The sequence below is a fragment of the Cellulomonas sp. NPDC057328 genome, assembly GCF_042667215.1.
Taxonomy (GTDB): domain Bacteria; phylum Actinomycetota; class Actinomycetes; order Actinomycetales; family Cellulomonadaceae; genus Cellulomonas.
This window is the reverse complement of record NZ_JBHUZW010000022.1, coordinates 1-45,521: the sequence shown is the minus strand read 5'-3', so window position 1 is coordinate 45,521 and position 45,521 is coordinate 1. Positions and strand designations below refer to the sequence as shown.

General features: G+C 77.1%; 30 protein-coding genes and 1 pseudogene. 10 read left to right on the top strand and 21 right to left on the bottom strand.

Annotated elements, in window-relative coordinates:
• From ACFUMH_RS06435 to ACFUMH_RS06415, 5 genes and pseudogenes are all read right to left on the bottom strand, one after another.
• Positions 1-1,276: pseudogene (locus ACFUMH_RS06435) on the bottom strand (hypothetical protein); the annotation flags it as partial.
• Positions 1,277-1,343: 67 nt separating this feature from the next.
• A complete protein-coding gene (locus ACFUMH_RS06430) occupies positions 1,344-2,726 on the bottom strand; it encodes a S8 family serine peptidase (RefSeq protein ID WP_378202161.1) in 1,383 nt (460 codons plus the stop codon).
• 29 nt (positions 2,727-2,755) lie between these two features.
• The gene (locus tag ACFUMH_RS06425) at positions 2,756-3,178 is read right to left on the bottom strand and encodes a hypothetical protein (protein ID WP_378202158.1); all 423 of its coding nucleotides are present in this window, start codon (positions 3,176-3,178) and stop codon (positions 2,756-2,758) included.
• Positions 3,179-3,306: 128 nt separating this feature from the next.
• The gene (locus ACFUMH_RS06420; protein ID WP_378202155.1) at positions 3,307-3,609 is read right to left on the bottom strand and encodes a WXG100 family type VII secretion target; all 303 of its coding nucleotides are present in this window, start codon (positions 3,607-3,609) and stop codon (positions 3,307-3,309) included.
• Between the two features lie 22 nt (positions 3,610-3,631).
• Entirely contained in the window at positions 3,632-3,946 is a 315-nt protein-coding gene (locus tag ACFUMH_RS06415) for a WXG100 family type VII secretion target (protein WP_378202152.1), read from the bottom strand.
• A gap of 279 nt (positions 3,947-4,225) precedes the next feature.
• On the opposite strand from ACFUMH_RS06415, the gene eccD reads away from it, so the two are divergent.
• Genes eccD through ACFUMH_RS06400 form a run of 3 tightly spaced genes read left to right on the top strand, consistent with a single transcriptional unit; the run spans position 4,226 to position 8,262 of the window.
• Positions 4,226-5,560: a type VII secretion integral membrane protein EccD gene (gene eccD / locus ACFUMH_RS06410; protein ID WP_378202149.1), complete on the top strand. Its 1,335-nt coding sequence runs from the start codon at positions 4,226-4,228 to the stop codon at positions 5,558-5,560.
• 3 nt (positions 5,561-5,563) lie between these two features.
• Positions 5,564-6,949, top strand: a complete 1,386-nt coding sequence (gene eccB / locus ACFUMH_RS06405; protein ID WP_378202146.1) for a type VII secretion protein EccB — start codon at positions 5,564-5,566, stop codon at positions 6,947-6,949.
• Positions 6,946-8,262, top strand: coding sequence for a S8 family serine peptidase (locus ACFUMH_RS06400; protein ID WP_378202143.1), 1,317 nt, complete (start codon positions 6,946-6,948; stop codon positions 8,260-8,262). Before eccB ends, ACFUMH_RS06400 begins: the two co-directional genes overlap by 4 nt.
• A 116-nt stretch (positions 8,263-8,378) precedes the next feature.
• Here the strand turns inward: ACFUMH_RS06400 and ACFUMH_RS06395 are convergent, their stop codons facing one another.
• The 12 genes from ACFUMH_RS06395 to ACFUMH_RS06340 form a co-directional block, all read right to left on the bottom strand.
• Positions 8,379-9,254 carry a hypothetical protein gene (locus ACFUMH_RS06395; RefSeq protein ID WP_378202140.1) on the bottom strand — a complete coding sequence of 292 codons (876 nt, stop codon included), beginning with the start codon at positions 9,252-9,254 and terminating at the stop codon, positions 8,379-8,381.
• The gene (locus ACFUMH_RS06390) at positions 9,251-10,063 is read right to left on the bottom strand and encodes a PP2C family protein-serine/threonine phosphatase (protein WP_378202137.1); all 813 of its coding nucleotides are present in this window, start codon (positions 10,061-10,063) and stop codon (positions 9,251-9,253) included. Before ACFUMH_RS06390 ends, ACFUMH_RS06395 begins: the two co-directional genes overlap by 4 nt.
• A complete protein-coding gene (locus tag ACFUMH_RS06385; RefSeq protein WP_378202134.1) occupies positions 10,060-11,358 on the bottom strand; it encodes a DUF5684 domain-containing protein in 1,299 nt (432 codons plus the stop codon). The genes ACFUMH_RS06390 and ACFUMH_RS06385 overlap by 4 nt, the downstream gene beginning before the upstream one ends.
• Positions 11,355-13,913 (bottom strand): transglutaminase domain-containing protein, encoded by a 2,559-nt coding sequence (locus ACFUMH_RS06380; RefSeq protein WP_378202131.1) that lies wholly within the window; start codon positions 13,911-13,913, stop codon positions 11,355-11,357. Before ACFUMH_RS06380 ends, ACFUMH_RS06385 begins: the two co-directional genes overlap by 4 nt.
• Positions 13,910-15,292, bottom strand: coding sequence for a DUF58 domain-containing protein (locus ACFUMH_RS06375; RefSeq protein WP_378202129.1), 1,383 nt, complete (start codon positions 15,290-15,292; stop codon positions 13,910-13,912). Before ACFUMH_RS06375 ends, ACFUMH_RS06380 begins: the two co-directional genes overlap by 4 nt.
• 1 nt (position 15,293) lies before the next feature.
• On the bottom strand, positions 15,294-16,259 hold the full coding sequence (locus ACFUMH_RS06370) for an AAA family ATPase (RefSeq protein ID WP_378202126.1): 966 nt from the start codon (positions 16,257-16,259) through the stop codon (positions 15,294-15,296).
• Positions 16,260-16,288: 29 nt separating this feature from the next.
• The gene (locus ACFUMH_RS06365) at positions 16,289-22,321 is read right to left on the bottom strand and encodes an Ig-like domain-containing protein (protein WP_378202123.1); all 6,033 of its coding nucleotides are present in this window, start codon (positions 22,319-22,321) and stop codon (positions 16,289-16,291) included.
• A complete protein-coding gene (locus tag ACFUMH_RS06360; protein ID WP_378202120.1) occupies positions 22,318-23,454 on the bottom strand; it encodes a serine/threonine-protein kinase in 1,137 nt (378 codons plus the stop codon). The genes ACFUMH_RS06365 and ACFUMH_RS06360 overlap by 4 nt, the downstream gene beginning before the upstream one ends.
• A 178-nt stretch (positions 23,455-23,632) precedes the next feature.
• Positions 23,633-24,028 carry a hypothetical protein gene (locus ACFUMH_RS06355; protein WP_378202117.1) on the bottom strand — a complete coding sequence of 132 codons (396 nt, stop codon included), beginning with the start codon at positions 24,026-24,028 and terminating at the stop codon, positions 23,633-23,635.
• Positions 24,025-25,044, bottom strand: coding sequence for a hypothetical protein (locus ACFUMH_RS06350; RefSeq protein WP_378202114.1), 1,020 nt, complete (start codon positions 25,042-25,044; stop codon positions 24,025-24,027). Before ACFUMH_RS06350 ends, ACFUMH_RS06355 begins: the two co-directional genes overlap by 4 nt.
• Positions 25,041-26,207, bottom strand: a complete 1,167-nt coding sequence (gene mnmA, locus ACFUMH_RS06345; RefSeq protein ID WP_378202111.1) for a tRNA 2-thiouridine(34) synthase MnmA — start codon at positions 26,205-26,207, stop codon at positions 25,041-25,043. The genes ACFUMH_RS06350 and mnmA overlap by 4 nt, the downstream gene beginning before the upstream one ends.
• Complete coding sequence (locus ACFUMH_RS06340; RefSeq protein WP_378202167.1) at positions 26,207-27,379, bottom strand: cysteine desulfurase family protein; 1,173 nt, start codon at positions 27,377-27,379, stop codon at positions 26,207-26,209. The genes mnmA and ACFUMH_RS06340 overlap by 1 nt, the downstream gene beginning before the upstream one ends.
• A 233-nt stretch (positions 27,380-27,612) precedes the next feature.
• Here ACFUMH_RS06340 and ACFUMH_RS06335 point away from each other — a divergent pair, with 233 nt between their 5' ends.
• Entirely contained in the window at positions 27,613-28,602 is a 990-nt protein-coding gene (locus tag ACFUMH_RS06335; RefSeq protein ID WP_378202108.1) for a phosphotransferase family protein, read from the top strand.
• A 26-nt stretch (positions 28,603-28,628) separates the two neighbouring features.
• On the opposite strand, the gene ACFUMH_RS06330 is transcribed toward ACFUMH_RS06335, so the two are convergent.
• Together ACFUMH_RS06330 and ACFUMH_RS06325 are read right to left on the bottom strand one after the other, a co-directional pair.
• Positions 28,629-29,609, bottom strand: coding sequence for an electron transfer flavoprotein subunit alpha/FixB family protein (locus ACFUMH_RS06330; protein ID WP_378202105.1), 981 nt, complete (start codon positions 29,607-29,609; stop codon positions 28,629-28,631).
• A 58-nt stretch (positions 29,610-29,667) separates the two neighbouring features.
• Positions 29,668-30,462 (bottom strand): electron transfer flavoprotein subunit beta/FixA family protein, encoded by a 795-nt coding sequence (locus tag ACFUMH_RS06325; RefSeq protein WP_378202102.1) that lies wholly within the window; start codon positions 30,460-30,462, stop codon positions 29,668-29,670.
• A 117-nt stretch (positions 30,463-30,579) separates the two neighbouring features.
• On the opposite strand from ACFUMH_RS06325, the gene glgX reads away from it, so the two are divergent.
• A complete protein-coding gene (gene glgX / locus ACFUMH_RS06320) occupies positions 30,580-32,802 on the top strand; it encodes a glycogen debranching protein GlgX (RefSeq protein WP_378202099.1) in 2,223 nt (740 codons plus the stop codon).
• A gap of 45 nt (positions 32,803-32,847) precedes the next feature.
• On the top strand, positions 32,848-34,500 hold the full coding sequence (locus ACFUMH_RS06315; protein WP_378202096.1) for an FAD-binding dehydrogenase: 1,653 nt from the start codon (positions 32,848-32,850) through the stop codon (positions 34,498-34,500).
• 14 nt (positions 34,501-34,514) lie between these two features.
• Here ACFUMH_RS06315 and glgP read toward each other — a convergent pair whose 3' ends face one another.
• Entirely contained in the window at positions 34,515-37,085 is a 2,571-nt protein-coding gene (gene glgP / locus ACFUMH_RS06310) for an alpha-glucan family phosphorylase (RefSeq protein ID WP_378202093.1), read from the bottom strand.
• A 130-nt stretch (positions 37,086-37,215) separates the two neighbouring features.
• On the opposite strand from glgP, the gene ACFUMH_RS06305 reads away from it, so the two are divergent.
• The 3 genes from ACFUMH_RS06305 to ACFUMH_RS06295 all read left to right on the top strand — a co-directional run bounded on the left by ACFUMH_RS06305 (position 37,216) and on the right by ACFUMH_RS06295 (position 42,625).
• Positions 37,216-39,468: an alpha-1,4-glucan--maltose-1-phosphate maltosyltransferase gene (locus ACFUMH_RS06305; RefSeq protein ID WP_378202090.1), complete on the top strand. Its 2,253-nt coding sequence runs from the start codon at positions 37,216-37,218 to the stop codon at positions 39,466-39,468.
• Between the two features lie 98 nt (positions 39,469-39,566).
• Positions 39,567-41,327, top strand: a complete 1,761-nt coding sequence (treS, locus tag ACFUMH_RS06300) for a maltose alpha-D-glucosyltransferase (protein WP_378202164.1) — start codon at positions 39,567-39,569, stop codon at positions 41,325-41,327.
• The gene (locus ACFUMH_RS06295; RefSeq protein ID WP_378202086.1) at positions 41,324-42,625 is read left to right on the top strand and encodes a phosphotransferase; all 1,302 of its coding nucleotides are present in this window, start codon (positions 41,324-41,326) and stop codon (positions 42,623-42,625) included. Before treS ends, ACFUMH_RS06295 begins: the two co-directional genes overlap by 4 nt.
• Positions 42,626-42,650: 25 nt before the next feature.
• On the opposite strand, the gene ACFUMH_RS06290 is transcribed toward ACFUMH_RS06295, so the two are convergent.
• A complete protein-coding gene (locus tag ACFUMH_RS06290; RefSeq protein WP_378202083.1) occupies positions 42,651-43,892 on the bottom strand; it encodes an ROK family protein in 1,242 nt (413 codons plus the stop codon).
• 205 nt (positions 43,893-44,097) lie between these two features.
• Here ACFUMH_RS06290 and ACFUMH_RS06285 point away from each other — a divergent pair, with 205 nt between their 5' ends.
• A complete protein-coding gene (locus tag ACFUMH_RS06285) occupies positions 44,098-45,429 on the top strand; it encodes an ABC transporter substrate-binding protein (protein ID WP_378202080.1) in 1,332 nt (443 codons plus the stop codon).
• Positions 45,430-45,521 lie beyond the last annotated feature (92 nt).

Below are 45,521 nucleotides of genomic sequence, written 5' to 3'. Positions count from 1 at the left end.
CGCCGGACGCCGCACCGGTACCGCCGGCGCCGTGCGCGCCACCGGCGCCGCCCGCGCCACCGGACGCGAGCCCGGCGCCCAGACCGCGTGCACCCGCACCGCCGGCGCCCCCGGCACCGGTCGCACCGGCATAGCCGCCGGACGCACCGCCGTAGCCGCCCATGCCGGCGCTCGCACCGAGCCCCGCCATGCCGCCGCGGGCGCCCGTGAGGCGCGAGCCCGCGCCGAGCGCCGCCGCACCGGCCGCGCCGCCGACCAGGCCGGACGAGCCGCCCGTCCAGCCGCCGGCACCGGCGCCGCCGCCGAGCCCGCCACCGCCGGCGCCACCCGGGCCGCCGTTGCCGGGCAGCCCGCCGTCGAGGTCGCCGTCCACGTCCACCCACACGGGCGGCTCGACCACGACGGGCGGGTCGACCGGCGGCAGGGGCAGCGGCGGTTCGACGACGACCGGGGGCAGCGGCGTCACCGGCGGCTGCACGACGGTGGGCGGCGGGGTGGGCTGCCAGACCGGCGTCCCGATGCCCGTCACCGGCTGCACACCGGTGACGGGAGCTCCGTAGTCGGGCGTCCCGGGCCCCCCCGGCGTGCCGGGGTTGCCCGGTGTGCCGGGGTTGCCCGGGTACGACGGGGTGCCGGGCGTGCCCGGGGCCCGCGGCGGGACGGGCGGCTGCCCGCCGGGCCCGTCGTTGGTCGTGCGGTCGCCGGTCAGCGCCTGCCGGATCTCGACCGCGGGCGGCTGCATCTGCGACCGCAGCTGGACCACGGCCTGCTCGGCCTCCTGCTTGCGCGCCGCCACGAGCGCGGCCTCCGCCTGCGCGATGCGCCGCTCGGCCCGCTGCGCGGCGGCGGAGGCGACGAGACCGGTCACGACGACGCCCGCGGGCAGCGCGAGCAGCGCCGCCTTCTCCTCGTCGGCGTAGATCATGGCCTTCTGGGCGAAGGTGAGCTCGACGGGCATCGCCTGGACGCGCTGGAAGTGGGCCTGCGCCGCGGACTGGCGCGTGGTGTCCGCGGACTCGACGGCCGCGTTGACCGCGACGAGCCGCTGGTCGTAGGCCTCGATCTTGCCGCGGATGTCCTGGAGGCGGGCGCGCGCGGCGTCCGCCGCGGCGCCGGAGGCCTCGGAGCCGAGCATCTCGTCGACGTCGGCGATGGCGGACTCCACCACCGCGTACGCCTCGCGCAGCCGCTCCGCACCGGGCAGCTTCCACGGCGACGCCGTGGCCAGCTCGCCGAGCTGTGCCTCGGCGTCGGAGTACGTCGATGCGTCGGTCATGCGTGCACCTTCTTCGTCGTCGTCGGGGACGGGCGTCCGCCGCTCGGTGAGGCGTGGGGGTGGGGCATCACGGGGCCGTCGTGGTCGGGGCTCCGGGGGTGCGGCGCCGGGCGAGCAGGACCGCCACGACGACCAGGGCGGCGACGGCCGCACCGCCGCCCACGAGCGCCGCGGCCGGGACGCCGCCGCCGGAACCGTGACCGGCGTCCGGGTCCTGGGGGGCGGCCCCCGCGGTCGGTGCCGTTGTGGCCGACGGCTCCGGCGCCGCGGTGGGCGCGTCGGGATCGCCGGGCCACACCGGGCGGGTGGCCTCCGCCACCTCCCGCAGGGTGAGCGGGTCCGACCGTCCGCCCGCGTTCTCGCCCACGTCGAGCAGGAGCGGGTTCTCGTCGGGGAACGTCGTGGGGTCCTCCCGCAGCATGTGCCGCAGGCCGACGACCCCGTAGCCGTACACGGGGTCGTAGTCGAGGTCGTGCTCCTCCGCCCCGGTGTTGCGGATCAGGCTCTGCAGCATCTGGTGGCCGGTCGCCTGCGGGTACGCGGACCAGACGGCGGCGAGCGCCCCGGCCGTGATCGGCGCCGCGAGCGACGTCCCCCCGCTGAGCCGGGTCGTCGTCGTGTCGCCCTCGTCGGTGCCCTGGACGAGCATGCCGACGCCGGGCGCGCACACCGTCACGCGGTCGTGCTTCATCGGCGCGCCCGATCCCGGCTCGGCCTCCATCGGCTGCAGCTCGGCGTCGCACGCCTCGACGGCGACGACGCCGTTGGCCCGTGCCAGGTCGTCGCTGACCGGGATGACCTCGCCCGTCTTCAGCTCACCGAGGGCGGCGACCACGATGACACCCTCGTGCAGGGCCCAGGCGAGCGCCGCACGCACGTCGAAGTCGTAGACGTACGCGCCGCTGACGCTGATGGTGATGATCTGCGCGCCGTCGTCGACCGCCTGCCGCAGCGCGCGTGCCATCTCGCTCGCGTCCACGGCGTCCTCGGCCAGGGACTGCTGGCAGGTGTACCCGTCGTCGTCCTGCAGCACCCTCCCGTCGCTCACGGCGTAGAACAGCACGCGGGCGTCCGGCGCGACACCGGCGATCGAGGGCCCTCCGTCGGCGCCGCGGCCGTTGCCCACGACGAAGCCCGTGACGGTGGTCCCGTGCCAGGCGGCCTGCTCGAGCGGCCGCGCCGCGGGGATCGGCGTGTCGGAGTCGTCGGCGCAGAACGACGGCTCGTGCACCTGCAGGTCGGCGTCCGCCAGGTACGACATCTCGGGGAAGATCCCGTCGTCGATGACCGCGACGGTCACGCCGGCACCCGTGGCGCCCTGCGCGTGCACCTCGGCGACGCCCATGCCGGTGTACCACCACGTCCCGTCCTGCGTCGCCGCGGAGGCCGGTGCGACGAGCGCGGTGCCGAGCAGGGCGGCCGCCGCGAGCGCGGCGCCCGTACGCAGCACGGAGGGACGGCGGGGACGGCGAGCCGTCATCACATCCCGCTCGTCTTGGCGGAACGGCCCGCGTCCGTGGTGGCGGCCGGCGACGGCGCGGGCGCCGTCGGGGCCGGGGTCCCGGGCGTCGTGGCGTCCTCGGTCGCGGCCGCCTCGACCTCCGCGGTCAGCGAGCCCAGCTCGGTCACCGAGGCCTGGTCCGCACCCTCGAGGATCGCCGCGGCCTCGGTGAAGGCGGTCGCGCACTCCGTCAGCAGGTCCCGCAGCTCGTTGCGCAGCTGCCCGAACACCTTCGGCGCCTGCTCCAGCACCTGCGTCACGGGCGCGACCGCGTCGTACTGCGTGGCGCGCGGGCCGTAGAAGCCCTCGAGGCGGCCCTCGGCGGGGAGCATGTCGGCCTCGGCGGTGAGCCGGGTCGAGTAGCCGCGCATGGCGTCGGGGATCATGTGGATCGCGGGCATCGTGCGCTCCTGGTGCGGGGTCGTGCGGGTGGGGCGTGGCGTCGTGCGGGGTGAGGCGTGGCGTCGTGCGGGCGTGCACGTGGCGGGGGCCGTCGGCCCCCGCCACGCTCACGTGCGACCCGGTCGGGTCAGGCGCCGAAGCGGCCCGCCGACTGCCGGTCGGCGGCCGTGTAGTTCTGCGCGATCTCGTTGGTGCTGGTCGCGATGCGGTCGAGCAGCTGCTGCAGCTCGGTCAGCGACTGCGTCCACTGGCGCTGCGCGAGCGAGTAGGACTCCTGCGCCTGGCCGGACCAGCTGGCGCGCAGCGAGGCGACCTTGCTGTCCAGCTCGTCGAGCTCGGACCGGATGCCGGAGGCACCGGAGCGGATGTTGCCCGACAGCGCGATGACCTGCTCGGGGGTGACGGAGAACGAACCCAGCGACATCTGCATGCTCCCTGTTCCGGGTGCGCCCTCAGGCGCCCATCATCGAGTTGAGACCGGAGATGGTCTGCTGCGTCTGCTCGTCGGTCGCCTGCTGGTCGCGGGCCGTGCCGGTGAGCGAGGCCTCGAGCTGGTCGAGGACGCTGTTCAGCTTCTTCGTCTTCGTGTCCCACTCGGCCATGAGCTGGGTGAAGCGCGACGCGGCCGGCCCCGTCCACATGCCACCGACGGTCTCGATCTCGCGGCGCACCTGCGCGACCCGGTTGTCGATGCCCTGACGGGCGTCGGCCACGGCCTGCGCACCGCGCGCGAGGGCCCCCTCTTCGGCGGAGATGTTCTCTGCCACGTCACACTCCTTCGCTCGACGACGTGCGGCTGCCGACCTGTGACGGGCGGCACGCCGGACACAGTAGCGCGGAGGAGCGACAGGTTCCCGGAGCATCCGGACAGGCCGGGCGGATCCCGGAGAGATCACCCAGGGTGGCGCACCCGAACGGGTGACGCACGGCCCGGCGGGGCCGCCGCAGGGGTCCACGGGCTGCCCGCGGCCGGGCCGGGACCCCGGCGCGCGCTAACCTCGCCTGCGTTCGCCGCGCGCCCCAGGTGCGCCCTCCCGGGGGACCCGATGCCTCAGACCACGACCGCCGCACGCGCCCTGCTGCACCTGACGATCACGAGCGAGGACCGTCGGCTGGACCTCGGCGTGCCCGCGCAGCTCCCGCTCGTCGAGCTGATGCCGGGCGTCGTGCGCAGCCTCGGCGTCCTCGACCCCACGCTCGTGCACGCGGGCTACGGGCTGCGCCGCTCGGACGGCGGCCTGCTCGACCCCGCGCAGAGCTGCGCCGCGCAGGGCGTCCAGGACGGCGAGCTCCTCACCCTCGTGCGCGGCGCCCTCGTCGCCGAGCACCGTCGGTACGACGACGTCGTCGAGGCCGTCGTCGACGCCACCCGGGACCGCGCGGCCTGGACCCCGGCGGACCAGGCACGCACGGCCCTCGCCGTGAGCCTCGTGCTGCTCGCCCTCGGGGCCGGGCTCCTGCTCTCGTCGCCGCACGGCCTCGGCACGGGCGCGATCCTCGCGCTCGGCGCCGCCGTCGTGCTGGTCACGACCGGCGCCGTGCTGACGCGCACGGGCGCGGCGGAGGCCGGCCACGGGCTGGGCCTCGCCGCCGCCGTGTGGGCCGGTGTCGGCGCGTACCTGCTGGTGCCCGAGGGGCAGCCGTGGGGCTGGCCGCTCGCCGCCGCGGGTCTGGCGGCCATGGTGGTGGGCGGCCTCGCGCTCGCGTCGGTCGCGTCCGCGCCGCAGGTCCACGTCGTGCCCGTCGCCGCCGGCGGCGCCGTGGCGGCGACCGGTCTGGCGGCCGCCCTCCTCGGGCCCGGGGACGTCGCCCCGTGGGCCGTGCTCGTCGCGGTCGCCGCGACGCTGTCGAACCTGGCACCGTGGCTGGCGCTGTCGTCGACCCGCCTCGACGTCGTCTCCCCGCACAGCGACGCGGAGGTGCTGGCCGCGCCGCCCCCCGTCGACGGCGCCGAGGTCGCCCGCCGCGCACTCGAGGGGCAGCGGCTGCTGCTCTCCGCGCGCGTCGCGGCCGCCGTGTGCGTCGCCGTCGCGACGCCGCTGGTCGCCGCCGCGAGCGCGACGGGTGCGGCCGTGTGCGCGCTCGCGTTCGTCGGGCTGCTGTTCCAGTCCCGCCAGGTGCACGCGCGCACCGGCGTGCTCACGCTCATGGCGTGCGGCGCGGTCGGCCTCACGCTCACCGGCACCGTCGTGGCCGTGTCCGGGTCGGTCGCGCCGGCGGTGCTGACGATCGTGCTGCTCGCGTCGGTGGCCGCGCTCGTCGCGCTGACGATGCTGCGCCCGCGCGCCCGCATGCGCATGGTGCGGCTCGCCGACACCGCCGAGCTCGCCGTCCTCACGCTCCTGCTGCCGCTCGGCGCCCTCACGGCCGGGCTCGTCTGACCCGTGGCGAGCAAGAAGGACCTCATCGAGGCGCAGACGTTCAGCCGTCGCCGCCTGCTGACCGCCTTCACGTCCGGCGCGCCCGGCGGCAAGGAGCTCGAGCCGACCAAGCCCATGCGCGGCGTCGTCGCGGGTCTGGCGCTCACGGCGCTCGTGGTCGTCGGCGGGCTGTTCTACGGCTTCCTGCGTCCCGGCCTGCCGGCGGGGTGGGACAACAACCGGCTCGTCGTCGCGGAGGACACGGGCGCGCGGTACGTCAGCGTCGGCGGCACGCTGCACCCGGTCACCAACACGACGTCGGCGCGGCTGATCGTGCCGGCGGGCGAGTTCGACGTCGTGACGACGAGCGCCGAGCGGCTCGCGGACGCGCCGCTCGGGCAGCCGGTCGGCATCGTCGGCGCGCCCGACCAGCTCCCGCCCGCCGACCGCCTGCTCGCGACCGGGTGGGCGGCGTGCCTCGTCCTGCCGGACGGGGGCACGGCCACCGGCCCCGCAGGGGTCGCGACCGCGCTGTCCGCCACGGCGCCCGCCGTCGCGACCGAGCAGGCCGCGGTCGTGCGGACCGAGGCCGGCACGGCCGTGCTCGTCGGCGGCGTCGCCTTCCCCGTCGACCCCGACGGCACCGACGCGGTGCTGCGCGCCATCGGCCTGGGCGACGCCGACGTGCGCGACGTGACCGCGGCCTGGCTGCGCCTGTTCACCCCCGGCACCGAGCTCGCCGCCGTCGTCGTGCGCGACGCCGGCGACCTTGTCGAGGGCACGGAGCTGCGCGTGGGCCAGGTCGTCCACTTCACCGGTGCCCCCGCGACCACCCGGTTCCTCGTGCGCGACGACGGCACGCTCGCCCCGCTGAGCCCGCTCGCGTACCAGCTGTACATGCTCGGCACGGGATCGCAGCTCGGCGAGGCGCTCGACATCTCCCCCGCCGCCGTCGGCACCCTCGACACGTCGCCCACGCCCGCGGGCGCGGCGGACTGGCCCGCCGACGAGATCACGCCGGTCCCCGACGCCGACGTGCCGTGCGCCCTCGCGGTCGACGACGACGGCGAGCCCGGCACGGTGCTGGCCGTCGCGTCCGACGACGCCCCGGTCGAGACGGCCGGCCAGCGCGTCGACCACGGCGCAGGCGCCCTGGTGCGGGCCGGCGGGCGCGGGCCGCAGTCGAGCGGTGGCCTCTACCTCGTGGACGCCACCGGCACCGCGTTCCCCGTTGTCGGCGACGCCGACACGCTGACCCGCCTCGGCTACGCGGTCGAGGACGTCGGCGCGGTCACCGACGCGTGGATCGACCTGCTGCCCACCGGCCCGGTCCTGTCGGTCGAGGCCGCCGCGCGCGGCGTCACGCCCGCCGACTCGGCCGACCCGACGGCGGAGGCGGACGCCGGGTGAGGCGCGTCCCCGTCGCCGCCGCGCTCGCGACCGTCGCCACGGCCGGGCTGCTGGCCGTCGTGCCCGCGGGCGCCGCCGTCGCCGTCACGCCCGGCCCCGTCACGGCGCGGCCCGTCGTCGCGGCCGCCGCCACCGGGTGCGAGCCGGGCAACGTGCAGTGGACGACGGCGACGCCGCCCGCGCTCGACATGCTCCAGGCGCGGCTCGCGTGGACGGTGACGCGCGGTGCGGGCGTCCTCGTGGCCGTGGTCGACTCCGGCGTCGACGCGGGCAACGAGCACCTCACCGACGCGCTCACGGGCGGCGTCGACCTCGTCGGCGACGGCCTCGGCGCGAACGGGTACGCCGACCTGCACGGGCACGGCACGGCCGTCGCCGGCACGATCGCGGCCCGGGAGCGTGCCGGGTCCGGCGTCGTCGGCCTCGCACCGGAGGCGCGCCTCTTCTCCGTCCGGGTGTTCGCCTCCGACGACCAGAAGGCGCGCGAGGCGGGCGTCGGGCCCGACGCGGGACGTCTCGCGGCGGGCATCCGGGCCGCCGCCGACGCGGGGGCCCAGGTCGTCGCCGTCGCGATGTCCAGCCCCGACGACACGCCCGCGCTGGCGGACGCGGTCGCGTACGCCGCCGGGCGCGGCTCCCTCGTCGTCGCCTCGGGCGGCAACGCGTCCGGCGACGCCGGCGCCCGCTACCCCGCCGCCGCACCCGGTGCGCTCGGCGTCAGCGCCGTCGACGCGGCGGGCGACCCCTCGCTCGCGAGCATGCCGGGACCGCACGTCCGCGTCGCCGCACCCGGGCAGCAGGTGCTCACCAGCGCCGTCGGCGCCGGCGATTGCCTGTACGCGCAGCAGGAGCCCCGCGCCAGCTTCGCGACGGGCTACGCCGCCGGCGCGGCGGCGCTCGTCGCCGCGGCGCACCCCGACGAGACGCCCGCGCAGTGGGCGCACCGGCTCGAGGCCACGGCCGTGCGCCCCGACCCGGACCACCGCGACGACGCGATCGGCTGGGGCGTCGTGCAGCCGTACGAGGCGATCGTGCTCGTGCCGGACGCGTCGATCCGCGGACCGGTGGACCCCGTCACCGGCGCGTCGCCCGCGGCGGTGCGCCCCGTGGCCGCCGCACCGCAGGTCCGGCCGTCGGAGGACCCCTGGGGCGCCGTGCGGGGCATGGGCACGGTCGTGACCGTGCTGGCGCTCAGCGCCGTCGGCGTGCTCGGTGCGATCGCGGTGCTGCGCACCCGCCGGCCCGCCGCGGCGTCCCCCGCGGGCGGTCGGAACGGTGCCGCGCGCGACACGGGCGGCGGCGCCGCCGGCTGACCGCCGGGCACACGGACGGCCGGTCCAGGAGCGCGGACGCCGCTGGCGGACGAGCGGACCGGCCCGCGCCGGCCGCACGGACGACCGCGCCGCCGCGCCGACGTGGGCGCCGGCCCTCAGCCCACGAGCGTGCGGACGACCAGCACGAGCCCGGCCACGCACGCGACCGCGACGACCACCACGGCGACCACGGCCGCACGTGCCCACGTGCGCGCGGCGCGCTCGACCGACCGCATCGCGGCCGCCTCGCCGCGCAGCGCGTCGGTGCCGCGCAGCGGCGCACCCACGGGCGGCGGCGGCGGCACGGGGCGGGGGCGGTAGCGCTCACGCTCCGGGGCGGGGGCGTCGGCCGGCGCGGCCCACACGCGGGACGCGGCGGGCTGCGGGGCCGGCGTCGCGTCCGTGCGTGGGGCACGCACGACCGTGCGGTCGTCGGGGCCGTCTCCCGGGCCGTCGTCGACGGGACGAGGGCCGGCGGGACGTGCGGGCCGCACCACCGTCCGGTCGTCCACACCGTCGTCCACGCCGTCGTCCGCCGGACGCGCGGGTCGCACGACCGTCCGGTCGTCGAGCCCGTCGTCCGCAGGACGCGCGTGCCGCACGACCGTACGGTCGTCGACCGGCTCGCCGGGTGCGTCGGCGCGCGCCGGCCGCAGCACCGTGCGGTCGTCGAGCTCGTCGGACGGCGCGCCGCCGCCCGACGCGGCACCGGCCCCCGTGACGCCGTCGCGCACGACGGTGCGGTCGTCGAGGGGCTCGGCGGCCGCGGCGCCGCGCACGACGGTGCGGTCGTCGAGGCCGTCATCGAGGCGGTCGTCCGGCACGGGCGTGCCGGGCGCCGACGGCGTGCCGGGCTGCGGGCCCGGCCACGCGCCGGACGGCGCCGGGCCGGCCGGTGCGGTCGTCGGCGGGCCGGACGTCGGCGCGTCGGGTGCGGACGTCGGCGCGTCCGGTGCGGGCGTCGGGCGCCCCTTGCGGCGGAACAGGCTCATCGGCGCACCACCCGGGTGTCGTCGTCGGTGGTGTCGGTGCGGGTGCCGGTCCCCCGCGAGGTGTCGTCCAGACCCGGCGAGCGGCCGCCCGACAGGACGTCGACCACGACGACCGTGACGTCGTCGCCCGTGCCGGCCCGGCTCGCGTGCCCGACGAGCGCGGACGCCGCCGTGGCGGGCGCGCCGCTGAGCGCGAGGACGGCCTGCACGGTCTCGTCCGCGAGCACGCGCACGAGTCCCGCGGAGCACAGCAGCAGCCGCTCACCGTCCACGACGGGCAGCAGCCAGGAGTCGGCGGTCGCGCCCGGCGCGCCGACCGTGCGGGTCAGGGCGTCGCGCGCGTCGCCGCGCCGACCGCCGGCACGGCCCCCGTCGGACGGCTGCGTGTGGTCGACGGTGAGCCGGTGCAGCTCGCCGCGCAGCAGCCGGTACACGCGCGAGTCGCCGACGTTGAGGACGAGCCAGTGCGGGCGGCCCTCGTGGACGGTGAGCACCGCGCCGGTCACCGTGCTGCCGGTGCGTCCCCCCGTGTCGCGCGCGAGCGCGCCGACCTCGGCATGCGCGCGCTCGAGCGCCCGCCGCACGTGGTCGAGCGTCGCCGGCGCGCCGGCCGGCACCTCCGCCGTGAAGGCGGCCACGACGGCGGCGCTGGCGGTGCCCCCCGTGCCCCGCGGGCCCGTGCCGTCGGCAACGACGAACACCGGCGGCGCGACGCGGCAGGCGTCGGCGCCGGTGGCGTCGGACCCGCCGCTCCCGGCGGCGGCCGCCGTGACCAGCACGACGCCGCCGAGCTCGTGCCGCCCGGTCACCGCGCCCGCCCCGTCCGCTGCTCGAGGACCATGCCGACGTCGCCGAGGCGCACGCGCCCGATGACGACAGCCGGTTCGCCGGGCACGAGCATGCGCTCGGCGCCGCCGGCGTCCGTGACCACGACGCCGTTCGTCGAGCCGAGGTCCGTGACCCGCCACGTGCCGTCGCGCAGCTCCAGGCGCGCGTGCGTCTTGGAGAGCGTCCGCGTGGTGTCGGGCAGCGCGACGACCTGCGTCGCGCCGTCGGCCTCCGGCGGCCGTCGGCCGACGACGACGACGGGACGCTCGAGCGGCACCACGCGCCCGTCGTCGAGGTGCAGGCGCCAGCGGACCGCGCGCGGGCGGACGACGGTCCGCTCGGCGTCGTCGGGGTCCGCCGCAGGCAGGCGGGGGGCGCCGAGCGTCGTCGGGACGTCCGCCGCGGGCGGCTCGGCCGGCGTCGCGAGCGGGTCCGCGACCGTGCCGGCCGGGACGGGCTCCCCCGCCCGCACCGGCGCCGGGGCGACGACGGGGACGGGGCTCGCCGGGTCCGGGTGCGCCGGCGGCAGCGGCAGGGCGACGGGCGCGGGTGCCGGTTCGGGCGCGGCGACGGGCGCGGGCGCGGCCACGGGCGCCGGAGCGGGCGCGGGTCCAGGGACGGGTGCCGGCCCGGGCTCCGGAGCGGGTGCCACAGGCACGAGCGGCTCGACCCGCACGACCGGTGCGGCGGCCGGCTCGGGCGGCGGCGACGGGGGCGCGCCGGTCGGGCGCCGGTCGGCACGCCGACCCACCCCCGCACCGGCGTCCGCGGCCGGGCTGCCCGGCGCCGGACCGGTGCGCCCCGCGCCGCCCAGCGTGTCGCCGCGCACGCCGTCGCCCGCCGGGGCGTCCGCGGCGACCTCGGCGGCGGCACCGCGCGTCGCGCGGGTCCAGCCGACCACGCTCGCCCACACGGGCGGCAGCAGCACGGCGAGCACGGTGGCGCCGGCTCCGCGCCCGAGGGACCGCCCGATGCGGTGGGCGGCGACGCCGCGCAGGACCAGGCCCCACAGCTGCACCACCGGCACGCACAGGTACAGCACCGACCAGCCGGGCACGCCGCCGCGCTCGTACAGCTCGACCTCCTGCACGACCGGCGTCCACGCCTTCCACGTCGGCGCCCCGAGCCGCCGGAACAGCGCCGCGAGCGCCGCGCTGTACCAGACCCAGCAGACGAGCAGCACGAGCAGCCCGACGCCGCCGAGGACGACCGCGGTCGCCCGCGCGGCCTCCGCCGCGGCGGCCTCCTCCGCGGGGGTCGCGAACGGCACGCTCACTCCTCCTCCTCGGGCCCCGCGACGCCGGCCCGGTGCCGGTCCGGGCGCAGCGCGCGCGTCAGCGAGGCACCGCTCAGCGCGGCGCCGACCCGCCGCCACGGCGGGTGCTCCTGCGCGAGCGCGGCGACCTCCGCGTCGCTCGCCGCCCACGCCTCGGCCGCGTCGTCCGGACCGGGCGGCACGGCCGCGAACACGGCGCGGTCGACGATCGCCGCGAGGTGCGCGGCACCGGGGCGGCCGGACGCGGCCGCGGCGGCGGCGCGGGTCGGGCCGGCGATCGGCCGTCCCAGGTCGGCCGCGCGGTCCGCGAGCTCGGCCCACGCACCGACGACGGCGACCTCCGGCACGGCGGCGTGGCGCCGCCGGCGACGGCGCACGGCCTTGGCGACGGGCAGCACGAGCAGCGGGGCGGCGAGGAGCGCGAGGCCGCCGGCGACGAGGCCGACGGTGCGCAGCACGGCGAGCCACGGGCTGTCCCCGAAGCGCGCGGAGTCGTCCGCGTCGCTCGTGTCGGTGCCGGCACCGTCGCGGGACAGCACCGGCGGGTCGACGACGGGCAGCTCGGGCGGCTGGACGGTGGTGGGGTTCTGCGGCGCCTGGGTGCCCTGCTCCACGCGGACAGGCGCGTTCGCCACCTGCGGGTCGACGTCGAGGGTGACCCACGTGCCGCCGGGGCTGCGCACCTCGACCCAGGCGGCGAGGTTCGCGCCCGTGCAGACGTCGGTGCAGGCCGGCACGGTCGCCCCCGGGACGTCCTGCAGGCGCACGCCCATGACGACGCGCGACTCGTAGCCGAGGTAGCGCGCGACGAGCGCCGCGGCGGCCGCGAGCTGCTCGTCGTCGCCGACGGCCGCGACGAGAGCGGCGTCGTCGGCGCCGGGCCCGAGCGCCTCCTCCTGCTCGAGGAGCTCGGTGAACAGCTCCTCGACGCGGGCGCGGGAGTGCCCCGCGTAGCTGGTCTGGAAGACGTACGGCGCCTGCGCCTGCAGCGCGGAGATCCACGCGGCGGCGGCGGCGTCGTCCGCGACGGCGTGGCTGAGGTAGCTGCGGGCGCGGAGGCGGTCGACGAGCGTGACGAGCCCGTCGGCGTCGCGGCCGACCTGCTGCGCCTGCACCCACGCCGCGAGCTGCGGGTGCTGCTCCGCGAGCGCCTCGGCGTCGACCTCGCCCGGACCGGCGAGCGACGCGGGGTCGTCGCCCGCGGTCGGGTCGGCGGCCACCCGGTAGGAGTCGCCCGGGGCGAGGCCGTGGCCGGCAGGCCCGCCGTCGGCCACGGTCACCGCGGACCCGTCGTCGGGACCGAGGTAGAACGCCGCCGCGAGCGCGTCGGCGCGCAGGCCGGCGAACCGCGGCGCCGCCACGACGCCCGACGGCACGGGCACCCAGATGCCCGACCAGGCGTCGCCCACCACGACCTCGACCTCGGCGGTCGCGCCGCCGGTGGACGAGCGCGGCACCCGCAGGAACCGGCCGGCCGCGCCGTCGGCGCCGACGCGGAACGACGCGCCGTCGTAGGCGTCGAGCACGGCGGTGCGCAGGCGGTCGACGCCGGTGCCGTCCACGGCGACCCGGAACAGCTCGGCGTCGAACGCGTCGGCGCGGAACGCGGCGCGGTACGACGTCAGTGGGCTCGGCTCGCGCTGCACGGCGAGCACCGGCTCGACGTCCTCGCGCAGCACGTGCCGCTGCGCCCACCCGGGGGTGCCGGGCGCGGCCCAGGCCGCGGCGCCGGCGGCGAGGCCGACGAGCACGAGCCCGGCCACGAGCCGGCCGACGGTGGTCGCGACGCCGCGCCGGCGGCGGCGGGCCTGGGCGCCGCTGCCGACGCGCACGGCGCGGCGCCGGGCGACGGCCGCGCGCAGCACCGCCCACAGCACCGACCAGACGACGAGCCCGACCAGGCCGAGGGTGGTCCGCGCGTCCGGGACCCGCACGGGGCCCAGGTCGAGCGCGGGCTGCGGCGCGACGGGCCCGAACGCCGGCCCCAGGAGCGCGAGCAGCGCCACCACGGGCACGGCGAGCACGGCCCGCGCGTCGCGGCGCACGGCGAGCGGCGCGGCGAGCGCGGTGGTGACGACGACGGCGACGAGGAACGGCACGAGGACGGCCTGGTACTCCTCGACCGGGAGCTCGAGCGTCAGCAGCTGCTTCCAGCCGACGACGACCCCCGCGACGGCCTCCACGAGGCCCGCCGGCAGCCCGCGCACGTCCGCGCGCCAGGGCACCGCGACGGGCACGGCGACGACGAGGAAGCCCGCGGCGACGACGAGCGCGCGGCGCAGGACGCCCCACCGCCGGGCGCGCCCGAGCAGGACGACGCCCGCACCGACGAGCGTGCCGGCCGCGGCGACCACGGCGAGGCGCCACGTCGCCCACACCGGCCACGCCAGGACGACGGCGATCGCGACGGCACCCACCAGCCACAGCACGCCCAGCAGCCACTCGGCGCGGCCGCGGCGGGCGCTCGACCGGCGCGAGCGCGCCGGCCGGCGGGCGGCCGGCGGCGCGAGCCGGGCCGCGCGCTCGGCGACGGGGGCGTCGAGGAGCGCGCTCATGCGGCGGCCGTCCGGTGGATCAGCGGCCCGAGGTCGCCGAGCGCGCCGATCGTCACGACCGTCACCTCGCGCAGCGTGCGGGCGGACGGGTCGGCGTCGCGCTCGCAGCGCAGCGCGATGACGGTCGTGCCGGCGGGCAGCGCGTGCGCGGCGGCGCGCAGGCGGTCCGCACCGGGCACCGAGCCCACCACGAGGAACGCGACGGACATCTCGGGGCACGTGCCGGCCGCGAGGGACGCGACGTCCTCGAGCGGGGTCGCCCGCTCCCCCGCCGCCAGCGTGCACGTCGCGTCGAGCAGCGCGCGCGGCGTCGCGGTCGGCAGCGTGCGGAGCGAGACGATCGCGCCACGCGTGACGCGCGGGGCCTCCTCGCTCGTCGCGACGTACGCGTCCTGCCCGTCGCGCAGCGCCTGCACCCCGAGCGACGCGAAGACGCTGACGGCGAGCTCGAGCTCCTCCTCGTCGGCGAAGTCGTCGGCGGCCAGGCCGAGCAGCAGCGCGAGGCGCGAGCGCCGCGTCTCCTCGAACTCGCGCACCATGAGCCGGCCCACCTTAGCGGTCGACTTCCAGTGCACGTTCCGCCGCGAGTCGCCGGGCTGGTACTCGCGGATGGCGTGGAACGCGAGGTCGGACGCGACGATCTGCGCCGACGGCATGCCCTCGAGGTCGCGGACGACCCCTGCGCTCGTCGACGGGACGACCGTGGTCACCGGGTGCACGTGGATGGTGCGCGTCACGGGCCAGCGCAGCTCCCGGCGCAGCAGGCCGACCGGGTCGGAGCGGGTCAGCGTGAGCGGGCCGACGTCGATGACGCCCCGGCGGTGCGCGGCGACGTGCAGCGGCTCGTCGTGGGCGCGTCCCGGCCCGAGCAGCGGCACCTGCACCTCGACGAGCCCCTCGCCCACCGGCACGTCGACGAGCACCGGCAGCGCGGGGCGACGGCCGGTGTTGACCAGGCGGACCGAGCCCGTCACCTCGCGCCCCGCGACCGCGCGGTCCTTGTCGAGCACCAGGTCGACGTCGTAGTCGTGCCCGCCGAGCAGGAACGGCGCGGACAGCACGAGCAGGACGGCGCCCGCGACGGCGAGCACCCACCCGGCGCTCCACCCGACGAGGGGCCCGAGCACCGCGCCGACCAGCACCGCGCCGAGCACGGTCCAGCCGGCGGGCGTCAGCGTGCGCGTGACCGCGCCCCACGCACGCGCGACCGCGCGGCGCAGGCGGTCCGTGGCCCGCCGCAGGACGAACCACGCCGTCGCCCAGGGCCCGCGCCGCGTCTCGACGACGCGCGTGATCGTCACCCCGCGCGTGCGGGTCGCGGCCCAGGTGCCGGTGCTCTCGAGCGTGCGCCGCTCGCGGGCGTCGTCCTGCCGTGCCACGTCAGGCCGCGCCGTTCTCCGCCGGCGCCGGGACGTCGAGCAGGATCTGGCCCATGACGGCGCTGGCCGTCACGCCGTCGAACTCGGCCTCCGGCTCGAGCATGAGGCGGTGCGCGAGCACCGGCTCCGCGAGCGTGCGCACGTCGTCGGGCGTGACGAAGTCGCGGCCCTGCGCGGCGGCCCACGCGACCGTCATGCGCGACAGCGCGATCGCACCGCGGACGCTGACGCCGAGGCGGACCTCGGCGGCGTGCCGGGTCGCGTTGACGAGGCGCAGCACGTAGTCGTGCACGATCGGGTTGACGTAGACCTGACCGGCGAGCTCGCCCATCTGCACGAGGGTCGCGGCGTCGGCGATGCCCTGCACGTCGCGGCGCGGGTGCGCCGACCCCTGCAGGATGCGCATGGTCGACGCGTCGTCCGGGTAGCCCAGCGACGTCTTGATCATGAACCGGTCGAGCTGCGCCTCGGGCAGGCGGTACGTGCCGGCCGACTCCACCGGGTTCTGGGTGGCCAGCACGAGGAACGGGCGGCCGACGGACCGCGTCACGCCGTCGACCGTGACGTTGCCCTCCTCCATGACCTCGAGCAGCGCGGCCTGCGTCTTGGGGCTCGCGCGGTTGATCTCGTCGGCGAGGACGACGTTCGCGAACACCGGGCCGGCGTGGAACTCGAACTCGCCGGCCTTCTGGTCGAACACGGTGATGCCCGTGACGTCGCCGGGCAGCAGGTCGGGCGTGAACTGGATGCGCGTCGACGTGCCGCGCACCGTCTGCGACACGGCGCGCGCCAGGGCGGTCTTGCCCGTGCCGGGGAAGTCCTCGAGCAGCACGTGGCCGCCGGCGACGGCGGTGGCGAGCACCAGCTCGACCACGTGGCGCTTGCCGAGGACGGCGTGCTCGACGTTGTCGACCAGCGCGCGGAAGGAGCTGGCGAACCAGGTCGTCTGCTCGGGCGTCAGGGGCATCGGGGGGCGTCCAGCTCTCGTCGTGGCGCTCAGGGCGCGGCGGGCTCGGTGGGGGCGGGCTCGGTCGGGGTGGGCAGCGGGCAGCGCGCGCCGGCGTTGTCGTACCGCACGGGGTCGAGGTTCGCGTACGGGCCGGACCACGTGAGGTCCCACGTCGTGACGACGGCGGTGCGCGTCTCGGCCGTGGTGACGGTGAAGCGCGCGTGGTCGCGCGCGGCGGCGGTGACGTCGACGTCGCGGCCCGTGGGGTCGGGGGCGCAGGTCTGCGTCGGGAACTGCACCGTGACGGTGCTCGGTGCGAGCGACGGGTCGCGCGGGACGTCGACGACGGGCGAGCAGTTGTCGGGGTAGCGGGTGCTGCACTGGCGGGCCTCTACGTGCGGGTCGGCGACGTCGCGCGGAAGCTCGAACGCGCTGCTCCAGCCGCCGCCGTTGATTCGAACCTGCATGCGCAGGCGCCAGTCGCCGTCGATGACGGGGTTCTGCACCTTGTCCCACGCGTACTGTCCGGCGGCGACGGGCCGTACCTGTCCTTCAACGCCCCAACCCCTAGCCACGCGCGGGGGATCGAACGGCGTGAACACCATGACCGTTCCAAGCTCGACGAGTGCCGCACCGAACCCGTTGGAGCCACAGACCACAACGTCATAGCGCTGGTCGTTCTCCAGGTCACCGATGGTCGGTGAACTGCTGGTCCTTCCCGGACCACGCAGAACGGCCCGTCCGTCCGTCATCTCACAGGTACGCCCGCTCCCTGGTGGGAAGACGCCGTACTCGATGGAAGTGGCGGTAGCGCTGCCGTTCGCGTCCACGGCGGCACCGCTCACGGTGACCGACCCATCGCCGGCTGCTACTGAGCCGCCCGTCACGCGGGGTGCACCCGCGACTGTCACCGAAGCTTGTGAAGGGCTACCAGACGCATCAGTGCCCCCGTTGGGAGGCGCGAACCGGCTCAGCGGCGTCACCGTGATCGTCTGCGCTCCGACCGGCAAGACCACCTCCACCGTGGTCTCGTTGCCACGCCGGGCGACCTCGCCCTCGACACCCGTGACGCGGAAGGCACGCGCATCGTCGGCGGCAGCGATCGTCACGCGCGCCACGCCGGTCGACGTCGTCGTACGGGCCCTGTCGTACACCGTCTCGGCGCGCACGCTGCCCACGGCCGGCGACGCGTACGCCCAGCCCTGCACGGGCGTGCTGTCGGGCGACTCGCCCACGGCGTTGCGCACCCGCGCGGTGTACGTGTGCGGCTCGCCGTTGCGCAGCCCGCCGACGCTGCAGCGGTACGTGCTGGCGCCCGCGGCCGAGCACGACGCACCCACGGCGGCGCCGTCCTGGTAGACGGTCACGCCGCTGACGGCGGGGTGCGCGCGGCCGGCCTCGCCGAGCTGCAGGTCGAGGACGACGGACGACGCGGTGTACGAGGACAGCGTCAGCGAGCCGGGCTGCGCCGGGTAGCCGAGGACGTCGAGGTCGACGCGGCCCGGGCCGAGGCGGCCCTGGGCGTCGCGGACCGTGAACGGCACGGTGCACGTGCCGCCGGCGGGGCGGCTGCCCGCGGGCCACGAGACCCGGACGGTGCCGCGGTCGCCCGCGCTGACGGTCGCGACCGCGCACGCGACGGTGCCGCCGGCGCCGACCTGCGCGAGCTCGAGCCCGGACCCGGGGCGTCCCGCGAACGGGTCGTACTCCCCCGCGACCCCGACGACCGGGATGCTGCACCCGTTGCCGTCGGCGACGTTGCAGGTCGCCGCGATGGTCGCGCCGCGGGGCGCGTCGGTGGGCGCGGCGCCGACCAGCAGGTCGACCGTCGACTGCAGGCCGCCGTACTGGGCGACGCGGACCGTCACGGTCGCGCGCGTGCCCGGCACGGCCCCGGCGCGGGCGGTCACCGCGAGGCTGCGGCCGTCCTGGCTCGCCTCGATGCTGCCCGCGGCGCCCGACAGGCTCGTCGCGAACACGATGGACGCCTCGTCGCCGACGCGCCCGCCCTCCCACGACAGCATGGTGCCGAGGTCGATCGTCTCGGTGGCGCCCGGCGCCACGGTGCGGCTCACCGGGGCCAGCACCGCCTGCGGCGCCGCCGGCCGGATCTCCACGGGCACGAGCACGTCTGTCCACGTCTCCTGCCCGACGACCCGCACGCCGACCGTGCACGTGTCCTGCCACGGCGCACCGGCGCCGGCGGCGTACCGCAGCGTCCCGTCGGCCGTCACCGTGCAGCGCGCGGCCGCGCGCTGCACGACCGGCGTGGCGTCCGTGCGCACCTCGAGCCGGTCGCCCGGGCCCGCGTCGACCACGGTCGACAGGCGCGTCTCCGCGGTGGCGTCCTCGTCCACCGCGAGCGGCTCGAGGCCGTCGGACGTGGCCAGCCGCATGTCGTCGAACGCCGGGACGCGCAGGAGCCCGTAGGCGCGCACCTGCGCACCGCGCGTGTCGGTCCCCTCGAGCACGAACGGCACCACCGCGCCGCCGCGGGGCAGCGGGCCGCGGATGCGCGTCCCGTCGACCGTCCACGTCGCCGCGGCGTCGCCCCACACCGAGAGCGCGAGGTCGCCGGGGCGCCCGTTGGCCCACCGCACCTTGCCGTCGACGACGTCGACGCCCGCCGCCGCGAGCTGGTCGCGGTCGCGCAGCGTCACGACGGTGTCGGCGACGAGCGGCTGCTCACCCGTGGCGTCGGCGACGACCTCGACCACGACGAGACCCTCGGCGGTGCTCACGCCGTCGGCCGCGGTGACCGTGTAGACGTACGCGTGCACGCCGAGCACGTCGCCCGCGCGCAGCACCACGACGCCGTCCTCGAGGGACGTCTCGCGCTCGTCGACGAGCGCGTCGAGCCGCCCCGCCTCGGGCGTGCCCGGCAGCGCGTCCGACCGCAGGGCCGTCAGCGTCAGCCGGCCGCCGTCGGGGTCACGGTCGTTCGCGAGCGGCTCGAGCGTGACGGGCTCCGGCTGGCCCGCGGTGACGCGGACGTAGTCGACGTACGCGATGGGGGCCCCGCTGCGCGCGCCGGCCGGCAGGACGCCGACGCGGACGGTGCCCGTGGACGACGCCCCGCGGCTGTCGCGCAGCACGTAGGTGAACGTCACCTGCTGCCCCGGGCTGAGCGTCGGCGGCGCGACGAAGCGCAGGCCGTCGCCGGTCTCCTCGACCGTCGCCGCGCCCTGGCCCGGCTCGGGCCGCCCGACGCCGACGAGCGTGACGGCGTCGCCGTCCGGGTCGGTGCCCGCGGCGTCGAACGGGATGCGCACGGTGCCGCCGGCGGTCACGCGTCCCTCGAGCACGGGCGCGACGGGCGGGCGGTTGGCGGTGGCGTCGACGACCGTGACGGTGACCGTCGCGGACGACGTGCGGGACGTGTCCTGGCTCCACGCGACGTCGTAGCCGACCGTGTAGGTGCCGGGGGCCTCGGGCGCGACGTACCGCACCGTGCCGCCCGACACGAACGCGAGCTCCCCGGGCGTGCCCGAGGTGACCAGCTCCGGCAGCAGCGTGGTGCGTCCGCCCATCGGCGCGACGTCGTTGTCGGTCACGGGGATGTCGACGGTGCCGCCGGCGCGCACGGTCGCGACGTCCGGCTGCGCGACGACACCCTGCCCGGTGACCGCCCCGACGAGGAACACCGACACGCGCCCCTGCGTCCGCACGTCGGCGCCGTCGGTCACCGTGACGGTGACGGTGCCGAGCAGCCCGGGGGCCGCGTCGGCGCTGGTCGCGCGCAGGCGCAGCGCGGTGGCGTCGATGACGTCGACGCCGAGCCCCGGCGAGTCGGACGTCGCGAACGACACCATGAGCACGTGCCGCGCGGCACCCTGCACGGCCGAGACGACGTCGACCGTCGTGTCCTCGTGCGCCCACACGTACGCCGTGGTCGGCGGCAGCACGACGGCGCGGTCGTCCGCGGGCACGCGCACGCGCAGCAGCGCGGCCCGCTCCACGCCGGTGACGTCGTCGTGCACGGTGAACGTCACCGGGTGCTCGCCCGCGGTGTTCGCGGTGACCTGCACGCGCATGCCGGCGCCCGTCGCGGCGACCGTGATCCCCGCCCCGCCGTCCACGCCGACCGGCACGACGTCGCGCAGCCGGTAGCGGCCCGAGCCGGCGGTGACCTGCGGCGCGAGGTCGATCGTCTTGGTGCGGCCCTCGCTCACGACGAGGACGGTCCCGTCGACCGCGAGGTCCGGCGCGGACTGGACCGCGACGTCCATCGTCCGCTCGGTGGTGCCGCCGCGGGCGTCCGCGACGACGACGGTCAGGGCGGTCGACGTCGCGGGCGCGTTCGCGTCGGTGTGCCGGACCGTGAGCGACCCGTCCGGGCCGGCGGCGACCTGCAGGGGCGCCGTCGGGTCGCCCACCTCGACCGACTGCAGCACGAACGGGTCGCCCTCGGGGTCGACCCACGCGTCCAGCACCCCGACGCGCGCGGTGCCGCCGGGCGCGAGCACGACGGTCGGCCACGTCTGGGTGCAGCCCTCGACGTCGCACCAGGCGGGCGGGCTCTGCGCGTCGTCCGGCACCACGGTGAGCGTCACGGTGACGGGCTCGGACCGGTCGGTGCCGTCCGTGACGGCGTACGTGAAGGTCGCCGAGCCCTCGAGCGCCGTGACGGACGCGACGACGACCTGGTCGTCGTGCGCGAGGCGCAGCGACGCGAACGCGGGGTCGGACGTCGGGCTCAGGGACTCGGCGTCGACCGTGAGGACGTCGCCGGTGTTCGGGTCGTGGTCGTTGAGCAGGACCGGCAGGCGGACGTCGGCGCCGGGCCGGACGCCGAACGTGTCGGGCGCGGCCACCGGCGGCATCTGCTGCGTGACCTCCTCGACGGCGGCCGTGCCGGTCGTGCGGTCGTCCTCCTGCGTGGCGGTCCACTGCGAGAGGGGCACGGCGCGGCCGTCGGGCACGGTCCACAGCGCGCCGGAGCCGGTCTCCTCGAGCACCGCGCGGCCGCCGTTCGAGCGGACCACCGGGTGCAGGTCGGGCAGCGCCTCGAGCGCCTCCGCGTCGACCTCGAGCGCCACGGGGTCGGCGCCGGACGTCCACAGCGTCCCGGCGGTGCCGGTCAGCCACGCGGCGACGCGCGTGCCGTCGGCCAGGCGCACGGGTGCCGCGGGCGTGCCGTCGGCCTCCTGCGTGCGGCGCGGCTGCCCCTCGCGCAGCGGCACCTCGACGAGCCCCTCGCGGTCCGCGACGAGCACCGACGTGCCCGTGCCGGTCGGCTCCTGCACGACGGCGCCCGCGCCGGCGCCGGTCGTGACCGGCTCGTCGCGCGCGCCGGTCCACAGCCGGCCGTCGGACGCGTCGAGCACCACCCAGGCACCGCCGACCAGCGTCAGGCGCACGTCGACGACCTCGTCGGGGCCGTCGACGACGTCCACGGGGCCCTCGAGCAGCTCGCCGGTGGCCGCGTCGAGCACGCGCAGCGTCCGGTCGGACGCGCCGTAGAGGGCGACGCGCCCCCGGTCGTCCACGGTCGCGGCGTCCGCCGCCCACGGCTCCTCGGGCTCGTCGTCCTCCGCCTCGGGCGTCGCGGACGCGGACTGCACGCCCTCGGGGTCGAGGGGCGTCGCGGGCGTCGTCGGCTCGGCGTCGAGGCGCCGGACCGAGGCCGTGCCGGTGTCGTCGAGGAACACGACCCACCCGCCGGACGCGGCGACCTGCTGCGTGCCGCCCGGCGTCGCGAGCGCCTCGCCGCCGCCCTCGCCGTCGGCGCCGTCCTGCCGCAGGTCGGCGGGCACGGCGGGGTCGACGGTCCACAGCTGCTGCATGCCCTGCGCGACGACGGCGGCGCGCGCACCGTGCTGCAGCACGGTGGTCGGGTCGTCCACGGACCGCACGGTGTCGATCTCGCCGAGCTCGGTGTCGAAGCGGGCGTACTGGCCGGCGTCGCGCGTCACCCACACCGCCGTCTCGACGGGCGGCGTGCGCTGGGCGTCGTACCCCTGCGCGAGCACGGCACCGGTGACGCCGACCGCGGCGGCGGCGACCACGGCCACGGCCCGCAGGCGCGCGGGCAGGCGGCGGGCACCGGGCGCGGCCGGTGCGGCGACGGGACGGTTCACCCGAGCACCCCGGTGAGGGCCAGCAGGACGACGACGACGGCGACGGCCGCGGCCCCGACGACGGCGCCGACGACGCCCGCCTGCCAGGCCGCGCGGCGCGCGGGCCCGTGCACGACCAGCCCGTCGCGGTCGACCGCCGCCTCGGCGGACGCGCGCTGCGCCCGCGCCTCGGCCCGGCTCTGCGCCCGCACGCGCGAGACGACGGGACCGCGCGCGCCGCGGTCCTCGACCTCGACGGGGCTCGCGCCGGCGGCCCACTCGGCCGACGGCACCTCGAGCGCGGTCGGCGGCTGGCCGAGGTCGTACTGCGCCCAGCGCAGCTCCTCCGCCAGGGCGAGCATCGACGGGTGCCGGTGCGCCGGGTCCTTGGACATCGCGCGGGCGAGGATCTGCTCGACGCGCTCGGGCACGTCCGCGCGGCCCAGCGGGCGCAGCTTCGCGCGGACGATGCGGCCGGCCATCTCCTCGCGGCCGTCGCGCGCCCGCTCCCCCACCTCGAAGGGCGCGCGCCCGGTCAGCAGCGTCCACAGCGTCGCGCCGAGGCTCCACACCTCGGCGGCGACGGAGCCGGCCACCCGCTCCTCGAGCACCTCGGGCGCGCTCCACGGCACCGACATGGCGATCGCGGGCACACCGGTGGAGCCGGAGACGGCCGCGGCGATGCCGAAGTCCGCGAGCGCGGGCGTGCCGAGCGACGTGCGCAGCACGTTCGACGGCTTGATGTCGCGGTGCAGGACGCCCGAGCGGTGCGCGGTCTCGAGCGCGGACGCGAGCCGCACGCCGACGTCGAGCACCTCCGGCACGGGCAGCGGGCCGCGGCGGGCGCGCGCGCCGTAGGTGTCGAGGCAGTACTCCATGACGATGTACGGCCGGCCGTCGGCGGAGACGCTGGCCTGGTGCACGGTCACCACCGCGGGGTGCACGGACAGGCGCGCGAGCACGTCGGCCTCGGCCTCGAACGCGCGCTGCGCGACGGGGTCGTGCAGACCCTCCGCGAGCACCTTCACCGCGACGACGCGGCGGGGCATGTCCTGCTCGTAGCAGAAGACGTCGGCGAAGCCGCCGACGCCGAGCGGGCGCACGTAGGTGTAGCCGGGCAGCACCGGAGGGGTCCCCGCCACACGACGTGCCACAGCTGGCTCCCCCAGGGATCGACCGACCTCGTGCCCGCCGGCCGCCGAGGACGTGCGTCCGGCCGGACCGACGCGGAAGCCTACCTGCTCGCCGCCGCGCGCCGGCGGCCCGCCCACCGCGAGGATCGCGCCGGCACGGCGATGACCTGCGGCGGCGCGCCCGCACCGCCGGGGGCCGTCATCCGTTCGGGCGAGCGCGGACGGGACGCGGGACGAGGACGACGCCGACGCCCGCCACCCCGCCCACGGCGAGCACCCAGGCACCCGCGACGAGCGGCGTGGGCGCCGACGCGATCACGACGTCCGTGCTGCGTCCGTCGACGTCCCACGTGCAGACGCCCTCCGCCGGCAGCACGGTGTAGCGCACGCGCGCCCCGGCGACGTCCTGGTCGTACGCGACGAGGCACGGCTGGTCGGCCGTGACCGACGCGCGCAGCGTCCGCACGCCGATCCCCGCGTAGACGACGCCGAGCGTGACGACGCCCACGAGGGCGAGCCCCGACGCGACCAGCAGCGCGAGCGCGCGCCGGCGGCTCGGGCCGCGGCGGCGCGGCGTCCCGGCCGGCGCGCTCACGCGTCGCCCCGCTCCGCCACGACGCCCGCGGCCCGCACGAGGCCGGCGAGCGCGCCGCGCGCGTCGTCCGGCGCCGCCGCCGGGTCCGGGGCGCCCGCGACGAGCACGAGGTCGCGCAGGCCGGCGACCGGCAGCCCGACCGTGCGCCAGGGCCGCGTGACCGCGTCCGCCTGCCCGACGACGTCCGGGCCGGCGCACTGCGACGTGGCCTGCGGCGGCGGCTCTGGCCAGAAGGCACGCCCGTCCTCGACGAGCTGCGCCACCTCCTCCCAGCCCCGCTCGCCGATGCCCGCGACCGCGAGCGCGGCGCCGTCGGCGGACGACGCACGCACCGCGGGCAGCGCGGCCCACGCCGTGCCGCCGTGCACGACGACGGCCTCGGCGCCCGCCGCGCGCGCCGCGTCCGCGACCGCGCCGAGGCCCTCGGCCGCCACGGGCCCGGGCACGCGGCGCAGCCGGTCGCGGCCGGAGAAGGTCGGCACGACGCCGGCGAGCACGGCCGCCAGCATCGGCTCGTGCAGCAGCACGCGCACGGCGGCGCCGGGCACGACGCGACGCACGTCGGCGACCCGCCCCGCGAGGCCGGCGGCGAGGGACGCCACGACCTCCCGCAGCGCCCCGGGGTCGGACACGACGCGGTCGCCGCGGGCGAGGTACACCTCCGCGGCGAGCGTGTGCGGGCCGAGCAGCGGCAGCACGAGCGGGCCGGCGTACCCGTGCGCGGCGACCGCGAGCGCCTCCAGGTCCTCCCGCGCGAGGGCGCGGGCGCGGGTCAGGTCGCCGCCGGGCCGGTCGGCGAGCTTCCAGCCGTGCGGCCCGAGCTCGGCCGGCAGCTCCTCGAGCAGCGCGAGGGCCGCACCGGTCCGGTCGCCCCACGGCCCGCGCGCCGGCAGGACGGGCGCGAAGGGCAGCCCGGTGACCTCCGACGGGGTGTCGACGAGGTCCCCGACCACGGTCGTCGCCGCCTCGAGCGCGGCCGTGCCCGGCCAGGGCCCGGCGCCCGTGACGCCGGTCATGCGTGCGCCCGCGCGTCGGCGAGCCCGGCGGGCGACACGGTGGCGCGCACGGTGCCCTGCCCGACGACGCGCGTGCCGTCGTAGAGGACCAGCGACTGGCCGGCGGCGACGCCGCGCAGCCCGCGCCCGTCCCCGCCGGCGTCACCCTCGCCACCCACGCCGCCGCCCGCGCCGGCACCCACGTCCACCGTCACCGTCCCGTCGTCCGCCGCGCGCACGCGCGCCGCCACCGGCGCGCCGTGCGCCCGCACCTGCACCGTGCACGCGGTCCCCGGCACCGGCACGGGGCCGTACCAGACCGCCTCGTCGGCCGTCACCCGCGCGACCTCGAGCCGCTCGGCCGGCCCCACGACGACCCGCCGCTGCACCGGCTCGACGCTCAGCACGTACCGGGGCCGCCCGTCCGGCGCCGGCCGCCCGAGCGCGAGCCCGCGCCGCTGCCCCACCGTGTACGCGTACGCGCCGTCGTGCGAGCCGACCACCGCGCCGGTCTCGTCGACGACCTCCCCCGGCTGCGACCCGAGCCGGTCGCGCAGGAACCCCTGCGTGTCGCCGTCGGCCACGAAGCAGATGTCGTAGGAGTCCGGCTTGGCCGACACGGACAGCCCGCGGGCTGCGGCCTCGGCGCGCACGTGCGCCTTCGACGGCGCGTCGCCCAGCGGGAACAGCGACCGCGCGAGCCGCTCCGGCCCCATGACGGCGAGCACGTACGACTGGTCCTTCGCGGCGTCCGCCGCGCGGTGCAGCTCGCGACGGCCGTCGTCGTGCGTCACGACGCGCGCGTAGTGGCCCGTGCACACGGCGTCGAAGCCGAGCGCGAGCGCCTTGTCGAGGAGCGCCGCGAACTTCACGTGCTCGTTGCAGCGCACGCACGGGTTGGGCGTGCGGCCGGCGGCGTACTCGGCGAGGAAGTCCGCGACGACCGTCCGCTCGAACCGCTCCGACATGTCCCACACGTAGTACGGGATGCCGAGCACGTCGGCGGCCCGGCGCGCGTCGCCGGCGTCCTCGATCGAGCAGCACCCGCGCGACCCGGTGCGCTCCTGCGCGGGCGTGCGGGACAGCGCCATGTGCACGCCGACGACGTCGTGCCCGGCGTCCACGGCCCGCGCGGCGGCGACGGCGGAGTCGACGCCCCCGGACAGGGCGGCCAGCACCCGCATCAGACGCCCACCGACGTCAGACCGGCCGCGCGGGCGCGCTCGACCGCGCCGGGCAGCACGTCGAGCACCGCGTCGACGTCGGCGGCCGTCGACGTGCGCCCGAGGCTGAACCGCAGCGCGCCGCGCGCGTCGTCCTCGCCGACGCCCATCGCGAGCAGCACGTGCGAGGGGCGGGGCACACCCGCCTGGCACGCCGACCCGGTCGACGCCTCGACGCCCGCCGCGTCGAGCAGGTACAGCAGGGAGTCGCCCTCGCAGCCCGCGAACGTCAGGTGCGCGTTGGCCGGCAGGCGGCGGGTCGCGTCCGCGGGCACGCGGCGCCCGGCGTCGGCGGGGCCCCGCAGGACGGCGCCCGGCACGGCGTCGAGCACGCGCCGCACCAGGTCGTCGCGCAGCGCCCCGACGCGAGCCGCGTGCTCCGCGCGGTCGGCGACCGCCGCCTCGACGGCCACCGCGAACGACGCCAGCAGCGGCGCGTCGAGCGTGCCCGACCGCACCCCCCGCTCCTGCCCGCCGCCGTGCAGCACCGGCGTGAGGTCGAGCCCCCGGCGCACGAGCAGGGCGCCGGCCGAGCCCGGCCCGCCGACCTTGTGCCCGCTCACCGTGAGCGCGTCGACGCCCGACGCCGCCAGGTCCACCGGCACCTGGCCCACGGCCTGCACCGCGTCGACGTGCACGGGCACGCCGTGCCGGTGCGCGAGCGCGACGACCTCCTCGACCGGCTGCACCGCCCCGACCTCGTTGTTCGCCCACATCACCGACACGAGCGCCGCGGCGTCCGGGTGGCGCTCCAGCTCCTCGCGCAGCGCCTCCACCTCGACGACCCCGTCGGCGTCCACGGGGAGCAGGACGAGCTCGGCGCCCGCGTGCTCCGCCATCCAGAACGCCGGGTCGAGGACGGCGTGGTGCTCGACCGCCGAGACGAGCAGGCGCCGGCGCGCGGGGTCCGCGGTGCGCCGCGCCCAGAACAGGCCCTTGACCGCGAGGTTGTCGGCCTCCGTGCCGCCCGCGGTCCACACGACCTCGCTCGGCCGCGCGCCCAGCGACGCCGCGAGGCGCTCGCGCGCCTCCTCGACGGTCCGGCGGGCGGCGCGGCCCGCGGTGTGCAGCGAGGACGGGTTCCCGACGTGCGCGAGCGCGGCCGTGAGCGCCTCGACGGCGGCGGGCAGCATCGGTGTGGTGGACGCGTGGTCCAGGTAGGCCGCGCGCGGGCGGGGAACGCTCACCCGGTCAGTCTACGAACGCTCCCGCGGGGGTCCGCCCGCGCGGGCACCTGCCCCGCACGGGTGCGCGGGGCCGGGCGTGCCGACCCGGCGTGGGGACGTCCTGCGAAGGACCTGCGCGCGAGGCGGTCAGGACGGACGTTCACCCGTGCCGCGCGGGCTGTTGCTGGCAGGATGTGCGCGTGAGTGCCGACGACGTCATCGCGCTTCCGCTCGCCTTCGGCGGCCAGCGGCTCGACTGGCGCGACCTCCCCCGCCACGTGCGGGAGCGCATCCAGACGCTCGCGGGCGCTCGCGTCACCGCGGAGTCGACGCCGACCAGCGGGTTCTCCCCCGGTTTCGTGGCCGTGCTCGAGCTCACCGACGGCCGCGCGGTGTTCGTCAAGGCGGTCTCCCCCGACCAGAATCCCGAGTCGCCCGACCTCGCCCGCGCCGAGATCCGCGCCGCCCGCGCGCTCCCGCCGGAGGTCCCCGCGCCCCGCCTGCGCTGGTGGGACGACGACGGCGAGTGGGTGATCCTCGGCTTCGACGCCGTGCAGGGCCGCCAGCCCGAGCTCCCGTGGCGCACCGACGACCTGCAGCTCGTCCTCGCCGCCGTCGACGCGCTCGCGGACGCCGAGCCGCTGCCGGGTCACGACCTGCCGCGCACCGACGACCAGCTCGCGCACGACTTCACCGGCTGGCGGTCGCTGCACCGCGTCGCGCCGCAGCACCGCGGCGAGATCGTCGCGGGCGTGGGCGAGCCGGGCCGCTGGGCGCTCGACCACCTCGACGACCTCGTGCGGTTCGAGCAGGACGCGCTGCGCGTGTGCGCGGGCGACAGCCTCGTGCACGGCGACCTGCGCGCGGACAACGTCATGGTCGAGGACGGGCACGGCCGCGTGTGGCTCATCGACTGGCCCCACGCGTCGGTCGGCGCGCCGTGGCTCGACCTGGCGTTCATGCTGCCGAGCGTCGCGCTGCAGGGCGGCGGCGACCCGGCACGGATCTTCGCGGAGCGGCCCGTGTCCGACGGCGTGACGCCGTCCGACCTGCGGGCGGGCCTCACCGGCCTGGCGGGCTACTTCGCGTGGGCGTCGGGCCAGCCGGCGCCCCCGGGGATCCCGAACCTGCGCCGGTTCCAGGCCGCGCAGGCGGCGGCCACGCTGCGCTGGCTGCGCGACCTGACCTGACCTGACCTGGGCCGGCGCCGGCGGCGTCAGCCCTGCAGCCGGCGCAGCTCCGCGGCGGCCTGCGGCAGGACGGTGAACAGGTCCCCGACGACGCCGAAGTCGGCGATCTCGAAGATCGGCGCGTCCGGGTCGGAGTTGACCGCGACGACGGTGCCGGACGCCTGCATGCCGCCGCGGTGGTGGACGGCGCCCGAGACGCCCGCGCCGATGTACAGGCGCGGCGAGATGGTGACGCCGGTCTGGCCGATCTGGGCGTCGTGGCCGATCCAGCCCTCGTCCGTGGCGACGCGCGTCGCGCCGACCGCGCCGCCGAGCACGTCGGCGAGCTCCTCGACGGGGCCGAAGTCACCCTCGGTGCCGCGGCCGCCCACGACGACGACGTGCGCCGAGCCCAGGTCGGGCCGCCCGGAGTCCGCGCGCTCGGTGCGCTCGACCAGCCGCACGCGGCGCGACGCCTCGGAGACGTCCACGGCGTGCTCGGCGAGCGCCGGCTGCGTCGGCGTCGCGACGTCCTCCGCCGCGACCGAGTTCGCCTTGACGGTCACCAGCGCCACGGGGGCGGTGACGGCGCAGCGCGTCGTCCAGGTGCCCGCGAGCACGGTCTTGTGGGTCACGACGCGGCCGTCCTCGACCGTCACGCCGTCGGCGTCCGTGACGACGCCCGCGCCCGTGCGGACCGCGACGCGCGCGAGCGTCTCCTTGTTCTCGAACGACGACACGGCCAGCAGCAGGGTCGCCCCGGTCGCGCCGAGCACCTGCACGACCCCGTCGGCGACGACGGCCGACAGGTGCAGGTCCGCGTCGGTGACGAGCCGGTGCACGGTCGTGACGCCCTGCGCGCCGAGCACGGGCAGGGCGGCCGCCGTGTCCAGCGTGCCGGCCCAGACGCCCTCGACGGGGGCGCCGTCGGCGAGCGTGCGCGCGAGCGTCAGCAGCTCGCGCACCGGCGGGCGCAGCGTGCCGTCGGCGGCGTGGTCGAGCAGGACGAGCACGGGGGTGGCGGTCACGTCGGTGTCCTCGGGGTTCGGTCGCGGGGTGACGGTCGTGCGGGGCGGCCGCGCGGGCTCAGACGAGCCGACGGTCGACGAGCCAGGCGGCGAGCCGCGCGCCCGCGTCGCCGGTGTCGTTGACGAGCACCCGGTCCTCGCGCGGCGGGCGCGGCGCCGCCTCGAGCACCTGCGTGCGGGCGCCGGCGAGGCCGACGGTCGCGGGGTCCACGCCCAGGTCGGCGAGCGCGAGCGTCTCCACCGGCTTCTTGCGGGCGGCCATGATGCCCTTGAAGTTCGGGTACCGCGGCTCGTTGATCTGGTCCGTGACGGACACGAGCGCCGGCAGGGCGGCGGTGAGCGTCTCCGACGCGTGGTCGAGGTTGCGCGTCACGGTGACGGTGCCCGCGCCGGGGTCGACGGCGAGCTCGGCCGCGAGCGGCAGCGCGGGCAGGTCGAGGTGCTCCGCGAGCGCGGTCGGCAGCAGCGACGTCAGCCCGTCGAGGCCCGCCATACCGGTGACCACGAGGTCGACGGGCGACGTGGCGGACAGGTGCCGCACGGCCGCGGCGAGGACCGCGGCGGTGCCGAGGGCGTCCGAGCCGGCGGCCGCGTCGTCGCGCACGTGCACGGCCGCGTCGGCGCCCATCTGCAGGCCCTTGCGCACGGCGTCGACGGCGTCGTCGGGGCCGACCGTGAGCACGACCACCTCGCCGCCGTGCTCCTCGACGAGCGTCAGGGCGGCCTCGACGGCGTTCTCGTCGAGCTCGTTGAGGGTGCCGTCGCCCCCGTCCCGCACGACGCGGCCGTCGGGACCGAGCTGCCGGTCCGACTGGATGTCCGGGACGAACTTCACGCAGACGACGATCCTCACGCGCCGAACGTTACCGCCGACCCGCGCGCCGGGACGCGGTGACCGCTCCGTGGGCAGCGGCACCGGCCGTGCCCGTCCGGGCGGCCACCCGGACGCACGTCCTGGCACCATGGACGTGTGAGCGCTCCCCCGACCCCCGGCGCCGCGACGCGGCCGTACCGGCTGGGCGTCCACGCCACGGACGCCGGCGTCGACGTGGCCGTGCTGGCCCCGCACGCGACGGCCGTGGAGCTGTGCCTGCTCGACGGCCCCGCGGACGCGCCGACCGAGCGCCGCGTCCCGCTGGAGGGGCCGCGCCTCGGCGTGTGGACGGCGTCCGTGCCCGGCGTGCGGCCCGGGCAGCGGTACGGGCTGCGTGCGCACGGCCCCTGGGAGCCCGCGCACGGCCTGCGGTACAACCCGGCCAAGCTGCTCGTCGACCCGTACGCCCGCGGGCTCGTCGGGGAGATGACCTACGGGCCGCCCACGTACGGGCACGTCGTCGGCGACGACCTCGCCGGCGACCCGTACGGGCCGCCGGACCCGCGCGACTCCGCGGCGCACGTGCCGCACGGCGTCGTCGTCGACACGCGGGACCTGCCGGGCCCGGACCCGGCGGCGAACCGCCCGTGGACGCCGTGGGACCGCACCGTCGTCTACGAGGCCCACGTCAAGGGGCTCACCCACCTGCACCCGGCCGTGCCGCCCGAGCTGCGCGGCACGTACGCGGCGCTCGCGCACCCCGCGGTGCTCGACCACCTGCTGGGCCTCGGCGTGACGGCGCTCGAACTGCTGCCGGTGCACGCGTCCACGTCCGAGCCGCACCTCGTCGAGAAGGGCCTGACGAACTACTGGGGCTACAGCACGCTCGGCTTCTTCGCGCCGCACGCGGCGTACGCGAGCCCTGCGGCACGCGCCGCCGGGCCGGCGGCGGTCCTCGACGAGGTCCGCGGCGCGGTGCACGCGCTGCACGAGGCAGGCCTCGAGGTGCTCCTCGACGTCGTCTACAACCACACCTGCGAGGGCGGCCTGCCCGGCCAGCACGTCGCGTGGCGCGGGCTCGACAACGCGTACTACTACCGCCACCTCGGCGGGGTCCCCGCGGCGCTCGACGACGTCACCGGCACCGGCAACTCGCTCGACTTCTCGCGGGCCGGCGTCGTCACCACGATGCTCGACTCGCTGCGGTACTGGGCGCAGGTCGTGGGCGTCGACGGGTTCCGCTTCGACCTCGCCGTGACGCTGGGACGCAGCCACGACGGCTACCGGGCGGACCACGCGGCGCTCGTCGCCGCCGCGACCGACCCGGTGCTCGCCGGCCTCAAGCTCGTCGCCGAGCCGTGGGACGTGGGCCTCGGCGGCTGGCGCACCGGGCAGTTCCCGCCGCCGTTCGCGGAGTGGAACGACCGGTTCCGCAACGCGGTGCGCTCGTTCTGGCTGGCCGACCCGGGACGCGCCGCGCACGGCCTGCCGGGCCACCGCGTCCGCGACCTCGCGACGCGCCTGTCGGGCTCCGTCGACCTGTTCGGCCACGGCACGCCGCCGCTGCTGCGCGGCCCGGGCGCGTCGGTCAACTACGTGACGGCGCACGACGGCTTCACGATGGCCGACCTCGTGGCCTACAACCACAAGCACAACATGGCCAACGGCGAGCAGAACCGGGACGGCTCGGACGACAACCGGTCGTGGAACCACGGCGTGGAGGGCCCGGTGACGGCCGACTCCCCGGCCGCCGACGTCGCGCCGCTGCGCCGCCGCTCGATCCGCAACCTCTTCGCGACGCTCGTGCTGTCGGCCGGCACGCCGATGATCACGGCCGGCGACGAGATGGGCCGCACGCAGCAGGGCAACAACAACGCGTACTGCCAGGACAGCGAGATCTCGTGGGTGCGCTGGGACCTCACGGACTGGCGCGCGGACCAGCTCGCGACCGCGCGGCACCTGATCGCGCTGCGCCGCGAGCACCCCGCGCTGCGCAGCGACCGGTTCTACTCCGGCACGCCCGTGCGCCCGGGCGGCCCGCCCGACCTCGCCTGGTACGGGGCGGACGGCGCCGAGTTCGACCACGCGCGCTGGCACGACGCCGCCATCCGCACGTTCCAGATGGTCCGCGTCGCCCCCGACGACGACCGCGTGCTGCTCGTCGTGAACGGCGCGCTCGACCCGGTCGACGTCACGCTCGCCGGCGACCCCGACCGCCCGTGGTGCCTCGCGTGGGACTCCGTCCGCGAGCACCCCGCCGAGGGCGGGGCGGGCACCGACGGCGCCGTGCCGCACGCGCCGGCCGGGCAGGTGACGACGCTCGAGCCGCTGAGCATGCGGGTGTACGTGCTCGCCGAGGACGCCGCGCCGCCGTCCTGACCTGACGTCCCCGCCCGCCTGCCGTCCTCACCTACAGTGCGGCCCATGAACCACCACGACGTCGTGGTCGTCGGCGCCGGGCTCGCGGGCCTGGTCACCACCGCCGAGCTGCTGGCCGCGGGCCGGCGGGTGCTGCTGCTGGACGCCGAGCCGCCCGCGAGCCTCGGCGGGCAGGCGTGGTGGTCGTTCGGCGGGCTCTTCCTCGTCGACTCCCCCGAGCAGCGCCGGCTGGGCGTGCGGGACTCGGCCGAGCTGGCGCTCGCCGACTGGCTGGGCTCCGCCGGGTTCGCCGCCGACGGCTCCGACCGGTGGGGCCGCGCGTGGGCCGAGGGGTACGTCGACTTCGCCTCGGGAGGCATGCGCGCGTGGCTGCACCGCCTCGGTGTCCGCTGGTTCCCGCTCGTGCAGTGGGCCGAGCGCGGCGGCTACCTCGCGGACGGGCACGGCAACTCGGTGCCCCGGTTCCACGTGACGTGGGGCACGGGTCCGGGCGTGCTCGAGCCGTTCGTGCGCGCGCTGCTCGACGGCCGCCGCGCGGGCCGCGTCGAGGTCCGGTTCCGGCACCGCGTCACCGGCCTCGTCGTGACGGACGGGCGCGTGACGGGCGTCCGCGGCGACGTCCTCGCCCCCGACCCGGCGCCGCGCGGCGCGCCGTCCGGCCGCACGGGCGTCGGCACGTTCGAGGTGGCCGCACCGGCGGTCGTCGTGGCGACGGGCGGCATCGGCGGCGACCACGACCTCGTGCGCGCGGCGTGGCCCGCGGACGCGGGCCCGCTGCCCGCCCGCATGCTGTCCGGCGTGCCCGACCACGTCGACGGGTCGGGCATCGCGGCCGCGCGGGACGCCGGCGCCCACGTCGCGCACGCCGGGCGGATGTGGCACTACCCGGAGGGCATCGCGAACCACACGCCGGTCTGGTCGCGGCACGGCATCCGCATCCTGCCGGGGCCCAGTTCGCTGTGGCTCGACGCGGACGGCGAGCGCCTGCCGCCGCCCCTGTTCCCCGGGTTCGACTCCCTCGGCGCCCTGCGGCACGTCACCGGCCGCGGCGACGACCACTCGTGGTTCGTCCTCGACCGCACGATCCTCGGCGCCGAGCTGGCGCTGTCCGGGTCCGAGCAGAACCCCGACCTCACGTGCCGCAGCGTGCCGCAGCTGCTCCAGCGGGTGCTGCCCGGCGCCGTCGGGCCCGTCGAGGAGTTCGCGTCCCGGTCGCCCGAGTTCGTCACCGCCGACACGCCCGCCGGCCTGGCCGCCGGCATGAACGCCCTCACCGGCACGGACCGGGTCGACGCCGACCGCCTCACCCGCACCATCGCCGCCCGGGACGCGCAGGTCGCGACCGGGCTCGGCAAGGACGCGCAGGTCGTGGCGACCGCCATGGCGCGCCGGTACGTCGTCGACCGGCTGATCCGCGTGGCGCCGCCGCACCGGCTGCTGGACCCGGCGCACGGCCCGCTGCACGCGGTGCGCCTGTCGGTGCTGACGCGCAAGACCCTCGGCGGCCTCGCGACGGACCTCGAGGGGCGCGTGCTGCGGCCCGACGGCGAGGTCCTGCCGGGTCTGTGGGCGGTCGGCGAGGCCGCCGGCTTCGGCGGCGGCGGGGTGCACGGCCACCGCGCCCTCGAGGGGACGTTCCTCGGCGGCTGCCTGTACACCGGGCGCGTCACGGGACGTGCGCTCGTCGACGTGCTCTGAGCGCCCGCGCCGCGTCAGCCCGCTGACGCCACCAGCCCGAGCTCCGCCGGCGACGTCAGCCCGGGGTGCCGCGGCACGACGCGCACCGTCCAGCCGAACGCGCCCGTGGCCTCGAGCGGGACGTCGCCCTCGAACGCGTACCGCCCGGCCTCGAACGTCTCGGTGACCTCGAGCGCGTCGGTGCGGAAGGACGTCAGCTCGTCGTCCGGGCCGACCGGGCCGTGCAGCACCTGGACCTCCACGTCCTCGGGTGCGAGCTCGCCGAGCCCGACCCACGCCTGCACGTGCAGCCGGTCCCCGACCTGCGCGGACCCCTCCACCCCGCCGGAGTCGACGTGGTCCACGTGCACGGCAGGCCACGCCTCCCGCACGCGCGCCTTCCAGGCCGCCAGCTCCTGCGCCCCGGCCCGGTCGTCGGCGGCGAGCTCGGCCCCCGCGGCGGCGGCCGGCACGTACAGGTGCGCCACGTAGTCCGCGACCATGCGCGTGGCCTGCACCTTCGGCCCGAGCGTCGCGAGCGTGTGCCGCACCATCCCGAGCCAGCGGCGCGGCACGCCGTCCTCGTCGCGGTCGTAGAAGCGCGGCACCACCTGCTGCTCGAGGACGTCGTACAGCGCCGCGGCCTCCAGCGCGTCCCGCGCCTCCGGGTCGTCGACCCCGTCCGCGGTGGGGATGACCCAGCCGTTCTCGCCGTCGTACCACTCGTCCCACCAGCCGTCGCGGACGGACAGGTTGAGCCCGCCGTTCAGCGCGACCTTCATGCCGGAGGTGCCGCAGGCCTCGAGCGGGCGCAGCGGGTTGTTCAGCCACAGGTCGCAGCCCGGGTAGAGCGTCGACGCCATCCGCATGTCGTAGTCCGGCAGGAACACGATGCGGTGCCGCACGTCGTGCTGGTCGGCGAACGCCACGAGCTCGGCGATGAGCTTCTTGCCCGGGACGTCGTCGGGGTGCGCCTTGCCGGCGACGACCACCTGCACCGGGCGCTCGGGGTCCAGCAGCAGCGACCGGAACCGCCCGGGGTCGGCGAGCATGAGGGTCAGCCGCTTGTACGTGGGCACGCGCCGCGCGAACCCGATGGTCAGCACGTCCGGCGACAGGACCTCGTCGACCCAGCCGAGCGCGGCGTCGGTCGCGCCGCGCTGGCGCCACGACGCCCGCACGCGGTCGCGCGCGTCGGCGACGAGCCGTGCGCGCAGCCGTCCGCGCACGTCCCAGAGCTGCTCGTCGGTCACCGCCTGCCGGCTCGTCCAGCCGCGCCCGGTGGCGAGCTCCTGGGGCGTCATCCGGCCCGCGGCGAGCTCGGTCAGCTCGGGGGCGACCCAGGTCGGCGCGTGCACGCCGTTGGTGATGGACCCGATGGGGACCTCGGCGGCGTCGAACCCGGGCCACAGCGGCGCGAACATCTCGCGCGACACCCGCCCGTGCAGCAGCGAGACGCCGTTGGCGCGGGCCGCGAGCCGCAGGCCCATGAGCGCCATGTTGAACGTGAGGGGGTCGCCGCCCTCGTGGTCCTCCGCGCCGAGCGCGAGCACAGTCGCGGTCGGCAGGTCGTCGTCGCCGACGAGCGCGTCGACGTACCGGCCCACGACGTCCGCCTCGAACCGGTCGATGCCGGCGGGCACGGGCGTGTGGGTGGTGAAGACGGTCGTCGCGCGCACCAGCTCGAGGGCCGTCGGCACGTCCGCGCCGTCGGCGACGAGCTCGCGGATCCGCTCGACGCCGAGGAAGCCCGCGTGCCCCTCGTTGGTGTGGAACACGTCGGGCGCCGACGCACCCGTCAGGCGCGCCCACGCGCGCAGCGCGCGCACGCCCCCGACCCCCAGCAGCAGCTCCTGCTGCAGGCGGTGCTCGCCCCCGCCGCCGTACAGGCGGTCGGTCACGCGCCGCCCGGCGTCGTCGTTGGCCGGCACGTCGGAGTCCAGCAGCAGGAGCGGCACGCGCCCGACCTGCGCCACCCACACCTGCGCGTGCAGCGTGCGGGCGCCCGGCAGCGCGAGGCGCACCGCGGCGGGGGTGCCGTCCTCCTCGCGCAGCAGGGTCAGCGGCAGGTCGTCCGGGTCGAGCACCGGGTACGTCTCCGTCTGCCAGCCGGCCCGGTCGAGGGCCTGCCGGAAGTAGCCGGAGCGGTAGAGCAGCCCCACGCCGACGAGCGGGACGCCGAGGTCGGACGCGCTCTTGAGGTGGTCGCCCGCGAGGATCCCGAGCCCGCCGGAGTACTGCGGCAGCGCGGCGGCGAGCCCGAACTCCGGCGAGAAGTAGGCCACCGTCGCGGGCAGCGCCGCCCCGGACAGCCGCTGGTACCAGCGGGGCTCGTGCCGGTACGCCGTGAGGTCCGCCGCGGCCGCGCGGACGCGGGCGACGAACCGCTCGTCGGCCGCGAGCGCCGCCAGCCGCTCGCGGCCCAGCGCACCGAGGAAGGCGACGGGGTCGCCCTGCACCTCGTCCCACAGGGCGCGGTCGACGTCCGCCAGCACGGCGCGCGTGGCGGGGTGCCACGACCAGCGCAGGTTGCGGGCGAGGGTGTCCAGGGCGGCGAGCGGTGCCGGCAGCACGGTGCGCACGGTGAACCTGCGGATGGCTCTCACGGCCGCAGACTACGCATTCGGGACGATTCGCACAGCCCTTCGGACCGGTCGAACCGGACGGGCGTCCGGGTCGGGGGCGACGCGCTCGCTGCGGATGCCGGGGGACGGGGGTGGCGGATAGGTTCGTCGCGTGAGGACTCCCCAGCGTCCGCGTCGATCGTCACCGGCCACGACACCCGGCCGGCCGCGTGCCACCGCGCCCGTCCCGTCGAGCCCCGAGACCCCGGCGGCCGCCCCCCCGGCGGCCCCGACCGCACCCGCGGCCGCGCCGTCGGCCCCCACCGCACCCGCGGCCGCGCCGGCGGCCCCGCCGGCACCCGCCGCCGCGCCGGCGCCCGCGGCCGCACCCACGGCCGCCGCCCCCCTGCCGCCCGCGCTCCCGGTCGGCCGGATCCCCGTCGTCGACGTCTCCCCCGTCGCGGAGGAGGGCCGCTTCCCCGCGAAGGCGGTCGTCGGCGAGCCCGTCCCGGTGCGCGCGACGGTGTTCCGCGAGGGGCACGACGCGGTCGGCGCGACCGCGGTGCTCACGCGCCCGGACGGCACGGACCACTCGTGGGCGCGGATGGTCGACGTCGCGCCGGGTCTCGACCGGTTCGAGACGCACCTCGTGCCCGACGCGGAGGGCGACTGGACGTTCCGCGTCGAGGGCTGGTCCGACCCGTACGGCACGTGGTCGCACGACGCCGCGATCAAGGTCGGGGCCGGCGTGGACGTCGAGCTCATGCTGACCGAGGGCGCACGGGTGCTGTCCCGCGCCGCCGGTCGCACGGGCGCCGACGCGATGCCCGAGCGCGACGCCCGCACGCTGCTCGACGCCGTCGCGGCGCTCGAGGACACGAGCCGCCCGCCGGCCGCCCGGCTCGCCGCCGGCCTCGCGACCGACGTGCGTGACGCGCTCGCCCGCACGCCGCTGCGCGACCTCGTGACGTCGTCCCGGTCCTACCCGCTGGTCGTGCACCGCCGCCTCGCGCTCACCGGCGCCTGGTACGAGCTGTTCCCCCGCTCGCACGGCGCGACGTACGACGAGGCGACGGGCGAGTGGACGTCCGGGACCCTGCGCACGGCGGCGCGCGAGCTGCCGCGCATCGCCTCGATGGGCTTCGACGTCGTGTACCTGACGCCGGTCCACCCGATCGGCACGTCGCACCGCAAGGGGCGCAACAACGCGCTGGCGGCGGAGCCGGGCGACCCGGGCTCGCCGTACGCGATCGGCTCGCCCGACGGCGGCCACGACGCCATCGAGCCGTCGCTGGGCACGTTCGAGGACTTCGACGCGTTCGTGGCGCGCGCCCACGACCTCGGCATGGAGGTCGCGCTCGACCTGGCGCTGCAGGCGTCGCCGGACCACCCGTGGGTGCGCGAGCACCCGGAGTGGTTCACGACGCGCGCGGACGGCACGATCGCGTACGCGGAGAACCCGCCGAAGAAGTACCAGGACATCTACCCGCTGAACTTCGACAACGACCCGGAGGGGATCTACCGGGAGATCCGTCGCGTCGTGCAGGTGTGGATCGACCACGGCGTGACGCTGTTCCGCGTCGACAACCCGCACACCAAGCCGCTGTCGTTCTGGGAGCGCCTGCTGGCGGACGTGCGGCGCGACCACCCGGACGTCATCTGGCTGTCGGAGGCGTTCACGCGCCCCGCGATGATGCTGACGCTCGCGAAGATCGGCTTCCACCAGTCGTACACGTACTTCACCTGGCGCAACACGAAGGCCGAGCTCGAGGAGTACCTCGCCGAGGTGGGCGGCGAGCAGGGCGCGTGGATGCGCCCGAGCTTCTGGCCGACGACGCACGACATCCTGCCCCCGTACCTGCAGGCCACCGGCGTCACGGGCTTCGCGGTGCGGGCGGTGCTCGCGGCGCTGGGCGCGCCCACGTGGGGCGTCTACTCCGGGTACGAGCTGGTCGAGAACGTGCCCCGGCCGGGCGTCGAGGAGCAGATCGACAACGAGAAGTACGAGTTCCGGCCGCGCGACTGGGCGCGCGCGGACGACCTCGGCATCGCGCTGCTCATCGGCCGCCTCAACGAGATCCGCCGCGCGCACCCCGCGCTGCAGCAGCTGCGGGACGTGCGGGTGCACCCCACCACGGACGACGCGCTCGTCTGCTTCTCGCGGCACCTCGACGCCGAGCACTCCCCCACGGGCCGCGCCGACACCGTGGTCGTGGTGGTGAACCTCGACACCGCGAACCCGCGCGATGGCGTGCTCGAGCTCGACCTGGCCGCGTTCGGCCTGCCCACCGACCGCGCCGTCGTCGCGCACGACGTGCTCTCGCAGGAGACGTACGCGTGGACGTCGCACCCGTACGTGCGGCTGGACCCGTCCGTCCGCGTCGCGCACGTCGTCCACCTCGAGCACCCGGGCGTGACGGCGTGAGCGCCGACGTCCGCACCCCCGGCGGCACGGTCCCGGGGGACTTCTCGGGGCGCACGACCGACCCCGGCCTGCCGCACGCCACGGCGGACGCCGGCGGTGTGACCACGGCGCGCCACCGGGAGCCCCCGCCCACGACGGGCGCCATCGCGCTCGGCGGCCTGCCCGCGCGCCGGCAGCCGGCGGTGCCGGAGCCGGTGCTGGTGCGCGACGGCCGCGACGACGACCCCGAGTGGTACCGCACGGCCGTCTTCTACGAGGTCATGCTGCGCACGTTCTCCGACTCGTCGGGGCAGGGCAGCGGCGACCTCGCGGGCCTCGTGCAGCGCCTGGACTACCTGCAGTGGCTGGGCGTCGACTGCCTGTGGCTGCCGCCGTTCTACCCGTCGCCCATGCGCGACGGCGGGTACGACGTCTCGGACTACACGGCCGTCGCGCCGCAGTACGGCACGATCGAGGACTTCCGCACGCTCGTGCAGGAGTGCCACCGCCGCGGCATGCGCATCGTCGTCGACCTCGTCATGAACCACACGAGCGACCAGCACCCGTGGTTCCAGGCGTCCCGCTCGGACCCCGAGGGCCCGTACGGCGACTTCTACGTGTGGAGCGACGACAACACGCGCTACCAGGACGCGCGGATCATCTTCGTCGACACCGAGACGTCGAACTGGACGTTCGACCCCGTGCGGCGCCAGTACTTCTGGCACCGGTTCTTCTCCCACCAGCCGGACCTCAACTTCGAGAACCCGCGCGTGGTCGACGCGATGTTCGACGTCGCGCGGTTCTGGCTGCACATGGGCGTCGACGGGTTCCGGCTCGACGCGGTGCCGTACCTGTTCGAGGCCGAGGGCACGAACTGCGAGAACCTGCCGGAGACGCACCAGTTCCTCGCCGACCTGCGCCGCATGATCGACACCGAGTTCCCCGGCCGCATCATGCTCGCCGAGGCGAACCAGTGGCCCGAGGACGTCGTGCACTACTTCGGCACCGAGGAGGCGCCGGAGTGCCACATGTGCTTCCACTTCCCCGTGATGCCGCGCATCTTCTACGGCCTGCGCGACCAGCGCGCGACGCAGATCGTCGACATCCTCGCCGACACGCCGCCCATCCCGTCGTCGGCGGGCCAGTGGAGCACGTTCCTGCGCAACCACGACGAGCTGACGCTCGAGATGGTCTCGACCGAGGAGCGCGCGTCGATGTACGGGTGGTACGCACCCGACTCGCGCATGCGCGCGAACGTCGGCATCCGCCGGCGGCTCGCGCCGCTGCTCGACAACTCCCGCAAGGAGATCGAGCTGGCGCACGCCCTGCTGCTCTCGCTGCCGGGCAGCCCCTGCCTGTACTACGGCGACGAGATCGGCATGGGCGACAACATCTGGCTGCCGGACCGCGACGCGGTGCGCACGCCGATGCAGTGGACGCCCGACCGCAACGCCGGCTTCTCGGTGGCCGACCCCGGCAAGCTGTACCTGCCGGTCGTGCAGTCGCTCGTCTACCACTACGGCAACATCAACGTGGAGTCGCAGCTCGCCCAGCCGACGTCGCTGCTGCACTGGGTGCACGGCATGCTCGCGGTCCGGCGCCGGCACAAGGCGCTGGGCAGCGGCACGTTCGACGTCGTCCCGTGCGACAACGACGCCGTCCTGACGTTCCTGCGCCGCACCGACGACGAGACGATGCTGGTGGTGGCGAACATGGCGGCGACGGCCCGCGCGGCCACCGTCACGCTGCCGGACCACGTCGGGTGGCACCTGCGCGACGTGTTCGGCGGGTCCGCGTTCCCCGACGTGCGCGCCGACGGGACGGTGACGTTCACCCTCGGCTCGCGCGACTTCTACTGGCTGGAGCTGACCGCACCGTGATCCTCGACGCCCGGGACCCCGACCACCTCGACGGCGAGCTCGTCGGGCTGCTGCGGGGCTGGCTGCCCGAGCGCCGCTGGTACCCCGTCAAGGGTGCCGAGGCGGAGCTGACGCCGGTGGCGACGGTCGACCTCGCCGACGACGTGCGCGTGCTGCTCGTGCGTGCCCGCGCCGGCTCGGTCGACGTGCTGCTGCAGGTCCCGCTCGTGCTCGTGCCGGGCCCGACCGGCGGCACCGCGTCGGTCGTCGGCACGCTCGGCGACCGGACGGTCCTCGACGGTGCGGGGCACGCGACGTTCCTCGCGGCGTGGCTCGCGCACGCGGACGGGCCGGGTGCGGACGTCGACGTGACGGCCGCCCGCGTCGTCACGGGCGAGCAGTCGAACACGTCGGTCGTGCTGCCCGACCGGGCGACCGGGGCCCCCGTCGGCATCCTCAAGGTGCTCCGCACCGTGGCGGCCGGCGACAACCCCGACATCGACGTGCCGCGCCGCCTGACCGAGCAGGGCTGGGGCGGCGTGCCCGAGCCGCTCGCGTGGGCGCAGGTGCGGTGGGCGCCCGCCGGTGCGGCGCCCGTCGTGGGCTACGCCGGCGTGATGAGCGCGTTCGTGCCGGGCGCCGAGGACGGCTTCGAGCTCGCGTGCCTGCACGCGCGCGAGGGCCGGGCGTTCGGCGGGCTCGCGCACGAGCTGGGCGAGGTCGTCGCCGGCATGCACGGCGCGCTCGCGCGGGCCTTCGGCACGACCGACGACGCGGCCGGCCCCGCCACGGTGTCGCAGGCCCTCACGACGCGCCTGGCGTGGTCCACCGCGGCCGTCCCCCGCGTGGCCGACCGCGCGGACGCGGTCCGGGCGGTGGCGGCGCAGGTCGCGGCGCTGCCGGCCACGCCCCCGCGCCAGCGGGTGCACGGCGACCTGCACCTGGGCCAGGTGCTGCGCTCGCGCGACCGGTGGTTCGTCATCGACTTCGAGGGCGAGCCGCTCGCACCGCTCGCGGAGCGCACGCGCCCAGACCTCGCGCTGCGCGACGTCGCCGGCGTGCTCCGCTCGTTCGACTACGCGGCCGCGGTCGGCGGGCTCACGGGCGACTCGGCCGCCGCCTGGACGGCCGACGCGCGCGACGGCTTCCTCGCCGGCTACGCGGCCGGGGCGCCGGCCGACGCCGACGAGGCGACGCGCGCGGTGCTCCTGCGGGCGCTCGAGCTCGACAAGACGCTCTACGAGGTCGTCTACGAGGCCCGCAACCGGCCGACGTGGGCCCCCATCCCCGAGGCGGGCCTGGACCGGCTGCTGCCCTGACGGGCACGGGCCGGCCGCGGGTGCGTCAGGCCCCGGTCGGCAGGTCCGTGAGCGCGTCGACGACCATACGCATGCCCGCCTGGCGCGGCGCGAGCTCGCTCTGCAGCACGAGCGCCGCACCGCCGACGGCCGCGGCCTCGGACGCGTGCGTCGAGATCGTCACGCGCACCGGGTGCGCACCGCGCGCGAAGAAGCCGCGCGCGAGCCGCTCCTGCACGGCCGGCAGGTAGAGCGAGCCCGCGAGCGCGAACGACGGCCCGGTGAGCACGACGAGGTCGAGGTCGAGGACGTTCGCGAGGGTCTGCGCCGCGACGCCGAGGTACTCGGCGGACGCGCGCAGCAGCCGCATCGGCTCGGCGTCGCCGCGCGCCGCGGCCCGGGCCAGGGCCGCGAAGTCCTCCGAGACGCCGCGGCCCGGCAGCTCGACGCCGGCCGCGGCGGCCTGCGCCACGACGGCCGCGGGCCCGGCGAAGGCCTCGACGCAGCCGCGGCTGCCGCACCAGCACGCGGGGCCGTCGAGCGCGACGCAGACGTGGCCGATCTCGCCGGCGTTCGAGCTGCGGCCGCGGTAGACGGTGCCGTCGACGACGATCCCCGCGCCGATGCCCGTGCCCATGTAGAGGGTGGCGCACGCGGCGCCGGTGGCCACGCCGCCGGACCAGTACTCCCCCACCGCCGCGGCGGTCGCGTCGTTGTCGAGCAGCACGGGCAGGCCCGTGGCGTCGCCGATGGCGGCGGCGAGCGGGAACTCCGCCCAGTGCTGCATGACGGGCGGGGTGAGCGTCATGCCGGTCGACGTCGAGATCGGCCCGGGCGAGACGACGCCGACGCCGAGCACGAGCGCGGGGTCGATGCCGGTGCGCGTGAGGGTGGCGGCGACCTCGGCGGCGATGCGGGCGACGACGTCGCGCGGGTCGTCGGCGCCGGCGCCGGGCCGCCGCCACCGCGCGACGACGGCGCCGCCGAGATTGGCGATGACGTACGTGATGCCGGCGTGGTCGAGGTGCACGCCGACGGCGTACCGCGCGTACGGGTCGAGCCGCAGGAGCATGCGCGGCTTGCCGCCGGTGGACTCGGCGCGCCCGGCCTCGACGACGAGCCCCTCGTCCAGGAGCCGCCGCACGACCGTGGAGACGGTGGCGGCGGTCAGGCCCGTCGCGCGCGTGAGCTCGACCCGGCTGATCGTCCCGGCGGCACGGATGACGTCGAGGATCGCCGCCCGGCTGCTGGCGTGGGCGGCACCGAGCCCCGGCTGCGCACCGTTCACGCGTCCTCCGTCCGTCCGCGGCGGGGGTCGCCGCGCGTGCCCTAACGATATGGACACGACGACGGGTCCGCGTCGACACGCCCGTTGACTTACTTTGTTCAGCGGCCTAAGAATCTACCACGGCGCGCGGACGCCCCCTCGGGGTCGGCCGGCACGCACCTGTCGTCGGCACACCGAGGTGCCGGCCTCGACGAGAGGATCAAGGATGTTCCTTCACCAGCGACGTGCGCGCGTCGCCGCGGCGTCCGCGGCACTCACGGTGCTCGCCCTGACCGCCGCCTGCTCGGGCAGCGGGTCCGGCGGCGGCGAGGAGAACACCAGCGGCGAGCCGTCGGGCGAGATCACGGTCCTCACCTGGCGCACCGACCTCGTCGAGGACGGCACGTTCGACGAGTACGTCGAGCAGTTCACGGCCGCCTACCCCGACGTCACGGACGTGACCGTCGAGGCCCTCACCGACTACGAGGGCGAGGTGAAGACGCGCATGAACACCGACGAGTACGGCGACGTCCTCGCCATCCCCGGCTCCGTGACCCCCGACCAGTTCTCCCAGTTCTTCGAGCCCCTGGGCAGCCAGGAGGAGATGAACGAGACGTACAACTGGGTCAACGACAAGTCCTTCGAGGGTCAGTCGTACGGCATCCCGGTCGTCGGCAACGTGCAGGGCGTCGTCTACAACAAGCGCGTGTGGGACGAGGCCGGCGTCACGGAGTTCCCGACGACGCCGGAGGAGTTCCTCGCGGGCCTGCAGACGATCAAGGACGCCGGCCTCGCGGAGGTGGCCCCGCTCTACACCAACTACAAGGACGGCTGGCCGCTGTCCCAGTGGGACGGCTGGCTGGGCGCCGTCACGGCCGACCCGGACTGGAAGAACACGATCACCGGGTCGGACGAGCCGTGGGCCGAGGGCACCGACTACGGCGTGGTCGACGGCACGATCTACGACGCCGTCGCGCAGGAGCTGGTCGAGGCCGACCCGACGACGACGAACTGGGAGGAGTCGAAGCGCCTGCTCGGCACCGGCCAGGTCGCCACGATGGTGCTCGGCTCCTGGGCCCTGCCGCAGATGCAGGCCGCGGCGGAGGACGCGGGCGCCAGCGCCGACGACATCGCCTACATGCCGGTCCCGGTGCAGGTCGACGGCACGTTCCACGCGGTCGCGGGCGGCGACTACAACCTCGGCATCAACGTGAACTCCGACAACAAGGTCACGGCGCGCGCCTGGATCGACTGGTTCAACAAGGAGTCCGGCTACTCGGAGTCGCAGGTCGGCCTGTCCCCGCTCAAGGACGGCCCGGTCCCCGCCGAGCTGCAGACCTTCATGGAGCAGGTCGAGCTCATCACGCTGAACCCCGCACCCGAGGGCAAGGAGTCGCTGTTCGCGGACATCGACACGGCGTCCGGCATCGTCACGACGGACCCGAAGTTCCGCCAGGCGACGATCGACGCGGCCCGCTCGGGCGCGAAGACGAAGCAGCAGATCTTCGACGAGCTGAACACGGCGTGGGCCGAGGGCCGCGCCGAGGTCGGCGACTGAGGTCCCTGCCATGACCACCGCTCCGTCGAGCCTGCAGGCCTCGACGACGGCGGCCACGGCGGCGGACGGCGTGGCCCGTACCGCCCGGCGCC

Excerpts from the sequence above, each read along its gene's own strand:
- ACFUMH_RS06420 (WP_378202155.1), bottom strand. The coding sequence starts at position 3,609 with ATGCAGATGTCGCTGGGTTCGTTCTCCGTCACCCCCGAGCAGGTCATC.
- ACFUMH_RS06285 (WP_378202080.1), top strand. The coding sequence starts at position 44,098 with ATGTTCCTTCACCAGCGACGTGCGCGCGTCGCCGCGGCGTCCGCGGCA.
- eccD (WP_378202149.1), top strand. The coding sequence starts at position 4,226 with ATGCCTCAGACCACGACCGCCGCACGCGCCCTGCTGCACCTGACGATC.
- ACFUMH_RS06340 (WP_378202167.1), bottom strand. The coding sequence starts at position 27,379 with ATGCTGCCCGCCGCCGTCGAGGCGCTCACGGCCGCGCTCGCGCACGTC.
- ACFUMH_RS06370 (WP_378202126.1), bottom strand. The coding sequence starts at position 16,259 with ATGCCCCTGACGCCCGAGCAGACGACCTGGTTCGCCAGCTCCTTCCGC.
- ACFUMH_RS06395 (WP_378202140.1), bottom strand. The coding sequence starts at position 9,254 with ATGAGCCTGTTCCGCCGCAAGGGGCGCCCGACGCCCGCACCGGACGCG.
- ACFUMH_RS06380 (WP_378202131.1), bottom strand. The coding sequence starts at position 13,913 with ATGAGCGCGCTCCTCGACGCCCCCGTCGCCGAGCGCGCGGCCCGGCTC.
- ACFUMH_RS06315 (WP_378202096.1), top strand. The coding sequence starts at position 32,848 with ATGAACCACCACGACGTCGTGGTCGTCGGCGCCGGGCTCGCGGGCCTG.
- ACFUMH_RS06350 (WP_378202114.1), bottom strand. The coding sequence starts at position 25,044 with ATGACCGGCGTCACGGGCGCCGGGCCCTGGCCGGGCACGGCCGCGCTC.
- mnmA (WP_378202111.1), bottom strand. The coding sequence starts at position 26,207 with ATGCGGGTGCTGGCCGCCCTGTCCGGGGGCGTCGACTCCGCCGTCGCC.
- ACFUMH_RS06425 (WP_378202158.1), bottom strand. The coding sequence starts at position 3,178 with ATGCCCGCGATCCACATGATCCCCGACGCCATGCGCGGCTACTCGACC.